General features: G+C 34.9%; 40 protein-coding genes and 1 rRNA gene. 15 read left to right on the top strand and 26 right to left on the bottom strand.

What is annotated here, in order from left to right; genetic code table 11:
• Positions 1 to 91 precede the first annotated feature (91 nt).
• The 4 genes from KO502_RS12320 to KO502_RS12305 form a co-directional block, all read right to left on the bottom strand.
• Complete coding sequence (locus KO502_RS12320) at positions 92 to 2086, bottom strand: flavohemoglobin expression-modulating QEGLA motif protein (protein WP_216022862.1); 1995 nt, start codon at positions 2084 to 2086, stop codon at positions 92 to 94.
• Positions 2070 to 3107, bottom strand: a complete 1038-nt coding sequence (gshB, locus tag KO502_RS12315) for a glutathione synthase (protein WP_216022861.1) — start codon at positions 3105 to 3107, stop codon at positions 2070 to 2072. Before gshB ends, KO502_RS12320 begins: the two co-directional genes overlap by 17 nt.
• Positions 3108 to 3340: 233 nt before the next feature.
• A complete protein-coding gene (locus KO502_RS12310; RefSeq protein ID WP_216022860.1) occupies positions 3341 to 3583 on the bottom strand; it encodes a hypothetical protein in 243 nt (80 codons plus the stop codon).
• Between the two features lie 197 nt (positions 3584 to 3780).
• Positions 3781 to 4656 carry a LysR family transcriptional regulator gene (locus tag KO502_RS12305; RefSeq protein ID WP_216022859.1) on the bottom strand — a complete coding sequence of 292 codons (876 nt, stop codon included), beginning with the start codon at positions 4654 to 4656 and terminating at the stop codon, positions 3781 to 3783.
• Positions 4657 to 4869: 213 nt separating this feature from the next.
• Here KO502_RS12305 and proB point away from each other — a divergent pair, with 213 nt between their 5' ends.
• Together proB and KO502_RS12295 are read left to right on the top strand one after the other, a co-directional pair.
• Positions 4870 to 5964, top strand: a complete 1095-nt coding sequence (gene proB, locus KO502_RS12300; protein ID WP_216022858.1) for a glutamate 5-kinase — start codon at positions 4870 to 4872, stop codon at positions 5962 to 5964.
• Positions 5965 to 6237: 273 nt separating this feature from the next.
• A complete protein-coding gene (locus KO502_RS12295; RefSeq protein ID WP_216022857.1) occupies positions 6238 to 7437 on the top strand; it encodes a BamA/TamA family outer membrane protein in 1200 nt (399 codons plus the stop codon).
• A 114-nt stretch (positions 7438 to 7551) separates the two neighbouring features.
• Here KO502_RS12295 and rplI read toward each other — a convergent pair whose 3' ends face one another.
• The 6 genes from rplI to KO502_RS12265 form a co-directional block, all read right to left on the bottom strand.
• Positions 7552 to 8007, bottom strand: a complete 456-nt coding sequence (gene rplI, locus KO502_RS12290) for a 50S ribosomal protein L9 (RefSeq protein WP_216022856.1) — start codon at positions 8005 to 8007, stop codon at positions 7552 to 7554.
• A 17-nt stretch (positions 8008 to 8024) separates the two neighbouring features.
• Positions 8025 to 8252 carry a 30S ribosomal protein S18 gene (rpsR, locus tag KO502_RS12285; protein WP_011041278.1) on the bottom strand — a complete coding sequence of 76 codons (228 nt, stop codon included), beginning with the start codon at positions 8250 to 8252 and terminating at the stop codon, positions 8025 to 8027.
• 61 nt (positions 8253 to 8313) lie between these two features.
• A complete protein-coding gene (gene priB / locus KO502_RS12280; protein ID WP_216022855.1) occupies positions 8314 to 8640 on the bottom strand; it encodes a primosomal replication protein N in 327 nt (108 codons plus the stop codon).
• Positions 8641 to 8649: 9 nt separating this feature from the next.
• Complete coding sequence (gene rpsF, locus KO502_RS12275; protein ID WP_216022854.1) at positions 8650 to 9069, bottom strand: 30S ribosomal protein S6; 420 nt, start codon at positions 9067 to 9069, stop codon at positions 8650 to 8652.
• Positions 9070 to 9316: 247 nt separating this feature from the next.
• The gene (locus KO502_RS12270) at positions 9317 to 10678 is read right to left on the bottom strand and encodes a hypothetical protein (RefSeq protein ID WP_216022853.1); all 1362 of its coding nucleotides are present in this window, start codon (positions 10676 to 10678) and stop codon (positions 9317 to 9319) included.
• 163 nt (positions 10679 to 10841) lie between these two features.
• Entirely contained in the window at positions 10842 to 11918 is a 1077-nt protein-coding gene (locus KO502_RS12265; RefSeq protein WP_216022852.1) for a heparan-alpha-glucosaminide N-acetyltransferase domain-containing protein, read from the bottom strand.
• 832 nt (positions 11919 to 12750) lie between these two features.
• Between KO502_RS12265 and KO502_RS12260 the strand changes: the two genes are divergently transcribed.
• Positions 12751 to 13215, top strand: a complete 465-nt coding sequence (locus tag KO502_RS12260; protein ID WP_216022851.1) for a chemotaxis protein CheX — start codon at positions 12751 to 12753, stop codon at positions 13213 to 13215.
• A 162-nt stretch (positions 13216 to 13377) separates the two neighbouring features.
• On the opposite strand, the gene KO502_RS12255 is transcribed toward KO502_RS12260, so the two are convergent.
• The 3 genes from KO502_RS12255 to mpl form a co-directional block, all read right to left on the bottom strand.
• A complete protein-coding gene (locus tag KO502_RS12255) occupies positions 13378 to 14013 on the bottom strand; it encodes a flavin prenyltransferase UbiX (protein WP_216022850.1) in 636 nt (211 codons plus the stop codon).
• Between the two features lie 86 nt (positions 14014 to 14099).
• Entirely contained in the window at positions 14100 to 14600 is a 501-nt protein-coding gene (def, locus tag KO502_RS12250; RefSeq protein ID WP_216022849.1) for a peptide deformylase, read from the bottom strand.
• Between the two features lie 140 nt (positions 14601 to 14740).
• Positions 14741 to 16150, bottom strand: a complete 1410-nt coding sequence (gene mpl, locus KO502_RS12245; RefSeq protein WP_216022848.1) for a UDP-N-acetylmuramate:L-alanyl-gamma-D-glutamyl-meso-diaminopimelate ligase — start codon at positions 16148 to 16150, stop codon at positions 14741 to 14743.
• Between the two features lie 162 nt (positions 16151 to 16312).
• On the opposite strand from mpl, the gene KO502_RS12240 reads away from it, so the two are divergent.
• On the top strand, positions 16313 to 16600 hold the full coding sequence (locus tag KO502_RS12240) for a 2Fe-2S iron-sulfur cluster-binding protein (protein ID WP_216022847.1): 288 nt from the start codon (positions 16313 to 16315) through the stop codon (positions 16598 to 16600).
• Positions 16601 to 16613: 13 nt separating this feature from the next.
• On the opposite strand, the gene KO502_RS12235 is transcribed toward KO502_RS12240, so the two are convergent.
• Entirely contained in the window at positions 16614 to 17660 is a 1047-nt protein-coding gene (locus tag KO502_RS12235) for a DUF481 domain-containing protein (RefSeq protein ID WP_252730749.1), read from the bottom strand.
• 69 nt (positions 17661 to 17729) lie between these two features.
• A complete protein-coding gene (locus KO502_RS12230; RefSeq protein WP_216022845.1) occupies positions 17730 to 18851 on the bottom strand; it encodes a DUF481 domain-containing protein in 1122 nt (373 codons plus the stop codon).
• Between the two features lie 555 nt (positions 18852 to 19406).
• Here KO502_RS12230 and KO502_RS12225 point away from each other — a divergent pair.
• The 3 genes from KO502_RS12225 (at position 19407) to glnG (ending at position 22621) form a co-directional block, all read left to right on the top strand.
• On the top strand, positions 19407 to 19934 hold the full coding sequence (locus KO502_RS12225) for a DUF4124 domain-containing protein (RefSeq protein WP_216022844.1): 528 nt from the start codon (positions 19407 to 19409) through the stop codon (positions 19932 to 19934).
• A gap of 159 nt (positions 19935 to 20093) precedes the next feature.
• A complete protein-coding gene (glnL, locus tag KO502_RS12220) occupies positions 20094 to 21224 on the top strand; it encodes a nitrogen regulation protein NR(II) (protein WP_216022843.1) in 1131 nt (376 codons plus the stop codon).
• The gene (glnG, locus tag KO502_RS12215; RefSeq protein ID WP_252730748.1) at positions 21221 to 22621 is read left to right on the top strand and encodes a nitrogen regulation protein NR(I); all 1401 of its coding nucleotides are present in this window, start codon (positions 21221 to 21223) and stop codon (positions 22619 to 22621) included. The genes glnL and glnG overlap by 4 nt, the downstream gene beginning before the upstream one ends.
• 217 nt (positions 22622 to 22838) lie before the next feature.
• Here glnG and KO502_RS12210 read toward each other — a convergent pair whose 3' ends face one another.
• Both KO502_RS12210 and KO502_RS12205 read right to left on the bottom strand, forming a co-directional pair.
• A complete protein-coding gene (locus KO502_RS12210) occupies positions 22839 to 23222 on the bottom strand; it encodes a MerC domain-containing protein (RefSeq protein ID WP_216022842.1) in 384 nt (127 codons plus the stop codon).
• 238 nt (positions 23223 to 23460) lie between these two features.
• Complete coding sequence (locus tag KO502_RS12205) at positions 23461 to 24360, bottom strand: TIGR03899 family protein (protein ID WP_216022841.1); 900 nt, start codon at positions 24358 to 24360, stop codon at positions 23461 to 23463.
• 420 nt (positions 24361 to 24780) lie between these two features.
• Here KO502_RS12205 and KO502_RS12200 point away from each other — a divergent pair, with 420 nt between their 5' ends.
• The 3 genes from KO502_RS12200 (at position 24781) to fadA (ending at position 30714) form a co-directional block, all read left to right on the top strand.
• Positions 24781 to 27003 (top strand): EAL domain-containing protein, encoded by a 2223-nt coding sequence (locus KO502_RS12200; protein WP_216022840.1) that lies wholly within the window; start codon positions 24781 to 24783, stop codon positions 27001 to 27003.
• A 338-nt stretch (positions 27004 to 27341) separates the two neighbouring features.
• Positions 27342 to 29534, top strand: a complete 2193-nt coding sequence (fadB, locus tag KO502_RS12195; RefSeq protein WP_216022839.1) for a fatty acid oxidation complex subunit alpha FadB — start codon at positions 27342 to 27344, stop codon at positions 29532 to 29534.
• Positions 29535 to 29550: 16 nt separating this feature from the next.
• Positions 29551 to 30714 (top strand): acetyl-CoA C-acyltransferase FadA, encoded by a 1164-nt coding sequence (gene fadA, locus KO502_RS12190; protein WP_216022863.1) that lies wholly within the window; start codon positions 29551 to 29553, stop codon positions 30712 to 30714.
• A gap of 98 nt (positions 30715 to 30812) precedes the next feature.
• Here the strand turns inward: fadA and KO502_RS12185 are convergent, their stop codons facing one another.
• The 3 genes from KO502_RS12185 to KO502_RS12175 form a co-directional block, all read right to left on the bottom strand.
• Positions 30813 to 31736 (bottom strand): manganese-dependent inorganic pyrophosphatase, encoded by a 924-nt coding sequence (locus KO502_RS12185; RefSeq protein WP_216022838.1) that lies wholly within the window; start codon positions 31734 to 31736, stop codon positions 30813 to 30815.
• Between the two features lie 188 nt (positions 31737 to 31924).
• Complete coding sequence (locus KO502_RS12180; protein ID WP_216022837.1) at positions 31925 to 32815, bottom strand: LysR family transcriptional regulator; 891 nt, start codon at positions 32813 to 32815, stop codon at positions 31925 to 31927.
• Between the two features lie 455 nt (positions 32816 to 33270).
• Positions 33271 to 33555: a pyocin activator PrtN family protein gene (locus tag KO502_RS12175; RefSeq protein ID WP_216022836.1), complete on the bottom strand. Its 285-nt coding sequence runs from the start codon at positions 33553 to 33555 to the stop codon at positions 33271 to 33273.
• 395 nt (positions 33556 to 33950) lie between these two features.
• On the opposite strand from KO502_RS12175, the gene KO502_RS12170 reads away from it, so the two are divergent.
• Together KO502_RS12170 and KO502_RS12165 are read left to right on the top strand one after the other, a co-directional pair.
• On the top strand, positions 33951 to 35069 hold the full coding sequence (locus KO502_RS12170) for a hypothetical protein (protein ID WP_216022835.1): 1119 nt from the start codon (positions 33951 to 33953) through the stop codon (positions 35067 to 35069).
• 1 nt (position 35070) lies between these two features.
• On the top strand, positions 35071 to 35541 hold the full coding sequence (locus KO502_RS12165) for a hypothetical protein (protein ID WP_216022834.1): 471 nt from the start codon (positions 35071 to 35073) through the stop codon (positions 35539 to 35541).
• A gap of 90 nt (positions 35542 to 35631) precedes the next feature.
• Here the strand turns inward: KO502_RS12165 and KO502_RS17260 are convergent, their stop codons facing one another.
• From KO502_RS17260 to KO502_RS12155, 3 genes are read right to left on the bottom strand one after another with little or no spacing between them, the layout of a single operon-like run.
• Positions 35632 to 35766 (bottom strand): hypothetical protein, encoded by a 135-nt coding sequence (locus KO502_RS17260; RefSeq protein WP_289846785.1) that lies wholly within the window; start codon positions 35764 to 35766, stop codon positions 35632 to 35634.
• A gap of 2 nt (positions 35767 to 35768) precedes the next feature.
• Positions 35769 to 36017: a hypothetical protein gene (locus tag KO502_RS12160; protein WP_216022833.1), complete on the bottom strand. Its 249-nt coding sequence runs from the start codon at positions 36015 to 36017 to the stop codon at positions 35769 to 35771.
• Complete coding sequence (locus KO502_RS12155; protein ID WP_216022832.1) at positions 36017 to 36535, bottom strand: hypothetical protein; 519 nt, start codon at positions 36533 to 36535, stop codon at positions 36017 to 36019. The genes KO502_RS12160 and KO502_RS12155 overlap by 1 nt, the downstream gene beginning before the upstream one ends.
• 827 nt (positions 36536 to 37362) lie before the next feature.
• Between KO502_RS12155 and KO502_RS17340 the strand changes: the two genes are divergently transcribed.
• Entirely contained in the window at positions 37363 to 37572 is a 210-nt protein-coding gene (locus tag KO502_RS17340) for a helix-turn-helix transcriptional regulator (protein WP_216022831.1), read from the top strand.
• On the top strand, positions 37572 to 38438 hold the full coding sequence (locus KO502_RS12145; RefSeq protein ID WP_216022830.1) for a hypothetical protein: 867 nt from the start codon (positions 37572 to 37574) through the stop codon (positions 38436 to 38438). The genes KO502_RS17340 and KO502_RS12145 overlap by 1 nt, the downstream gene beginning before the upstream one ends.
• A 52-nt stretch (positions 38439 to 38490) precedes the next feature.
• Here KO502_RS12145 and KO502_RS12140 read toward each other — a convergent pair whose 3' ends face one another.
• Both KO502_RS12140 and KO502_RS12135 read right to left on the bottom strand, forming a co-directional pair.
• Complete coding sequence (locus tag KO502_RS12140) at positions 38491 to 39948, bottom strand: N-6 DNA methylase (protein ID WP_216022829.1); 1458 nt, start codon at positions 39946 to 39948, stop codon at positions 38491 to 38493.
• 124 nt (positions 39949 to 40072) lie between these two features.
• Positions 40073 to 41368, bottom strand: coding sequence for a site-specific integrase (locus tag KO502_RS12135; protein WP_216022828.1), 1296 nt, complete (start codon positions 41366 to 41368; stop codon positions 40073 to 40075).
• Between the two features lie 150 nt (positions 41369 to 41518).
• Between KO502_RS12135 and dusA the strand changes: the two genes are divergently transcribed.
• On the top strand, positions 41519 to 42505 hold the full coding sequence (gene dusA, locus KO502_RS12130; protein ID WP_354668328.1) for a tRNA dihydrouridine(20/20a) synthase DusA: 987 nt from the start codon (positions 41519 to 41521) through the stop codon (positions 42503 to 42505).
• A gap of 484 nt (positions 42506 to 42989) precedes the next feature.
• Here the strand turns inward: dusA and rrf are convergent.
• Positions 42990 to 43101 (bottom strand): 5S ribosomal RNA (rrf, locus tag KO502_RS12125); the annotation flags it as partial.

Genomic DNA, 43101 nt, shown 5'->3' with positions numbered 1-43101 from the left:
GGGAGGAGACCATATATGAGCTCATTCAAGAAGGTGCTTGCAGTCTCATTTACATTACAAGCACCTATTTTATTAATAGCAAACAATAACGCTACTTAATTGAGCTCACCAGGTAATCTAAAATACTCATTGGCTTATCACGCTCAATTTCTAACGGAAATAAAGACGTTGGTTTGTTGATTAGACCACGCTCTATCATTTCAGAAATAACCGAAAAGTCTAACAAGCCAGTTTTCCCTACCAATAAGTCTTCAATATTGGCTTCAGTTCTAATATTAAGAATATCTCTAAAGCCTTTTAAATAAAGGTGGTCTTTAGTAAAGCCGCCACCTCGATAAACCCGCGTAGTTAAAGTAAAAGCATTAGCTGAACTAACACCATAGTTGGCCATCAATAATTGATAGGTTTTAGTAAAATCGCCATGCTCTAACATGTATTTCACGGCGATCACACGTAGCGCTAAGGTTTTTAATCGAGCTAAAGTCAAATTACCTGAGCAATATTCACTAAAAATAGCCAAACCTTCTTGGGTATGGGTATTCCCCGTTAAGCCAATAGAGAATACTTTTAATTGTGATTCTTTAGCATTAATGGTGGTAAGCATGTGAATGCCTAATTCATGAAACGCATACCCTTGTAATTCTGAGCGGGTAAATGTTGCGTCTTTATTGATAAGTAATAAGCGTTTTTCATTATTTACCATAGCTTTAGCAACCAGCTTTGCTGATTTTTCTATTCTACATTGTAAATTCCACTTAGCCGCCTGCTCTTTATAATAGCTAACTGCATAATCCGCATCATGAATAGACTCTTCAAACTCACCTTCTATTTCCGGTGCGCGCAAAATAAATTCGGCATTAGCAATATCTTGCCTGTTCGGCTCGCCGTAATAACGTAATGAGTTATAAACAAAATCATCTGTGCCGATAGAGGTTAACAAGTCAATTTTGTTGGCTAAATTATCAATGGTATGGCGATACAGTTGTTGAATGTCTGCATCCATAATGTCACTAACAGGTAACTTATATAGCTTTTCTCTAAACTGATATGGGTCGATATTCAGTTGTTTATAATGAAAATCTGGCGAGCCCGTATTTTTAGTTGAGAAGAACTTTTTGCGCTCACTAGCAATGTTTATCGGGTTGATATAATTGAGAGTTTCAACATTTTCACACAGATCCACAAGTTGCCTATCAAGGTTAATAATTTCAGGTGCTAATGATGATGAAAGTATATCTGAGCTTCTCGCTGATTTTTGCTTATTATACTTACGCATAAAAAACGCGGTTGTTTCGCTAATCGCTTGCTTAAGGCCCGCTTTCAATTCTTCGAGTACCAAAGGAAATAGCTCACCATTGGTTTCATCCATAAACACTTTTTTCACTTCAATAGGTAATACTAAAGTATTGTCAAAATGCGCACTAATGTGAGTAATTAAATAACCTCGACCATGAAATACTTCATCAGTAGCGGCGTATGCGTCCATGTTAGGTAAATCAATTTTATTGAGTTGTAGCTGAAATTTTCGGGCAATTGCCCCCCAACGCTCCATATCAATTTGCGACGAGCCAATATTAAATGTTGGCGAGGCTTTATTAATACGCTGGTAATTATACGAGTGTACGTCAAACACAATGGTGTTTTTAAACTGCAATTCGAGTTTTGTAATTAATGCTTTAACCACATTATAAAAAGCATCATGTTTAGCATGGCTCACACCACGTTGTTTAATCGTTAATGCTTTTTTCCATACCGGTTTATCTTTAGTGGTTTTAGTTGAAGTTGATAAAGTTCTGGCTCGATTTAGATCGTATTCAAAGCGTGAATCGTTACCAATTAACACAATAGGGAATGATGAAATTAAGTCAGCCGTATAAGGCGACTCTTCATAGGCTTGTTCTTTATTGGTTAATAAGAATGTTTTTTTTAAGTCATCTCTAAGCTGATGCCCGTTATGAATAGCAGCACAAACAACAGGGCTGTATTCATCTATTTTTATAATAAATGCGCCATGTTCTACTGTCGCGTGAAAGCATTCACCTTTATTGATTAACTCAATACATTCATTTTCAGATAACGTGAGCATCGTTTATCGCCTTTCTAAATTCATCTTTACGTTGTGCTAACGCCTCTTTGGCGTTAACAACACTTTCAACAAAATCGATAACTTTCTTCTGCAGTTTTACATTGTTTAATTTATTAATACGCATGATGCCGCCAGGGCTTTGCACATTCACTTCAATTAGCTTTTCATTAATAACATCAATACCCACAAAATATAAACCATCACGCACTAATTTAGGACCAATGTGTTTACACAGGGCTTTTTCTTTTTTTGTTAAAGTGTGTTTTACCACTGAGCCGCCGGCATGAATATTTGAGCGCACATCATGACTTGCAGGTACACGTTTCATGGCACCAATCGGTTCACCATTTAACATCATAATGCGTACATCGCCGGCATCTGCGCCTTCAACATATTCTTGTAAAATAACGTAGTTGCCACCTTTACCGCTATTAATGTAAAACTCTAATAATGAGTGGAAACTTTTTTGCGCACTTTTCTCAACTAAAATAACGCCGTGACCACCATAACCATCAAGGGGTTTCATGATCATTTTGTCTGACTTAGACTCTTTTAATACATCGACTAAGTATTCTGTTGTTTTAGAAACATGCGTTACCGGAATAAAGTGGTTAGTAGGATCATCAAACGAAGCCGTATACAACTTGGTATTAGCAATACGCAAACCGTCGATATCGTTCATGATAAAAGTATCATCACGTACTGAATCAAGAAAGTTTAAGGTAATAGGATCTAACGGCGGGTTAGCGCGCATAATAATAGCGTCGAAGCCTGCCAATGGTAGTTGTGATTTTTTAAACTCTGCTTTTTTATAAAAAGACACCATATTAGATGGCACCGTCGCGCCTTTTTTAATCACTTGGCAAAATGCACTTGAAACAGAGTCTCGCATGGTTAAATTATGCGGCGTTGCAATAGCTACAGTATGATTACGCGAAACACATTCGTGGATTAAACGTAAAGTAGAGTCAGTCTCTGGGTCAATTTTGTCCCAAGGGTACATTAAAAAAAGTATATTCATGGTATTGCCTGTTTTTGTAAAATACATAATAAATAAAATAGTTTATCGAATGAATATTACAGAAACGTAGTTATGTGGAATGATTTCACTTACCTTAGCGTTGAACACGCATGTATGTTGCGAAGTAACGGCAGTGAAAAGCTATAAAGGGATAATATGAGATGGAATAATTAACAGTAAAGCTTATAGAGCCAACAAGTTGGCTCTATAAGTGACTTTTATAAGTTTACTGATTAATCCCAGTCATCATAATCGTCATCATCGAATTTGCTGCGACGACTGTCTTTTTGCTGCTGTTCTAGCTTTTTCTTCGCTAAGAAGTTTCGTTTGTTATTATGCTTTGAACTCTTCTCTTCAGTTGAGTGCACACTTAATTCAAACTCAGCAATATTATTGTCGATGTCGTCTGAAGCTCCCTGATTGTCGTAGTAATCATTGTCAAAATCAGGTAATTCGTAATTTGTATTCATGGTCATTGTTATCTCACCAAAAGATAATCATGGTTAAAATCGGATATTCTACTTTTTTGCCAACGAATTAAAGCAAAATATTTTTAAGTTAACGATAAATTTATTTTACCTTGGTGAAATTTTAGTGAGTTCAGGCAGTAAAGTTAATTTCAATTACTTTATTGCCAGTTAACTTTCTGTAACTTAACTCCGATAACTTAAGTTTATAAAGGGTTCATTATAGCGGGCGCTTCGGGATCTTCTTTTCGTAATAAGTTTTTAATTTCAATAATGCGCTCTTCATTTTCATTGTCTTTATGAAAAGCACTAAAGAGCTCTCTTTCGAAAATAGGTAAGCTGTTTATAGCAAACAATTTACCCTGCTCTATAAAGGGTTTTGCTAACATATCAGGTAAATAAGCACTGCCACCACACTGCAACATTAGATCAAGTGCGATCCTAGCTGTACTTGTTCGAATCGCGGGGATAGCAATACCAGGTAATTCTTTAGCATGCCAATTAATAAAACTAGTCCCCCAATCAATCATAATGTAACGCTGCACTTCATCGGGCGTTTGAATAGCCTTAGCGAAAGTAGTAACGGGTACTAGGTTAAACATGTGTAGCGATTCTATTTTTAATTCTTCTACTTTCGGCGGATCAAATAAAATAGCAACATCTAAAGTGCGCTCAAGTAATTGCCTAGTCAGTTGTTCACGCGATAGAATTTCAGCAACTAAGCTAATTTGAGGTTGGTTAATATAAATTTTAGAAATAGCATCGTGAATATAAACATCCCAAGTATTAGGGGTTCCTGCAATAGATATTTGCGTAACCTGGTCTGTTGTTAGGGCAACATCTTGTTTGGCCATTCTAAGAGTATTAAGCATATTCTCTGCATGAGGAACTAGTCGCTCACCTGCTGAGGTCAACTGAATGTTATTTCTAGCGCGGTGAAATAGAGCAACTCCAAAGTATCTTTCAAGTTGCCTAACCCGCGTACTGATAGCCGCTTGAGTTAAATATAAGTTCTCTGCCGCTTTACCAAAATGACGACAATCTTTAACTTCTAAAAAAGTTTTTATTAACTCAATATCCATCACACAATCTCTTATCGTTACGATAATTATTATTTGTTTTACAGCCTAATTAGTTATCCGCATACTCCGCGAAAAGCTATACCCTGTCAACTGCGTTCACTAAATGTGAATATAAAAAAACGTGAATATAAAACCTCAAGGTTAGCTAATATTTATATAACAATGAAAATGCTTAAATTAACATAGTAAAACAGTAATGATCAGGCTAAAAAAATGAACTTTAATCGAGCAGTAATCAAAGTAGGTAGTGCCTTAATTGCACCAGATAAAGAAGGTTGTAGCGACAAGTATATTGCAGCTATTTCACACTTTATTAGGCAATGTCAAAAACAAGGTAAAGAGATAATTTTAGTCTCTTCTGGCTCTGTTGCTGCAGGTCGTAACCTCATTCATCATGGCTCACCTGAATTATCAGGCGCAACTAGAAAAGCAATGGCCTCTGTTGGTCAAATGCAAATGATGGCCAATTGGCAGCGTTTTTTTAACATTCCTTGTAGCCAAATATTAATAACTCAGGAAGATTTTACTAATAGAGAGCGCTTTATTAGCATTAAACACACCATAAAAATTCAGTTAGCTAATGGTATTTTACCTATCGTTAATGAAAACGATACGGTTGCAGATAAACAAGCAACGGTTGGCGATAATGACAACCTTGCTGCTTTAGTAGCACAAGTTTGTGAAGCCGATGCTTTATTTATTTTAAGTGATATTGAAGGTGTGTTTACTAAAGACCCGAAAGTAAATGCTGATGCTGTATTAATACCTGAAATAGCGGAAATTACCGACGAAATATATGCAATGGCTGGTGTTACGCGAAGCCACCTTGCGACTGGAGGTATGAAAACCAAAATTCAAGCGGCAGAAAAAGCAGTTGAGCACGGCATTAATACTTACATTGTTAATGGTACACGTGCTGAAGTGTTTGAATCGTTACTCGCTGGCGTAAATCCTGGCACGCGCTTTATTGCCAATAAAAATCTATCATCGAGAAAGCACTGGCTGAAACACAGTTTAAAAAGCCAAGGTAAAATAATTTTAGATGCAGGAGCAGTTAACGCTATTGTAAACAAGGGCGCGTCTTTACTGCCTAAAGGAATAAAGTCTGTTAAGTCAGCTTTTAAACCAGGAGATTCTGTTGAGTTAATTGATGAACGTACTAATAAGGTTATTGCTAAAGGTATAAGCCTTTATAGCCAACATGATTTACAACGAATTATGGGTAAGCACAGCGATAGTATTGACAGTATTTTAGGTCATGATCAAGGTGATGCTGTTGTGCACCGCGATGATATGGTTATTCTATAAGTTATAAGCTTCCATAGCTCTCTGCAAATACTTCTATAATATTTACAGAGAACTAGAATAATTTTGTTTATGATTTCCCTGATAGCTTTATTCACAGTCCCACCTTAAAAGTCGATACCTTTAGTCGATACCTTTAATAACAACGCACCAGAAAATATCCTCAACACAAATGCACTATTGCTTATCAACTTTAACTAGTAGAAAATACTTATAAATCATATTGATTATTCCGTAAATCGTCGAGAATCAATCGTTTCTTTTAAAGAGTACATAATGAATTTATTATCTAAAATATCTAGTACAATTTTGATGTCTCTATATTCAATGTCGTCTATTGCGGCTTCAGATCTTTTCTTTGATAAACTCGATGGTAATTTAGACGCTTCGCAATACCTTTCTGAAAATGCTTATGGATTTTTACCTGTTCCGATAATTATCACCGATCCGGCCTTTGGCGGTGGTCTAGGTATGACAGGGTTATTTTTTCAAGAAACTGAAGAAGAAAAAAACTCACGCTTAGCGGCAATGCAAGATGAGAGTAATGAAAATGCCGTAAAGAATTTGTTGCCGCCAAGTATCACTGCTGCATTTGGTGCGTATACGGGTAATGGCTCTTATTTTGGCGGTGGCGGGCATTTAGGCTTTTATGATCAAGGACGTATCCGTTACAAAGGTGGGGCGGGTTACGGCGATATTCATTTAGATTTTTACGGTTTTGGTGATATCGAATTACCAAAAGCGGTGGAAGTTAATACCCAAGCCTATGGTGTAATGCAGTCGTTAAAGTTTAAATTAGCGGATAGTCCTTTTTATGCCGGTGTATTACAACGTTATATAAATGCTGACTTAAGTGCCGGTAATCTTGATTTTCTTTCCGGTAATGTACCATCTTGGTTTGAAGAGCAATTACGCTCTTTGCTATCAACAAACACTGTTACTTCTGGTGTTGGCCTTTCGTTAGAATATGATGCGAGAGACAGCTATTTTTCTCCGACACAAGGCTTTAAATTCGAACTAAACTATCTTTGGTTTGACGATATTATTGGCTCTGACATTGATTACACCCTCACCGAATTTACCGCATTAAATTACTTCAAATTCAATGAGCAATGGCGAACTGGATTAAAAATTGAAGCAAATTATGCTAATTCAGATAAAATACTACCTCCTTATGCTACACCATCTATTTCACTGCGCGGTATGCCTGGTTCAAGATATCAAGGACAAGCGGTAGCTATGTCTGAGCTTGAAGTAGCGTACCGAGTTAATGTTCGCTGGGAATTAAGTGTATTTGCCGGTGTGGGTAAAGCGAGTGATAGCTTTTCTGAGTTTTCAGAAAGTCATAGCCGTATAAGTAAAGGGGTTGGTTTTCGATACTTAATTGCCCGTAGATATAATTTTAATATGGGTATCGATATCGCTAAAGGCCCTGAAGATACTATTTTCTATATTCAATCAGGCTCCACTTGGTAGTGAAATTACAGGTTCCTCCCATTTAAAAGCCCCATAAAAAAACACCGTATCCTCAATGAGAGTACGGTGTTTTTGTCAATAACTTCTACTTATAGCTTACGCTATAAAAATAAGTTATTCAGCTTCAGCGATAACAACAACTTTGATGCTAGTATCAACATCTGTGTGTAAGTGAATTGCGATATCGAATTCACCTGTTTCGCGGATAGCACCTAATGGTAAACGTACTTCAGCTTTTGTAACTTCTACGCCAGCTTCAGTGATCGCATCAGCGATATCACGAGTACCGATAGAGCCGAATAATTTACCAGCTTCACCAGATTTTGATGCGATAGTAACTTCAGCTAATGCTACAACTTTCGCTGCACGAGCTTCTGCTGCTGCTAATACTTTAGCTAGGTCAGCTTCAATTTCAGCACGACGTGCTTCAAAGTGCTCAACGTTAGCTTGAGATGCAAATACTGCTTTACCTTTCGGTAATAAGAAGTTGCGTGCATAACCAGATTTAACAGTTACCTTGTCACCAAGGCCGCCTAATTTGGCGATTTTATCAAGAAGAATTACTTCCATTTTAAACCCCTATTAGCTTACTTATGTAAGTCGGTGTATGGTAACAATGACAAGTAACGAGCGCGTTTAATAGCACGAGTTAATTGACGTTGATATTTAGCAGCAGTACCAGTGATACGGCTAGGAACAATTTTACCACTTTCAGTGATATAATTTTTTAACGTTGCAATATCTTTATAATCGATAGATGTTGCGCCTTCCGCTGTGAAGCGGCAAAACTTACGACGTCTAAAAAAACGAGACATGGAGTTCTCCAATATGGTTTTATCTAGTTAACGAACTTATTAGTTGGTTAGTAAATAAAGCCTAATTAATCATTTCAATATGCTGAGCGTGTAATACTAAAAGCGGATTACCGTTTCTAGATTCATGACGGTTTATAAAACCAGACACTTTTATTACATTCCCAGCAACTAATTCACGTGTTAAGTGTGATAATTCACCTGTAGCGACTACCTGTATTCTGACAAAAGCTTGTCGATTCATACCCGCTTCATTTTGTATAGACTTATGGTCTATTGAAAACTGGCTATGCTTAATACCTGCAGGGCTTGTTGATTGTTTCGGGGTTTTCACCACCGCACCAGTCAACACCAGGAGATTCTCTTGCAAGCTACCTTGCGAGACAATCACAAATGACTCTTATTCAGCTGCTTCTTCAGAAGTCTCTTCAGAGGCTTCGTTAGTTTCAACTTCATCAGTAACATCTTTCTTAACTTCGCGACGATCGTCACGACGGTCTTCTTTAGCAGCAGCCATTGGCGATGCTTCAGTTACCGCGTCTTTAGTACGCATGATCATGTTACGAATAACAACATCGTTATAACGGAAAGCTGTTTCTAGTTCATCAATAACTGACTGTGGCGCTTCAATGTTCATTAGAACATAGTGTGCTTTGTGTAATTTATTGATTGGGTATGCTAATTGACGACGGCCCCAGTCTTCAAGACGGTGGATTTTGCCTTCAGCAGCATTGATCAAGTCTGTGTAGCGCTGGATCATACCAGGCACTTGTTCACTCTGATCAGGGTGAACCATAAATACGATTTCGTAATGACGCATTACGAGCTCCTTACGGTTGTAGCCTCATAATCTGGCTCAGCCAAACACCAGTTGAGGCAAGGAACAAAAAGTTCAGGCTGAATTAAGGATGCGTATTGTAGGGAAAACAACCAATAATAGCAAGCAATACTAATCGACCACCTTGATTAAATTTATAGGTCGGTTTTTAGTGTTAATTTACTCTGTGAGGGTGGCACTATCTCATCAAAAAGTAACTTGTATTGCCTGCGATATATCGGGTGTCAGGTTAATTATCTTTAATACGTTCAAAATTAACAATTTCAGAGCGGTTAAGTGTGATTTTAAAGCGCTGTATAGACTCTTCAGTTTTATTGGTGTGTCGTAAAACAATATTAATTTGATAACGACGCTCTACTGCTTGATTTGATATTTTTTGTCCATCTAAACTATACAAACGCCCTGCACCTCTTTTTAAAAAACGCACAAAAGGCGTTAAGTTAAAAAAGGTCTGTTGTTGTATCTCATCGTAGCCTGGTAAAAACTTCTTTGCTAACACTTTATTGTCACAACGAAAATGCAACAACTGAGCATCTTGTTTATTTTGCTGACCACGCTGTTGAAATAATTCGTTAACGGTTTTAGGTAAATCTTTTGGGGTAATATATTCGAGCCATAGAATTTGATTTAAAATCCGTTTTTTAGTCACACTATGAGTAAATAAATTTTGCCATTTAGGCCGCCCTTTTTGAATTTTTCGCCATATAATATCGGTTAGATCATCTTTAAAAGTTTCTCGTAAGCCATACACCACACCTAAAAAGGCAACTAGGGCAATGGTTACTTCAGTGAAATTGGTACGCGCATTCAGTACCAGCAACATAACAAATGCCATAATAAAGGCTGTTACAATGCCGCGAACAAAGCGTTTTAAATTAACATTTAAATAACGAGGTTTACGCTGAAAAACTACACCGTACTCTATCAAGCGCTCTAATAAACGCATCTTATTAGTTATACGGTTAGCATCATCAAGGGTCACTTGTGAGTTATATTCGTTTTCAATGCGATAATCATTTTCACTTTTACATAAAGTGAGCAGTGCTTCACGCTCTACGGTAAAATCTGAACTTTTTGGACCTCTTGAAAGTAATCTTAAAAAAGACTGCTCTATATGCCAACTCAAATAGTTATCAGCATTTTCAAAAAATGAATTCAGTTTTTTATCCGACGGTGTATAGCGTCTTAACTTCTTTGTTAAAGCAGAGGTTTGCTCTGCTAGTTCTACTGCCGCAGGATAAAACTCTTCCGCAGTTTTTAGCTTTAAAGTAGATTTAATATCCGAATCGAGGGCTTTTTTAACTTGATAAGAGTATAAATTGAGGTTTAAGCGGTAATCACTTTGCTCACCTTTATTTTGACTAATAAAGCGACTTCTCACTAATGGCAGGTGAAGTTGATCAGCGTAATATGCGCTTTGATTTTTTATATTCGCATAAAAGAATTCTTCTACATTCAAGGTACTTGGGTTTATACCCATTTCAACCGGTAATGAGAAGTAAAGATCAATGCGTTGGTAGTCTTCTGGTAATAGCTGATGACTTATTTTAAAAGACAAGTTTTCATCTTGAATTAACTTAGCTCTGTTCACTCGTATAAAAGCCTTTATTTTGTACTAAAATAATTTATTAAAAGTTACTAATAAGAATAGCAAAAACAAGGCTTTTAGATAGTTATTTCCTTCTGTTTTTCATTTAAAATCCATCTTACATCCGAGATTGAAGAAGCTAGATGACACAAGATAAAAATCCCACTTAAATTTTAATAAATATTTTACGTTGATAAAGCTTTAATGACACATACCAGAATAAGATAACATGTGAAAAAGCAAATAAAAATGACGCTAATTTTAGTGGAAATAGGAGAGTAAATTGAGCATATAACCAAGCGTACATATTGGTATCGGCAATAGTAATATTTAAGTATACAGTGACTATTAAAAACGATAATACATAGACAAATAAAGGATTAGTTCCGTAAACTAATAATGGCTCTGCCAATTTAACTTGTTTTTTGATATCAATTAACCAAATAAAAGCAGCAAGTAAGAGACAAGCATAGCCTGTAGTATAAATAACATAAGATGGTGTCCACAGAGATTTATTAATCGGTAATACTAATCCCCAAAGCAAACCAAAGCCAATTGCTAAACCACCAATCAACGTCAACTTTATTACACTATTTTTTTTATTTTCTATATTGGTTAAGTAGCGCGTTAATTCAAAACCAAGCAACATATTAACTACCGCAGGAATAGTACTTAAGAAGCCCTCTGGCTCAAAAGCAACACCTCCTATAGCGTACATGTGATTTGTACCAAGTATGCCGATATCAAATTGACGAATAATATTACCTTCCAGGGTTAACGCACCATCACCGCCACTTAATAATAATCCCCAATATAAGAGTAATATAGCTGCTGAGACTATAAATACACCTGCCCTATTAAGTATTAACACCAAGCATGCAGCCACAACATAGGCAATACCAATACGCTGTAAAACTCCCATAATACGCCAATCTTCAATATGAGTCGTAAATGGTATGACATTTAGCATCAAGCCAATAAAGAACATGATAAAACCACGTTTGACTATTTTTATAAATTGCTCAGGTGTTGCAGTGAAATTACTCTTTTTGAAAGAGAAAAACATAGCCGAGCCAATGATAAACAAAAAGAAAGGAAAAACTAAATCGGTTGGGGTCGCACCATTCCATTCTGCATGTAATAAAGGTGCATACACCTGCGACCAATTTCCTGGTGTATTTACCAAAATCATTAAGGCAATGGTAATGCCCCTAAACGCATCGAGTGCTAGATAACGAGCCATGTGAATTTCCTAATATTAATTATTGTTCAAAGGCATTCAACCACAAAAAGACAGCGCTGTCTTTTTGTTTGTATTAATTTGTATTAATTAATAATGATGAATACATTGACTCTTTTATAAATATTCACATACTAAATGAAGTTAATAACTATACCCGCTCCACTTGAAGATGCAGGATTCAGCTGGAATTAGAAACGCCTTTAGGCAAGGCATTGATTGTAGAGAATGGTTGTTCATTCTCAAAATCAATAACGCGGCATAAAGCGTTTCTAAACCAGCCCTTGGGGAAGACTGAGCAAATCATACTCTGCGTTACATTTCTTTTTAAGGGAACAACCCTTGATAGAAAAAGGTGCCTTGGTTATGAATCGCTCAGGCTTCCTGAAACGAGCATCTTCAAGTGGAACGGGTATATATTACGAAATAACAATTAAGGGATAATATAAAGTTATTGTTTGCCCACTTTTCATTCATTATTCGAGTACAATAAAAATAATAAAGTTAAAATAAAAAAGTTTTTCGCAAATAGTGGTAAAAACTGCAATATTCACCGATACTTACCTAATCAGATAAAACTGTTAATTTTTTAAGATAAACAACTTCAAGACTAAATTTTTTCACTGTTTAGCATTAACACCAATATATTTTCGCAAAAGCATTTTGCAAAAATATACCTAAAAATATGCCTAAATAAGTACTTGGATCAAATATATCTATAATTAACAGCAATAAGTTAGCAACTATCACGCTATTTGATTTACATTTGTTAAATAAATATGCAAAATCAAATTAAGCACTTTATTTAAATAAACAATTAATATTCGGAATCTCCATGAATGTAGAGTTTATCAATCCATTTTTATCTTCAATGCTTAATGTCATGTCTACCATGGCGCAAATGGAATTAGTCCCAGAAAAACCCCGCCTTAAAAAAGATGAGATCGCTATGGGTGACGTCTCTGGCTTAATTGGCATGGTCAGTGATCAAGCCAAAGGCTCATTATCAATTACTTTTGAAGGCCCTTTAGCCTTAGCAACTATGAAAAAAATGGTTGGTGAAGCGCCTGATGAAGTGAATGAAGAAATTACTGATTTAGTAGGTGAAATTACTAATATGGTTACTGGTGGTGCCAAACGTATGCTCAGTGAAAAAGGCATAGAGTTTGATATGGCAACGCCCATTGTTGTATCAGGCCTAAACCATAGAATTCATCACAAAGCGAAAGGCCCTATAGTTATCATTCCGCTAAAAAATGAATTAGGCAAAGCGTATATTGAATTTAGTTTTGATGATTGATATTTAAACTAACAACCCATTAAGTTACATATAAAAAAGCGATCTAGTAGCTTTTTTATATGTATTTTTATTGAGCGCTATAACGCAGTAAAATGGCTTAAGTCTCCTAAGTCTTAGTGTACAAACTTATACATAAATAAAAATTTACTTTTAATGCTTTATTTAATTATTCGCATTATAACCCCAACGCGGCATAATGTTTTGCTCAATACCAAGGTGATCTAATACCCGCCCAACCATAAAGTCAATCAAGTCAGTAATTGACTCCGCCTTATGATAAAAGCCTGGAGATGCAGGCATAATAGTAACACCTTGTTGAGATAAGCTGAGCATATTCTGTAAGTGCAATGTTGAATAAGGTGTTTCACGTATCATTAAAATTAATTGTCCGCGTTCTTTAATAACCACATCTGCAGCACGTTCAATTAAATTATCACTCATGCCGTGACAAATAGCAGCCATAGTGCCAGTAGTACATGGACAAACCACCATGGTTTTCGGTGCGGCTGAGCCAGAAGCGATCGGAGAAAACCATTGCTCTTTGCCAAATACTGTTATTTGGTTATCTTTAGCTTGATACTTATCACTAAGAAACTTACCTGCGGCTTCAGGTGAGGCGGGTAGTTTTATACCAACTTCGGTATCAAGTACAATACGTCCAGCACTAGAGCATAAAATATAGAGTTGATAATTTGCGGCAATTAAACATTCAATTAAACGCAAAGCATAAGCAGAGCCTGAAGCGCCTGTTATTGCTAGGGTAATTTTACCATTGAAGTTATTATCTACCTTATTCACTTACGCTCACCTTATTACCTTTACTCAAAATATATCGATTAATTTAATCAGTCAGCAGTAACTAAATGTTTAATTACTGCTATTACTTAGCCATTTTTAAGGGTTTTCTTTACTTTTTTCAATGCCATTTGCTGTTTAAGCGGCGATAAATACTCAATAAATAACTTGCCTTTAAGATGATCAATTTCATGTTGCATAACAATCGCTAAAAAGTCATCGCTGGTAATTGTTAATGCTTTTCCGTCTCTGTCTAATGCTTCAACGGTTACCTTAGTAAAACGTTCAACATCAGCATAGTAACCAGGCACAGATAAACAGCCTTCTTGACCTTTGGCCGCATCTTCACCGTGAACCACTTCAGGGTTAACTAAAACAAGTGGTTCATCACGATTTTCAGAAATATCAATAACAACAACAGCAGCCTCACTACCTACTTGCGTTGCCGCTAACCCAACACCGTCATCTGTTGAGTACATAGTTTCAATAAGGTCATCTATTAATACTTGAATTTTACTTACCTCTGTAACCGGCTTAGCTGGTCTTAAAAGTTTTTCGTTTGGTGCGGTAAGTATGTTTAAAACTGTCATGTTCTTAATCTCTTTTTCTTTTATGGATAGTGAGCGAATTAACTATATTCGTCAGCTATTGAGTTAAATATATGTCACTTGTCTTTAAGCAACTAATTCCATCATGCGTCACTAGCACAAAGGTATGTTGATAAATTTTGTTACTTATTGAGTTCGGTTAAACGGGTTAGCAGTTTTTCATGTATGCCTGCAAAACCACCATTGCTCATCACAACAATAATATCTTCGGGTTGAGCGTGTTGTGTAATTTTATTAATTAATACTTCTATATCGTTTTCTACGTAACAAGGTGCTGAACATTGTTCAATTAAGTCACTTACCGACCAAGTAACTTGCTCACCTTGATAAATAAAAACTTCATCAGCATCATTAAGTGATTGCGGTAATGAGTCTTTATGAACGCCAGATTTCATGGTATTTGATCTTGGCTCTAATACCGCCAGTATACGTCCTACGGCTTTTTTCTCATTTACTTGTTGCAAGAGTTTAGCACGTACGCCAGCTAATGTTTTTGCTATTGCCGTTGGGTGATGTGCAAAATCGTCATAAACACTAATATTATTAACGCAGCCACGTAATTCAAAACGACGTTTGGTATTAATAAATTCAGCTAATGCATCAATAGCGATAGCGCTTGGTACGCCAGCATGACGTGCTGCTGCAATAGCCATTAAAGCATTGTCGATATTGAAATCACCAATAAGATTCCACTTTACTATACCTTGTGCTTTACCATCAAAGCTGACAATAAACTCACTCCCTTGAGCATTAAGTTTTTCTGCCTGCCAACCTTGTGTTAATTGTATCGCATTAGAGACTTCAGTTGGCGTCCAGCAGCCCATCGCTAAGGTTTCATTTATCGCATTTTCATTAGCAGGAGATAAAATCAAGCCATTGCTTGGTACCATACGAATAAGATGATGAAATTGTTTTTGAATATCACTAAGATCATTAAAAATATCGCCATGATCAAACTCTAAATTATTCATCACTAAGGTGCGAGGACGGTAATGTACAAATTTAGATCGCTTGTCAAAAAAAGCACTATCATATTCATCGGCTTCGATCACAAAAAATGGAGCATTACCTAATCGTGCAGAGCTGCTAAAGTTTTGCGGTACACCACCAATTAAAAAACCCGGTGTTAGGAGAGCATATTCTAATATCCACGCTAACATACTACTGGTGGTTGTTTTACCGTGTGTACCTGAAACCGCTAATACCCACTTATCTTTAAGTACGTTTTCAAGTAACCATTGAGGTCCTGAGGTATAAGGAATATTGCGGTCTAGCATATATTCCACCATAGGGTTGCCACGAGACATAGCATTACCCACAATAATTAAGTCAATGTCATCAGCAAGGTTTTCAACTTGATAACCAGACATTAACTCTATGCCTAACTCCTCTAATTGAGTACTCATTGGCGGGTACACATTGGCATCTGAGCCACTCACTTTAAAACCGAGTTCTTTTGCTATTGCTGCAATCCCTCCCATAAAAGTGCCACAAATACCTAAAATATGAAGGTGTGTTTTTTTATTCGACATAGATATATTAAAACCTCAACTCATAAGACAAACGATACGTCATAATGAGCAATATCATACCTGAATATCTTAACTTTGGCTGTAATCATGTTTCTAAAAATCAATTAAGTCAGTTAAAATAGAATACAGGTAAATATCACCTTCATCGTTAGCGAGTAAATAATGACATCTCAAAACACGAATAAGAAAGTATCAATTCAGTTCACCCGTTTTGGTAAAAAAATAAAAGGCAATACATACGAGTCTATATTAGATCAAGGAGAGCAAGCGGGATTAATTCTACCTTATTCGTGTAGAGGCGGGTCTTGTGGTAGATGTCTTGCTAAATTAATCAGTGGTGAAGTAAAACAAAATACTACTGACGGCTTAATCGAGTCAGAAAAGGAAGCAGGTTATATTTTACTTTGTTGTAGTGAGCCACTAACGGATATTGAAGTAAGCCACGAATAACATAAAGTACGGGTTAAAATTTATAACTCAGACTAGTAATTAATTGGTAATCATTAGATTTAGGGATAACTCCTGCATCTGATATTACTGGCTCTGCAACACGGTTAAGTACAAAGGCAAGGTCCAAATCGAAGTCATTATTAATTTTATACTCAAAAGATGCCTTGAAATAAGTATTTCGTTTGCCAGAGTTTTCTTCAACAAACTGTAACTGGTAATCTAAAATAAAATCTATTTGACTAGTAATTGAGTAATCGATATTACTAGTCAAAGCAAGAACAGCGCTATTTTGAGGGTTTTCGGTTGAACTAGTATAGTAAGCTGTTTTTTGATAACTCGGACCTAGGGTTACATCCCACTTTAATCGTTTAGTATTAAAAAAGTGATAACCCAAACTCACACCTAAAGTATTTCTATAATCAATATTTTGTTGTAAATCACTAAAGTACTCATAGTCCAACACTCGGAAAAATATTCTATAGCTGTAAAACCATTCTAGATATAAATTTACACGACTATTATCACTAATTACTGCAGCAGTATCACTTATTGTTGATTCACTATAACTATACGAATAGTCAAGATTAAGACTTGTATAAGGAGTTATTCGCTTAACACTACCGCTTGCGGTATAGTCAACTTGATTAGTGTTGCCCGACTGAATATCCACACCTAAACTAACTTTCCCACTCCAAAAACCCTTACGATCGTCAGCGGCAGAAGTAATAGATAAAAGCTCTGATAAAGGATATTTTTGCTCTTTACCGTCACTAATAACTACAACATGATTATCTTTTACAATAAGAAAACCTTGTTTGACTTCGCCGCTATCAAAACGTATGCGTTTATCAAAGCGGCTGCGAAGTTCTTTTACATCAGTCCAATCAAACGTCAATAAATCAAACTGGTCACTTTCAAATTCAAGCTCATCATCGTACATTGAGATGATATCGCCTTTAAGCCACTCACCTGAGTTAAGTTTGAGCCAATCAAACTTCTGAGAAAATGTTGGAGACTGAGGCACCCAATTAGGTTTTGCTTTAACTATCTCTTCACCCATTGAGGTAAACGAAATAAAAGCTAAAAAAATCAATATTAATCGGAGCATTATAATATGGCGGTTAATAACTTAAAAATCATAACCTAGACTGATAACTAAACGAAAATCATTCTGTTCAGGGAGGCTTCCATCACTTGCTTGTTTCGGGTTTTCAGTGCGATCCGCATAAAAAGTTAAATCAAGATCAAAGTTGTTCAACAAATCAATTTCTAAACCTGTTTGGAATTGTTGTATTCTTTTACCTGATGCTTCATTAAGGAACTGAATACTATATGACGCCGCATAGTCAATATCACTAGTAATTTCATAAGTAAAATCTGTACCTAACGTTAAACCTAAAGACTTTTCAATTTCGCTGTCAGCAGCTTGCACATCGATAAACTTACTTTTTTGATAGCTTGGCCCTATATTTAGATCCCAAGTTGTTTGACTATTATCAATTACATTATAACCAATACCAATACCATAATTAAGGCGGTAATCAAGGTTTAAAAACTTATCGGCTGTATATTCAAAATCCGCAGCACGAAAATAAATTTTAGGATGAAAAAACCAGTCATAAGATGCTGTTAATTGTTCATTATCTGCTGTAACAATTTTCTCGCCGGTGTCTTGATCTTTATAACGGCTATAATCAGCAATAAAGTCTGCTTTTAAACGACTACTAGCACTTCGCCTTTGTATGCCTGCGGCAATAGTATAATCAATTTGTGCGGTATTACCGTTACTTAAATTAAAACCTAAATCAACATAACCATCCCATAAATCACGTTCGTTTACACTTGATGAAGCAACTGACAATAATTGATTTAAGTTGTAGTAAGTTGTTATGCCATTTTTAGTTAACGAAAGTTTTTTATCTTTGATGACTAAATAGCCTTCTGCCACGGTGCCATCAAACATACGGATACTTTGCCATTGCTTACTGCGTAGTTCAGCAACATCTTCCCAGTCAATATTTTGCACATCAAGTTCTTCACTATCAAATTCAAGTGACTCGTCGTACATAGATACGATGTCACCTTTAAGCCATTCGTCTGATGTTAACTTAATCCAATCAAAATCTTGTTTGAATACAGGCTCTGGTTTAACAAACTTTTTAGCTCCCTCTTCCGCATAACCTATTGTTGAGAGTAGAAAGATAACAAGAATAAATAATTTTCCCGATAAATATGTCATTGATTTAATCATGTAAAACCTTACACTTCATGTGCTTATTTAGTAAATAATATTAAATCCCATTGAATATTAATAATCCATTTGCTGGGGGCTTGATTTTGTCTCTTATTTTAAACATATAGAATACAAAAAAAAACATTTTGCAGAAATTTAGCTAAATATATGAGACATTAATAAATGATTTATTGTAAAAAACACCTTTGCACCAAAATAGGTCGCACGTATCACATTTGGTGCAACAAGTCTTAATTTGAAATAATGTTAAAGTGTTTAAGAACTATTGGATGCTATAGCTGCCTGTTGTTATTTTAAGCAATCTAATTAATTACTTTATTAGTATTAACTGCAGACTATATTTAGAGGTTAGATATTCTACTTTATAAACTTTAAGTACATTATGACGATTAAATGATAAAAATTAACTATATTTAACCGAAATAGCACTAAATACTCGAAAAACAATAAAAAAGATTTTTTTGTCTAAACTATCGATATATACTGAAAACTGTATAAATTACGGAATAGTGCAGTTAAACAACACGCAAAGTACAGGAAAGATAAGGAACTATGATAAAGTCACTGCTACTTACACTACTAGTATTCACATTAGCGGCTCCGGTATTCGCTAGCTCTAGTAAAACAACCAAAATCTATGTTTGGCGTAATGAGCAAGGTGTGCTGGTATTTTCTGATTCTCCAAGAGCTGACGCCAAAGAAGTAAAGTTACAACCTGATAATGTCATTCAATCACAAACAGAATACAACACAGAAGTACTTGATATCACACCAACAGTTGCTTTAGAGCAATATGAAATATTTATTAACACCCCAAAAAATAACGCAACAATACGTGATAATACCGGTTCTATTTATATCGATGGCGGAATCAAACCACGCTTTAAATCAGGTTTACAAGTCCAACTACAACTAGATGGCAAACCTTACAACAAACCACAAGCACACTCTATGTTTTCATTAAGAAATATAGATAGAGGTGAACACAAAATTAAAATGTTATTACTTGATGAAAAGGGCAAGGTTATTGCATCATCTGAATCAGTAACATTTTATATGCACCGAGCTTCCTCACAATAAGTTAATGATGCTTTACTTGAACTCTTGTTATTTATGGGCTCTGTAAGTGTTGTTCATACATAACTTAAAAAATAGCATTGCAAATAAAATCATTTTTTTAGTAAACCTGAGTCGGCCGCACCAAGTAGGTGCAACCTATTTATCTTCCTAAGGGGTTTTATGCATAGCCGTAGTTATATACAAGATCAAATATTACCTTATCAGCAATCTCTCGCGAGCCAATTGGTAACAGCTGTGATCATTCTCAATGCTGAGCTCACTATTGTTTATGCTAACCCTGCTGCCGAAGCATTATTAAATAAAAGCTTATACCGTTTGTATGGCATTAGCTCTGAAGTGATTTTTGCAAATACGAGTATTAGCACCTCACGCTTAAAACAACTGCTTACAACGGGCCAAGAATTCACAGACAGTGACATTGTGGTAGAGCTCAATCCACATCATCGATTTACTGCTGAAGTAACAGCCTCTTCAGTAGAGTTTAATAAACGCCCTCATGTGCTACTTGAATTAAAGCAAATTGACCAACAGAAACAAATTAGCTTAGAAGTTTTTCAACACCAGCAATGGTTAGCTGCACGTGACCTTATCAAAGGTCTTGCCCACGAAATTAAAAACCCGCTTGGCGGTCTTCGTGGTGCCGCTCAATTATTAGGTAGAGAAGTCAGTAACGATCAACAAGAATACACAAGTATGATTATTGAACAAGCTGACAGGTTAACTAACCTAGTGGACCGCTTACTTGGGCCAAATCAACTCCCTCAGGTACAGGCTCAAAATATTCACGGTATCCTCGAAAAAGTATGTAAGCTTGTAAGTTACTCTAATGAAAAGAAAGTACATTTAATGCGTGATTATGATCCCTCATTACCTGCGGTTGAATGTGATCAAGAAAAGCTACAACAAGCGGTACTCAATATTGTTAACAATGCCATTCAAGCCATTGATGAATCAAATACTATCACTTTGAAAACGCGTATTGCGAGTAATAAAACCATTTACGGTAAACGTATAAAATTAGCAGTCCTTATTAGTATTATTGATAATGGGCCTGGTATACCAAACGATATTCAAGATACACTTTTTTATCCTATGGTTTCAGGGCGTTCTAATGGTACCGGACTAGGTTTGTCTATATCACAAACCTTAATAAACCAACATCAAGGTAAATTATCTTGTCATAGTCGACCTGGTCATACTGAATTTACAATTTTATTGCCGCTTAAACCGCAAGTTTCAAAACAACAACCTTTAAATCAAGCCCTTTTATCAGAAGAGAATAAATTATGATCACGGAACAAGTGTGGATAGTTGATGACGACAGTTCAATTAGATGGGTACTTGAAAAAGCATTCGCTAATGCAAACATAAGCTGTGCTGCTTTTGAAAGTGCTGAAAACCTATTAGTCGCTTTAGATCACGGACAACCCGAAGTTATAATCTCTGATATTCGTATGCCAAATATCGATGGTATGGAGTTATTAGACCGATTACGTAAACAGCATCATCATATCCCTGTGATTATTATGACTGCACACTCGGATCTAGACAGCGCGGTTAATGCATACCAAGGTGGTGCTTTTGAATACTTACCTAAACCATTTGATATTGATGATGCTATAACACTAAGTAAACGTGCACTTACACACGCCAGAGAACACAATTCTAAAAATAAACAACAATTAAATACTCCATTATCTGTAGGTTTAATTGGCGAAGCGCCAGCGATGCAAGAAGTATTTCGCGCTATTGGTCGCTTATCACGATCGAGCATCAGTGTATTAATTAATGGTGAATCTGGTACAGGTAAAGAATTAGTCGCTCAGGCATTACACTCTCATAGCCCAAGGGTTAACGAACCCTTTATTCCATTAAACATGGCTGCAATTCCAAAAGATTTGATTGAATCTGAATTATTCGGACATGAAAAAGGAGCCTTTACTGGCGCTAATGCAGTTCGACAAGGCCGATTTGAACAAGCTCACAAAGGTACACTCTTTTTAGATGAAATCGGCGATATGCCATTAGATATCCAAACACGTTTACTCCGCGTTCTTTCTGATGGTCAAGTTTATCGTGTTGGTGGCCATTTACCGGTACAAGTTGATGTTCGTATAATCGCAGCAACTCACCAAAACCTAGAAGAACGAGTAAAGAAAGGCGAATTCAGAGAAGATTTGTTCCATCGTCTTAACGTTATTCGTATTCACCTACCTAGCCTAAGAGAGCGTAAAGAAGACATACCGCAACTTAGTCAACATTTTTTAACACAAGCAGCTAATGAACTCAGTGTTGAGGTAAAAACACTAGGTAAAAAGGCGAGTGATTTTTTAAATAACTGTCAATGGCCTGGCAATGTTAGGCAATTAGAGAATATTTGTCGATTTTTAACCGTTATGGCAAGTGGCCAAGAGATTTTGGTTGAAGACTTACCTAATGAACTCACCGAAAAATCAATACCTTTACAGCAAGATTCTGATGCTTGGCAAGATGTCTTAAGTGCTTGGATGGATCAAGAGCTAGCACAAGGAAAAGAAGCTATCTTAGATTATGCTCAGGTAGAGTTTGAAAAGATAATGCTTGATAGAGCCTTGCTTTTTACACAGGGGCATAAACAAGATGCAGCAAAAAAATTAGGCTGGGGTAGAAATACTTTAACTAGAAAATTAAAAGAGTTTGATAAGTAAATAAATAGGGTTATTTTAAGTGATAAGCAAAACATAAAGAACTAAGCAATAGTATAGTTCTTTGTGTTTTACAGGTGATAGTTAACTTAAAAAGCCGACCAAAAAACCGTTAAGTAATTGATGTAATATTTTTACTCTAACTGTATGTGAAAAAGCACGTGTATACTAAAGCTATACGGTTAATGAGAGAGAAAACCAAACAGCTTAAAACAAGGGTTTAACCGGCACATACTTCTTCATCATCACACTGCTTACAGCTATTACATAATTTAATATTAATAAAGTGTGCGGCAATAATGAGTCCAGCTCCGCCAATAATAAAGTAGGGCTCTAAACTCGGTGCAAAATCATGTTTTATCCAATATAAAGTCACGCCTAAATAAAGCAAATAAAATGGATATAAACGTTTATGGTAACGTTTGAAACCTGAAAATAAAGCGACAGTACCTAATGCTGCAGTCATAAGCAGGAAAACATGCTCCCAAGCATGCTCAGCCAAAAAGCTTAAGCCGACTAAAGGAAGTAAAGGTAATAATATAGGTAATAATATGCAATGTAATGCACATAAAGAAGTTGCTGTAATACCTATTTTATCTAACATTATTATTCCACGAATCTAAATTAATGATATTTGCTTATTCGATGTTTGAATTTAACTTATTCATCTCGACTGATGTGAGTCGAACAAGATTTTTTCGATAAGGATCGTTTAAACAAAGACAGGGTTCCCTGTCCGGTGAATAATATCACAATTGATATGATATAACATTATAATTTAAATCATAGATGTAGATAAATGTTGCGCCACAAAAAGTTGTTTATTACTTGTTTACGTATCGTTAATCACTAGTAACTACAAAATAATGACTCAATTGTTTTTTTAAATGCTCCAAGAACCCATCATTACCTTTATCTCCGATTAATTGAGCTAGCTCAGTCCCTAACGGAGTAAATTTATAAAACTGTAAATTAACATCGGCCTTATTTGCTACGATTTTTAACGGCACGCCATTATAAATAAACTGAAGTGTTTCATCTTTATTGATTAAGTGCGATTCACTTTCTTGCAAATAAATGAGGTGGTTCTCTGCTAGAGTTAATAAATCTGTATGATTCAAACCGAAATGACTCAAATTGCAAAACTTTTGCCGCTGTTTAGACAGAAAGTTTAACAAACTAGGTTTTTGGTATACTCCTGTGATTAACCGTATATTTTTTGGATTGAGATCTTTTACTGCAAGAGAACAAGCCTTAGCAAGTAATTTAGCATCTTGAATACTCATATCTCTAAAAACTTTCAACGCCTTATAAGAAAAAGAGCCAGGTTTAGTTAGTTCACCGGCTAAAATTTTTGCCCAAAGATCTTGCATCGTTGGGTTACTAACTTCTTCTGATAAAGTAATATATCGGTTAAACCAATCCAAGTCGGTACTTTGAGCTACCTCAAAATTTTCACAATAAGTTAAGGTTTTCAAAACAATTGATTCAATATTCTTTTGTTTACGTAATTGGCTTAATCTCGTTCTCTTAACGGTTCTTTCCTCAAGATGCATTTGCTTATCTTCAGGTAGCAGAGCGCCATCTATAGCAAGGCTTTTTGCCAACTTAAAAAACTGGGGAGAAATATTTGCTTCGCTAGAGTGCTGCTGAGAAGTAGCATTACTATCAACCACGGTATCCTTTTTATCTATTGAAATAGATTGTTCGTGCTCAATCACCTCTTTTTTATCTCGACTCATATAGCTACTCCTTTTTATTATATTTTTTAACTGATCAACTAATATCTAATTACACAGAAATGGCCTAAACCGAGATTAATCACTCACCTTACTGTTAAAATAATTTTTCAGTATTGAAGCAATTTAAATGAAGAATAAAAAACGTACAAGATACCAATAGCGGTAATTAATACGTTTACTAATAAAATTAAAGCATTCAAACTACAGGATAATATAGTAATGTAACGTTTTCTCATTAGGAATAATTCAATTTATTATAACGTAACAAATATATTCAAATAAAATAATTATAAATCCGCTTTTAATATCCACTTCAATAGTGTAAAAAAGTCGAATTAGGTTATAGTTAAATTAAATATAGTAAATTTCATTTTTAGCTAAGTATATTTTAAGAATAAGTTTCTTAGTTATGAGGATAGTATGCAAGCATCAGAAAACTCTAACGATGACTTTTTATTTATCGATGATAGTGATGAAGATGAGGTATTAGCGTTTGGCAGTGATAAAACTTGGCAAGTTTTAATTGTTGACGATGATCCTGAAATTCATTCTGTCACGCAATTAGCGTTATCTGATCTAATCGTATTAGGCCGTCGCCTTGAGTATTTACATGCATACTCAGGTAAAGATGCTTGTCAAATAATTGAAGACAATGATGATATCGTATTGGTGTTACTTGATGTTGTCATGGAAACTGATGACGCGGGATTAAATGTTGTTAAACATATAAGAGAAACACTAGAGCGCAAAGACATTCGTATAGTATTACGCACAGGTCAACCTGGTTATGCACCAGAAGAAAGTGTTATCAAAGAATACGATATTAATGATTACAAAACAAAAACTGAATTAACTCGTCGAAAATTAGTCACCACAGTATTTGCCGCTATCCGATCTTTTCAACAAATAGCAACCGTTAACGAAAGCCGATTAGGTTTAGAAACCATCGTTTCTGGCGCCACCGAATTATCCTCCAAACACTCATTATCCAATTATAGCAACGGTGTTTTATTACAATTAAAAGCGCTAATAAGCAATGATATATCAGCGGTTTTTTGTGCTCGTGGGCAAGGGATAATTGATAATATTGATGATTTAAGCTTTTATATTTTAGCTCAAGTTGGGTTTGAAGATAGTATCATTAATCAAAAGCTAAATAAGTTATATAATGAAGAGGCGAACAAACAAGTAAAAGCCTGTTTTTTCCAACAAAAGCACTCTTTTACAGATGAAAGCATCAACTTATATGTAGCCAAAGGTGACCATAGAGCAGTTATCCATATTTTGTTACCTTCTCCACTTACTGAAATACAAACTCAGTTACTTAATGTATTTTTAACAGGGGTTGCAGTAGGTTATGAAAACGTACATTTATTTCAAAAACTCACTAATGCCGCATATAAAGATTGGTTAACAAATTTACCTAATCGTCTAGAGTTTGTTCGTTTACTTAATTGCTTTGCTCAAAGTGATAAACAAAATCAAGTAGCCGCATTAATCGACATAAACCATTTTAGTGATATTAATGATGCATTAGGGCAAGATATTGGCAATCAATTACTTACTGCTGTTGGCCAACGTTTACAAAGAATAAATAACAATTGTCAATTTGCACGCGTAGGTGCAGATGTGTTTGGTATTATAGGCCCTGAAGATTGTATAACACCCGATAATTTAATGGCTTTATTCCATCAACCATTCGCCGCTGGGGAACAACACCTCCCCATCAATGCTTGTTTTGGTTTATGCACCAAAGAGCATGCCCAAAGTAGCGGCGTTCAAGTTTTAAACCAAATCAATATAGCGTTAAACATAGCTAAGAAAAACCGATTAGAACACTTTGCTTATTACCATTCAGATATTGAAGATCAAATGCAATGGCGACTTAATATGATCCGCCAACTACGCAATGATTTTTCAGATAACTGTCTTGAGCTTTGGTATCAGCCACAATTATCACTAAGTTCAGGAAAAGTGATTGGTGCAGAGGCCTTATTACGTTGGAGAACTGCGGATGGAAAATTTGTATCTCCTGCAGTATTTATTCCGTTAGCTGAATATTCAGGCTTAATTATTGAAATTGGCGACTGGGTCATTAATCAAGCATGTAAACAACTACAAATATTAGAAAAAGGTTTTTCTGAATTGAGTATTTCAGTCAATGTATCGATACCACAATTTAGACAAGAAAATTTTGTCACTAATATCATCGAATGTATTAAAAAACACCATATCAAGCCAGATAAATTGGAATTAGAAATAACTGAAAGTATCTTAATGGATGAACCTCAAATTATCATTGATGCGTTAACTAAATTAAAAACTCAAGGAATTAGTATCGCGTTAGATGATTTTGGTACGGGTTTTTCTTCATTAAGTTACCTGCAAAAATTACCACTTGATAGGCTCAAGGTTGATCGAGCATTTGTTACCGATATAAATAAGGAAGGTCAATCAATCATTGCAGAAACCATTATTAACCTAGGTAAAAAAATGAACCTTAAAGTTATCGCGGAAGGTATTGAAGAAATAGAACAACAAGACCGTTTAGTTGAGTTAGGCTGTGATGAAGTTCAAGGTTTTTACTACGCCAAACCAATGCCTGCGGAAGACTTTATCAGTTTTTTAAATCAACAAAGTTAGTTGTAGATGTATCTTTATATAAGTACGAGTAGTGCTTGCTTGCCCTAAAAAGTCATAAATAATAAACACTCCTCCATATTTTTGGTCGGGTGTTTTTTTATACCTTTTTTAACTATAAAAAATAACAAGTAAGCTATTATTAGCTTAAATCAAATAATAAAGTAAAAGCAGCTATAATTATTTTTGAATTCAGCTTTTATTAAATATGCCAGAATCAATATTAATCATAAATAAACAAATAATACTCGTTTCATTAATTAAGTTATCTATTTTATAAGCAGTAGAAATGATCACATAGTTATTGATACTAGTATCACCATCCGCTAAGGAGACTAGGTATGATCTATCAAGGCAACAGCCTTTCTGCCCAATTACTAGAAGACGGTATTGTAGAGCTTATATTCGATGCCAAAGGCTCCGTTAATAAATTCGATCAAGCGACTTTCAAAGAATTTATTGACGTTATCGCTACCATCAATAATTGCTCTAGTGCCAAAGCAGTTATGCTTATATCAGCTAAGCCAGCTTTTCTTGTTGGCGCTGATATCAACGAATTTTTGGATATATTTAAAAAGCCTACAGATGAGTTAGTTGCTTGGATTAAAAGCGCAACTGATGTATTTGATTCCTTTGAAGACCTCAATATTCCGACCATTGCAGCAATTAATGGCGTAGCGTTAGGTGGCGGTTGCGAATTAATCCTTTCTTGTGATTATCGTATCGCTGATACAACAGTGAGTATTGGCTTACCAGAAGTTAAACTCGGTATTATGCCTGGGTTTGGCGGTACAGTCCGCTTACCTCGAGTTATTGGTGCTGATAACGCGGTTGAGTGGATAAGTACAGGTAAAGCGCATAAAGCTGAACAAGCACAGTCAGTTGGCTTACTTGATGCCGTAGTTGAACCTGAGCATTTACGTGAAGGCGCGATTAAAATACTTAAGCAAGCCATTGAAGGTAAATTAGATTGGCGTGCAAAACGTCAAGTTAAACTAGATCCATTAAGCTTAAGTAAAACTGAATCGATTATGTGCTTTAACACCTGCAAAGGCATGATTGCCGCAAAAGCAGGTAAGCACTATCCTGCTCCCATGGTTATGGTCAAAACCATTGAAGCAGCATCGACATTAGATAGAGCTGGAGCGATGGCCGCTGAAAATTTAGGCTTTGCTAAGCTTGCAAAAACTGATGCAGCTACGGCACAAATTGGTTTATTTATGGCTGATCAAGTGATCAAAGCCAAAGCCAAAAAAGCGGTTAAGCAAGTATCTAAAGAAATCAATAAAGCCGCTGTACTAGGTGCAGGTATTATGGGTGGTGGTATTGCTTACCAATCAGCTTATAAAGGCACACCTATTGTTATGAAAGATATTAACAATGATGCCCTAGCACTTGGCTTGCAAACCGCAGCCGATATTTTAACTAAACAAGTTGAACGTGGTTATTCTAACCCTAGTAAAATGGCAAAAGTATTAAATAATATCAGCCCAAGTTTAAGTTATGATAGCGTAAAAGATGTCGATATTGTTGTTGAAGCTGTTGTAGAAAACCCAAAAATAAAAGGCTTAGTATTAGCGGAAGTTGAATCACATGTTAGCGCAGAGACAATTTTAACGTCTAACACCTCAACTATATCAATCGACTTATTAGCTAAAAGTGTCAAACGTCCTGATAAATTTTGTGGCATGCATTTTTTTAACCCTGTACACAAAATGCCATTAGTTGAAGTAATTCGTAGTAAAGAAACTTCAGATGAAACCGTTGCTGCTGTTGTCGCTTACGCAGCTAAAATGGGAAAATCGCCGATTGTCGTTAATGACTGCCCTGGTTTTTATGTTAACCGTGTTTTATTCCCTTACTTTGCAGGCTTTAGCCAACTAGTTATTGCAGGCGCTGATTTCGCTGTTATCGATAAAGTTATGGAGAAAGAATTTGGCTGGCCAATGGGACCAGCCTATTTACTTGATGTCGTAGGTATCGATACCGCAGATCATTGTACTGGCGTTATGTCAGATGGTTTCCCAACTCGTATGGGGAAAATAGCCAACGATCCTGTTAGTATTTTATATAGTAACGAACGTTTTGGTCAAAAAAATGCGAAAGGCTTTTATGATCACAGTAAAGACAAACGTGGTCGCTCTGCAAAAATCGCCTCAGCAAAAACTTATGAATTGCTTACAAAGGGTTGTGCAGAAAAACGTGAATTTAGTAATGACGAAATTATTGCCCGTTTAATGGTGCCTATGATCAATGAAGTTATTCGCTGTTTAGAAGAAGGCGTTGTTGATACTGCCGCCGAAGCTGATATGGGCTTAATCTATGGTATTGGTTTCCCCCCATTTAGAGGCGGAGCGGTACGTTACTTAGAAACCTTAGGCTTAGATAATTTTATTGCTTTGGCTGATAAATATAGTCATTTAGGGGAAATTTACCAGGTAACTGATGGTTTACGTAATATGGCAAAGTCTGGTAAGTCTTACTTTACTACCGACGTTAAAACTAAAATTAAAACTGAAGCTTTAGCTAACTAAATAGAGGGGAAATATGATGAAAGAAGTTGTTATTATTGACTGCATACGTACTCCTATGGGACGTTCTAAAGCAGGTGTATTTCGTAATGTTCGAGCCGAAACTTTGTCCGCGCATTTAATGGAACAAATATTAAAGCGTAATCCAAAACTTGATCCTAATGATATTGAAGATGTTATTTGGGGTTGTGTTAAGCAAACTAAAGAGCAAGGTTTTAACATAGCGCGTAATGCTTCCCTCTTAGCTGGCCTACCTAAATCAATTGGTGGCGTAACGGTTAATCGTTTATGTGGCTCGTCCATGCAAGCAATGCATGATGCAGCAACGAGTATTATTGCAGATCAAGGCGATGTATTTTTAGTGGGTGGTGTTGAGCACATGGGACATGTGCCTATGATGTATGATGTAGATTTTACACCGGCATTAAGTAAGCATATTGCACGCGCTTCTGGCAGCATGGGTTTAACCGCTGAATTACTGGGAAAGCAACACGGCATTAGCCGTGAGGCTCAAGACGTCTTTGCAGCACGTTCACATCAACTCGCTTATAAAGCTCAAGTTGAAGGTCGTTGGAATAATGAGATTGTGGCAACAGAAGGACACGATGAGAATGGCGTGCTAACATTGGTTGAACATGATGAAGTTATTCGCCCTGATACAACAGCAGAAGCTTTAGCAAGTCTTCGCCCGGTATTTGATCCTGCTAACGGTACAGTAACTGCAGGCTCCTCATCAGCATTGTCCGATGGTGCATCAGCAATGCTAATCATGTCATTAGATAAAGCGAAAGAGCTTGGCTTAACGCCACGCGTTAAAATTCGCAGTATGGGTGTTGCGGGGTGTGATCCTGCCACTATGGGTTATGGACCGGTTCCGGCTACACAAAAAGCCCTTAAACGTGCAGGCTTAACTATTGATGATATTGAATTAGCGGAATTTAATGAAGCTTTTGCAGCCCAAGCTCTGTCTTGTATTTCAGCATTAGGCTTAACAGATAAAGCTGATGATATGATCAACTTAAATGGCGGCGCTATTGCCCTTGGTCATCCATTAGGCTGTTCAGGTACACGCATTTCCGGCACATTAATTAACTTAATGGAAAGCCAAGATGTGACTATAGGCTTAGCAACTATGTGTATTGGTTTAGGTCAAGGTATTGCTACCGTATTTGAACGTGTTTAACAGTAAACTTTAGGCAAAAATAGATGATATAAAAAAACCAGCAATTGCTGGTTTTATATTTTAATACATTTATTTACTGCCTAACGTATTAATCAATACTACTTTAAAAGCACTTCTTGTAGTGGTGGTACAACTTGCTTCTTACGGCTAAGTACGCCATCTAACCAAGCTTTACCATCTTTTGGTGCAACACCAAAAGCTTCTTCGGCAAGGGTATCACTATCACTAGCAACAAGAAGTTCTGAGCCTTCTTTCATGATATCAGTTAATAATAAAAACACACTATGACGCTCGCCTTCTGTTTTTAATGCAGCAATATCAGCATGTAATTCATCTTTAATATCATCAAAAACAGCTAAGTCGATAACTTCCAATTGGCCGATACCTACTTTTTTACCGTTCATGTTGAAGTCTTTAAAGTCACGTTTTACCAAATCGCGAATTGCTGTACCTTCAACTGCAGATTTAACTCTGAACATGTCCATGCCCAATTCTTTAAAATCTTCAATACCTGCAATTTCAGCTAGTGCTTCAACACACTTAATGTCCGCAGTAGTACATGTAGGAGACTTAAAAATAACGGTATCACTTAAAATAGCGCACATCATAGCACCCGCGATATTTTTAGGAATTTCAACATCATAAAAATCATACATCATTTTAATAATAGTATTAGTACAGCCTACAGGACGCACCCAAATTTCTAGTGGTGTTGAAGTTGTTAAGTCACCTAATTTATGGTGATCAATAATACCTAAAATAGTGGCTTCGTCGATATCATCAGGTGCTAATTCAATATCACTGTGATCAACAATGTATACGCCTTCACCTGCATAACTTGTTTTAAGCTCAGGTTGCTCAAAACCAAATTTATCTAAAATAAACATCGTTTCTGGCGTTAATTCACCTAAACGTGCAGGAAGTGTTTCCTCACCTAAGGTAGTTTTTAAATATGATAAAGCGATTGCTGAACAGATTGAATCTGAATCAGGGATCTTGTGACCGACAACATAATTTGGCATAAAAGTACTCTCCTTTAATTTGCGCGTATTCTAACAAAGTTAAATTACATTGTGTATATTGTTAATACACCCTCCATTAATTTTTAATTTTTAATTTTTAATTTTTAATTTTTAATTTTTAAATGGTCTATCTAGCAATATAGAACCTGATAACAAGTAGCGTTATGTTAGTTACTGTGATGAAGCGACTATTCACGGAAGTGTTGTAATACATATTCAATAAATAACCGCACTCTCAAAGGCATATTATTTCTATCGCGATACAGCATAGATAATTTACGCTCTTTACTCTGCCATTGCGGTAATACTTGCTTTATATCACCTGACTCGATTAAAGGTAAGACTAAATAATCAGGTAAATAACTAACACCTAAACCCATTTTTACTGCATGAGTAACCATCTGAATTTCATCAACTTCTAAACGTATGACTTTCTTAGGGTGGTAATCAACCTCTTCCTTAGTCTGTTGATTAACTAATCGCCAAGGTAAAAGTGAAGCACAGGTTATTTTTGAGTTCTCTGTCAGTTGTTCTGGATGTGTAATATCACCAATTACGTAATCGGGATGGCAACATAAAATATTATGAGCATGCTTTAATGGTCTAACAACCCACTCTTCAATAGAAGGGTTACCCATCCTAAAAGCGACATCTATGGCTTGTCCCTCAATATCAATAAGATCATTGGAAAAACGTAAATCTAATTGTATTTCAGGGTATTTAAGTAAAAAATCATAAAAAATTGGACGTAAGAATTGTTTACCGGAATAAATAGGTGCCGTAACTACTACCTTTCCTTTCGGTTCATGCTTATCTTTATGTAGATCATTATCAATATCAGCGAGTTCGTCAAACAAAGTATTCGAACGTAAATAATATTGCTCACCTGTGCTCGTTAAAGATACGCGATGTGCGTCTCTATTGAGCAACCTTAATTGAAGATCATCTTCTAGCTTGCTAATACGACGACTGAGCGTAGATAGTGGCATATTTAAATTTATTGCTGCCTCTTTAAAACTAGCTAACCTAGCTACTGCACAAAAACATCGTAAGTCATCAAGAGAGTAATTTACTTTCATTAAGACTTTAGCCTCTATATTGGGTATTAAGTCATTATTATTTGAATATTAGAAAGTATAACATTTTAAAGTTCAATAGCTCTGTAGTAACTTATAACTACAATATAAGTAGTCAACGAAGCTATCCTTACATTTAATATGTTTTCCAACTTGTAGTACAATGCCAAGCAAATAACAGCTTCGATATGTATTTAGCTGCAGATAAATTTCTTAAGAGAAAATAATGAATAAAATAGACCATAAACTATCCGTTGCGCCCATGTTGGATTGGATGTATAGCTAGGTACGCACCAAGGTAAGTAGTTGTTAATTATTGGTTTTTACAGATCGTTGAAATTAAAAGTATTTGTGGGGTCAAATAAGGGGTCAATTCTATTCAAAAAGGGACTTTAGAATTTAATTAAAGAAAAAGGCAACCCTAAAAAATAGAGCTGCCTTTATTTTATCCAAGAGAATTAACCAATTTGGAAGGCTGTCCATACCCTTCTTTCCTCTTCAACTCTTCTGTCAATAAAATCTACTAGATCATTTAAATGCACAAAAAATGAAGACTTATTAGAGTTTCCTAACTTAAAACAAGGAAAAGGCAATTGATGCTTTTTCGCCATATTTAAAGCTGTTCTTCGTGCAAGATTTAAATACGATTCGGCAAGCTCTTCAACGGGAATAATCACGCTTCCGAACTGTTCTAAAAGTATTGTATGAGTTAGTGAAAAGTTATCATTTTTTTGCTTTTTCATAGTTAGAGCCCAATCGTGGAGTTGGGCCATCGGCAATCCAAGCCGATAGTTGGGGAGAATATTCCGTATGGTAAACGGGTCATCCAACACAAATATATTACTAAAAAAAACACTTAATGAATACTAATTTAAAAACACATCAAATTCTGTAAGTCGATTTGTCAAGTGATCTTGCGAGAGTGCAACGGGTGAGATTTATCGAACGGGTATGGGGTTTCCCCATCACACACAGGCGGAGCCTGTTTTAGTGTGCTAAAACAGCGATTATCACAGTTATTTTTCACAGCCTTATAATTTTATTTTTATGCAGTTCTAGCCATTATTCCATAGCGCTTTTTATCAGTCCTTGAAAAACTTTTTTTATATGTTCTTTTAAATACAAAGGAGCTTAAAAAATGGGTAAAAAATACTGTGCCGTAAATACAAAATATTATAAAGATTCTAACATTTCAGAAATTGATCACGTTCTGCGAAATATGACTATAAATGTTAATTCAATTGAATGTTTAACTAAAAATAATTTTGGTTTTTGTTTCGGTAATGATGATTTAAAAACGCATTATAAAAACAAATTAAAACAAGCCAAAAAAGCTAATAAATTAGCTCTTCAAAGTAACAGTAATACGTTTATTGATAGTGTCTTAATCTTTGATTCTGTGCAGTTTGAAAAGTGCTTAAAGGACGGTAAAAAAAACGAGATAGAACGAGCAACAAAAAACTTTATGAATGAGTACAAAGAATTATATGGTTTTGAGCCTATTGGTTTCGAGTTTCATCTTGATGAAGGAACGACAATTGATACTGATAAATATGAAAAATTAGACATTGAAGAGCAAGAAAAATATGTAGCTGTTGATAATGATGATGAAGCTTTTACAACTGAATATATTAAAAAAAATATACACGCACACGCTGTATTTTTAAATTATGATTTTGAACAAAATAAATCTTGTTTACGCAATATGAGAAAAAAGGACTGGGAGAACTCCCAAGACTTACTACACAAACATTTTAAAAAGCTTGGTTTTGATCGAGGAGAGAAGAAAAAAACTAGCAAAAAAGATCATAAAAATAAGGCTGATTTTGTTCGAGAGTTAGAATTAAAAACAAATGAGTTGGTTGAAAATCATTATAAAAATTTACAAGAAAAAAATAATCTCCTTGATCAAATAATCGATCATCAAAATGATTTAAACCGTTTTGATGATTTGGCTTTTTATGCTGAAAAAATAAAAGGCTTTGTTTTGGATTTTAAAGAAAAGAATCCGAAATTAATTTCTAAACTTTTAATTTTACCAAAAGTGGAAAAATTAAAAGATATGGCTATATCAATTTATGACGCATTAACCCAAAAAACAGATGTTCAGCCAATTTTAATGAAAGAAGTAAAACCTTTAAAAAATGCAGAGATTAAAAAAGTTGAACAGGATGTTGAAGAGAAAAAAAAGCGTATTAAAAAAATAAAAAATCGTAGAAAGTACGGTAATAGACCCAAATCAAATAAGGATATTTAAAATGAAAAAAACAGCACTACAAGAAATGGAAGTTGAAAAAAAGCATCTATTAGAAGAGTTAATTTTAGAAGTTAACGAGCCAGAAAAATCAGAAGACAAAGACGCACTTTTAGTAAAAGCAAAAGCTGAAATACAAAAGGCGGAACAACTTATTTTAAATAATGAAAATAATAAAAATCTAAGTTCAAAACATAATAAAAAACTAAAAAATGATTTAAATAGAAAAACTGATTTAGAAAAAGATAATAGAGAAATATCTACAAAATTATTAGACAGAATTGAAAACAATACAGAATTTTTAATTGATTTAGATAATAAAATAAATTTATCAATTATTGAAATTGATATTTCAAATACTGATGTAAAAAATGCAATTGCGGCATTAAGAAAAGTTGATCCTAAAAAAGCGGCTGAACTTGAAAATACTATTAATTTAAAAAGTAAAAAATCAAAGAATGACAATAATATTTAATAAATCAGACATAAAAAAGAGTCTGTTTTTTTAGACTCTTTTTATTATTTTTTAATTTGATTATATAAATCATTTTATTAACCTATTTGGTTATTCTTCACCAGAGTAAGTTTCTTGATAAAGACAGCTATTACAAATATCATCTCCTTCATATCTATTTAATTCTCTTTCTTCACTGCCGCAAATATCACAAGGGCTGTAATCACTTTCATTATATCCATACATAATTAATCTTCTTTCTTTATTTTTTGATAAAACGACTCATTAGGGTATATATTAGTTAAAGTCCAAATTGCCATTCCATAACAATTATTATCCATTGAAACCATATCATTAACTGTATAATCTGTTCCCTCATAAAGTTTAATTATAAAATCTTTCAACCTTTTATTTTCTTTTGTAAGTTGAGTTATTTGCTCTTCTGTTGGATTGCTGTTGAATGTATTTATTATTGCGTTATGTCTATATGCGTTCATTATTTTCTTCCTTTTTTAGTTGTTATTTGTCTGGTGTACTCTCTTTTTATCATTTCGTTTTGTTCGTCAAAATCGGCATATATTGTTGCCGTAAATTTTGCTTTCCAAAGGTTAGAATCTCCTTGGGTAAACACAATGAAAGCATTAATTGCATAAGCGTTCATATTTCCAATTTTAAATATTTCAACAAAATTTCTCTTTACTAAAATTTTTATATGTTTAGAAATTGATTGTCTTGATTTTTTAAATAGTTTTTCGAGTGTGCTCATAGATATACAAATAGCGTTTGTTTTATCCATTTCTGAAACAAAAAACTCAAAAAGAGAATTAGCAAGTGGTTCTTCTCTTGCGAGCATTACCTTGGCCTTATAGTTTTGCTTGTTAAAAGCAAAGAACGGAGCGCTTTTTTGCCTTGCTTGTTGCTCGTTAGTGTCTTTGTCCGTATCAATTTCGACAGGGCATATTTGACCATCAGGACGCTCTGTTGTGTAATTACTTGTAACGTTTATATTTTCCATTCTTTGTTCCTTTTGAGTAGTAGGTAATGTTTTTTCACTAATATTTATTTATCATTAATAATTTACTTGTCAACTTGTGAAGATAAATTAACAACCACGTTAAAAAATACACCATTAATGCAATTGCAATAAAACAACTAAAATACAGATGGTTAAGTTGTTTTTGTTGGGACGGTATTGCATAGATTTGTCGTTAAATATAAGGGCAGCCGAACGAAAAAAGAAAAGTGCTTTACATTAATTTAAAGGTGGGGTTTACATAGGTCTAATAAAAAGATTTATTTCTAGGGATAAAAAAAGATCTGTTCTCTTATATCTTTAATAGAGTCATTACGAGTATTTTTATGCGAGTGTTTGAGCGGTAGCGAGATCTTTAAATTAGTATTAATTTTTATTTTTATCGGCCACTCGTGGCCAGTGCATAGTTCGCAAGCTCACCTTTTCTGGTTTGGTGATTTGAGCTTGCGAAATGAGTTATAAAATAATAAATAAACCTAATCTATTTTAAATTACGTTTTTAGAGGTTTTTTAAGAACAATCTACCAATCAGGTAGGTTTGTAATAAGAGTTGATTAAATGCTGATGAAATAAGGCAGGGCTTTATAAAGTCTCCAATAGCTTTTAAATGAAGTTGATTATTTTTTATTGGTAAAACAATTCTATATTTTTCATTCTATACGACTCCATAATCTTATTTATAGCTAGTTTTATTCATATGTTCATTAATGAGTTACAAGATCAGCTTACTCCTTCATTTTTACCTATTAATTTCGAGAATAGCTACTTATAGTCCGTCGACTTATTGTCATCATCTGGCCTAATGAATTATGAATAAAAATAAACAGCAAATTGACTTTGGATTAGCCGTTAGAACCCAAAGAAATAGAAAAAAATTGACCCAAGAAGAATTAGCTCATTTGTGCAATTTGGATCGGACATATATTGGAAGTGTTGAACGGGGGGAAAGGAATGTGAGTTTACTTAACATCCATAAAATAGCTTTCGCATTAGAAATAAACATTAAGGAATTATTTTAATGGATTACAGAGCACTAAAAGTAGAGATTTTTAATTATTTCCATAGTAATTTAAGAAATACCACATTAACAATCCAAAACAGCATCGCTGATCGAGGTGTCAAATCAAAAAAAATAAATCAAGCTGTCGAAAGTATTAAAAACCAACTAGGTCCAGTTTTAGTCAATAAGTATCCAGAACTAAATCGACCGAAGTTATATATGCTACTTCAATACTGTTACACAGTTATGAGCTTTGAATATCGAAATATAGTCTGGCCATATGAATATATGGCTTTTTCTCGACGAAATGGGGAGCTTTGGGAAAGGTTTTGTAAAGCAGCTTGGGATCATTCCGAGCTACCTAACCTGTATCGAATTGAAGCGCCATTATTTAGCGATGTACGAGATAATTTCATAGCTAGAATTATGAATTACACTAATGGTTTGGTTACTCAAAATGAAATTTATAATGAGGTAAGTAGTATTTTCGAGCTTGTTGGTGAGATTAATATGGTTGAAGATGAAATGTTTAATCTTAATAGTAGAAACCATATTATTGATTTTAAAAGTGGATTTGGATCAAATGAAAAAGGAAATACTCTACGTTTGATCGCTGTTGGTAGAGCTTATAAGCATTGGGATCCAAATGTTAGCTTATTATTTTTGGTAAGACAGAATGAAAATAATAACTATTTAGAAACTATAAGAAGAAGTAATTTATGGGAGGTTAATTGTGGGGATGACGCATATAGTAAAGTTGATGAATTAACTAATGCTGGTATATGTGAAGTCAGGCGAGAAGCAATTGATTTTAGAAATGATTTATCCGAAGGTTTTTGGGCGTATTTAGTTCAAAATAATATTCAACACTATCTTGATTGGTAAAGTTTGTGGAAAGAGATAGAGATCACCTATTCGTACTCTATCTCTTTCTAATTTAAATAACTGATGCTATATAATTAGCTCTCATTTCCTTAGTCTTATCCCAGCCAATATCTTTTGCTAAATTCACAAGTGTTGTTGCTTCATCTAATTCTAAATTAGTTAATTTAGGCACTTTCATTTTTTTAAGATAGTTCGCAGAATTATTAGCTCCTGGAGCTATTAATGCCTTTAATTTATATGCAAAACTATCGTTTAGATATAGTAATAAAAAATTATGGTAATTATCATCACAAGCAAATATACCAACTACACCCTGATCAAATATTGAATTTTTTATTTCAGAAGCTGAAATTTTACCTGATGTTACCATTGGAACAGCTAAACCAGTTTTAAAATAAAAATCCTTATTTTGAAGTCTTGCTTTCTTATCAGTATCATAAAAATTGATAGCATCAATGTCCCAACGTATACAATTATTGGTTTTCTCAAAAACGTTCCTATGACCGCCTCGAATGAATGGAACATAAGCTTTTTCTTTTTTAATTCCTGATTTTTTTTCTTCACCTGAAGGGCTATGAACAACAAAATTCCAATCAACAGGGTGACCATTAGTTCGCTTTGGAGGATTTTCTTCGTTGTAGCCACAAAATTGTGTATTATCACCAGTATAGATACCAGTTTTACATTCTGCGATATCCCCCAAATTGACTACTTCTCGGGAAAACGTCACAGTATTAGATATTTTGGGGCTAATCCAAGCGTCATCAGCATTGTCTATGAAATATTGACCATTTACTGTTGTATCATCTTCTTTAAGTAGATCTAATAAATTACTATTTGATGAGACTGCATCGATCCAATTGGTTTTGGTATCAGGCGATATTGCCTTTTTAGTACCTGCTATAATACACAAGTTGCCATAGCCAAAATTGACGGAGCCGAATCTTTTACTTTTGAATTGAAGAATGTGAGTTGGTTGAGCGCAATCAACAATATATTTTCTTAAATATCCAAGATTTCTACTTGTGAAAAAAGTATCGGGCATAATAAAAACATATCTGCCGTTTTCTTTTAATTGTTTTAAAGTTAAATAAAAGAAAAGACCATATGATTCTCGTGCATAAACATCAGGTAATACTTTTTTTATTAGTTTCCTATATTCTTTTGAAAACTTTAAACCATATGGGGGGTTACATATAGTTGAATCATATTTTGTTTCAGGTAACGTTAGCTGACGATTTTCTGGATTAATAAAATAGTCTAAATAATCTAAATGATAATAATTACAATTATCAACACTCAATTTGTTTGTGAAATGAGCTTCATCTATATCAATTGCATCTATATTTTTAGGTTGGCCTATCAAATCCTTAATAAAAGCTCCTTCTCCGAAACAAGGTTCAATAATTTCTTGCCCCGTCACGTCCCCTAATAGCTTGATCATTGTATGCCTTATATCATCGGCATTGGTGAAAAAACCTTGAAACGATTTATCTGTATATTGGTTCATCAAAACTCTACTTAAGTATGCTACTTAAAGTCGTCATAATAATTTATTCGACTTTTGTTTGCAAATAATATTTGACATAAAAAGTATAAAACCTCTCATTTTATCGCACTAATATTAATCACTTTTAGCCCTGTTTTTTTGTCATTATTGGTGTGAAGTCATTAATGTCAAAATTCTCCATATTAAACTTTTGATAGATGTTATGCAGTATATTAATGTTTCTATGGCCTGTGATGATCGACACCAAGTTTATTGGCAACCCAGCTAATATTAAATTAGTTGCCGCATACCTGCGAATGTCGTGATAACGTACGTCTACGATATTTAAACTCTTTCTTACTTTCTGCCAACCAGCGGTTACGGTTTTAGATTCGTGCGGAAAAATCAGGTCAGATTTAATTACATCTTTTGATCTTGGTTGTCTTTTTAATATTTCAGGGGCATCACCGATTAATGGAATAATTGAATCGTTACCCATTTTATTTGACGGGGATTTTCTATTTCTGATTCTTAATGTTTTCTTTTCATAATTAAAATCTTCCCATCTAATAGATGTAATTTCACTTATACGCATTGCTGTGAGAAGTGATATATCTAATATATCTAAATATGGTGTTGATGCACTTGGGTGATTCTGTCTTTTTCTTAAACCTTCTTTCATTAATGATAATTGATCTTCTGTCGGAGATTTATCATTTCTATTTCCAGAGCGACCAATAAAATTATGACGTTTTAAAATGGATATTGCTTCATCGTGATAAGTTAAATTAGCATTAATGTTATATAATGCTTTGGCATCTTTCATTACAGATCTTAGATAAGTTACATCGTGATATACGGTTTGCGGTTTTGGATTTGAAGACTCTTCTAGGCGATATTTACAGTGTTCTACAAGATCTTTGGCTCGGAGATTACTTGCTAAAATTGATGCTATTTTATATTTTAATAGCGCTTTTAAAACATAGTTTTTAGTTCGGCCGATTGTTTTAGCACCAGATATGCTTTTATATTTTTTTTCGTATTTTATTTTTAATAAATTGAGTTGTTTACTTTTTTCTTCTTCAATTACATTTGATGCATTTATTAGGTTAATTGATTCCTCTTCTTTTAATCGTAAAGCTCTTATATCTTTATCTACTTCAACTTGGGTTGTGTAGTCTGATAAATATTTTTTAATAAGCTCACCAATCGTAGTTTCTTGAAGATCATCTTCTTCACGATACTCACCAGCTTTTATCTTTGAATATTTATCATCAAGAAATAAGCGCATTTTTTCAGACCAAAGCACAGCGAGCTTTTTATCAGAAAATGTTTGGTTTTTATCCTCTTTAATTTCACCTTTTAGCGTTAATCTAACTTTTGCACGATAGGTAATTCGCCCAGCCTTTGATTTTCGCTTTTCTATGCTTACAGATGCCATTATAATTACTCATATAATTCAGTAGTTAATAAGTAACACTTTGTGGGGTCACCTACGGGGTCAAAATATTATTAAAATGTATCATAATATATAAAAACAAGCAAAAATGTACATTTTAAATTAGAGGGAAAAGCTATTAATAACCATAAAATCAATAATTTATATAATAATACTATATCTCACAAGTTATCGGTTGCTCCGATGTTGGATTGGACAGATAAACATTGCCGCTACTTCTACAGACTAATGTCAAAGCATACGGTTTTGTATACTGAAATGGTTACTACTGGCGCTATTTTACATGGAAAAGGTGACTACCTCTCCTACAACGATGAAGAACACCCTTTAGTTTTACAACTTGGTGGGAGTGATGTAAAAGCCATGACTGAGTGTGCAAAAATAGCCGAGCAATATGGCTATGACGAAGTAAACATAAATGTAGGTTGCCCATCCGATAGAGTTCAAAATGGACGTTTTGGAGCTTGTTTAATGGCAGAGCCTAGTTTAGTCGCAGACTGTATTAACGAAATGCAAAATGCTGCGAGCATTCCTGTAACTGTAAAATCACGCATTGGTATTGATGATCAAGATTCATACGAGTTCTTACATACTTTTATAGAAGAAGTAGCAAAAGCAGATTGTAAACATTTTATCATCCATGCAAGAAAAGCTTGGTTAACAGGCTTGAGCCCAAAACAAAATCGTGATGTCCCACCACTTGATTATGAACGCGTTTATAAAATTAAACAGGATTTTTCTCAATTAGATATATCCATTAATGGCGGTATAAAAACCTTTACTGAAACAAAAGCTCACCTTAAGCATGTTGATGGAGTTATGATAGGTAGAGAAATATACAGCAACCCATACATGTTAACCGATGCTGATAATGATATTTACAATACAAACACTGTAAAACAAACTCGAGCAGAAGTTATTGACTTAATGGTTCCGTATATTAATGAAACAGTTAAAGATGGCGGTAGAGCATGGCACGTTTTACGTCATATGCTAGGCTTGTGTAATGGATTAGCTGGAGCGAGAAAGTTCAGACAACACCTTAGTGAATGTGCAAGTAAAGAAGGTGCTAATGGGCAAATATTATTAGATGCTTTTAATAAAGTAACAATTAACTAAGGTAAGATGTACGTTTAATTAGTACCCGTTTCCTTAATTTACTATATTATTGATTGACATAGCTTCGATCTGAAACACCGCGGCACGCTACTTGTTCAAATATTTAACGTAAACCTACTCACCTTATTTCCACGCTCTGCGTGCTAATGTCGATAGACCTGAAGCATAAATGAGCTCGGAGATTAATGCCGGCTATAAACAAAGTACAAGGGCTATTTAGACACCTCTTACACCGTATTTTCAATACGGGTCACCAGCAGGCTGCTTCCTACAGGATAGATAAGCCTCGGTGGTTAATGCCGTTTTTGTATTGAGCGACGATCAATAGAGGTAAGTCCATTTAGGTACTCGATGATGTAACTTGTAGGAGGCTGCCTGCAGGCGATAAATACCGAAGGCATTTTCCTAAACTTTAAGGGTTAGATTATAAACATGCAGAAAGCAAAAAACCCGTAGCCTTAGCTACGGGTTTCTTTAATTAGAAGTTTAGCAATGTCCTACTCTCACATGGGAACTCCCACACTACCATCGGCGCAACTGCGTTTCACTTCTGAGTTCGGAATGGAGTCAGGTGGGGCCACAGCGCTATTGTCGCT

Source organism: Colwellia sp. E2M01 (assembly GCF_018860585.1).
Classification (GTDB): domain Bacteria; phylum Pseudomonadota; class Gammaproteobacteria; order Enterobacterales; family Alteromonadaceae; genus Colwellia.
This window is presented reverse-complemented; position numbering and strand designations above follow the sequence as displayed.

What these genes read in the sequence shown, in the direction of transcription:
- KO502_RS12175 (WP_216022836.1), bottom strand. Translation starts at nt 33,555, where the DNA reads ATGAAAAAGCAAAAAAATGATAACTTTTCACTAACTCATACAATACTT.
- KO502_RS12135 (WP_216022828.1), bottom strand. Translation starts at nt 41,368, where the DNA reads ATGGCATCTGTAAGCATAGAAAAGCGAAAATCAAAGGCTGGGCGAATT.
- KO502_RS12165 (WP_216022834.1), top strand. Translation starts at nt 35,071, where the DNA reads ATGAAAAAAACAGCACTACAAGAAATGGAAGTTGAAAAAAAGCATCTA.
- rplI (WP_216022856.1), bottom strand. Translation starts at nt 8,007, where the DNA reads ATGGAAGTAATTCTTCTTGATAAAATCGCCAAATTAGGCGGCCTTGGT.
- KO502_RS12235 (WP_252730749.1), bottom strand. Translation starts at nt 17,660, where the DNA reads ATGGGTGAAGAGATAGTTAAAGCAAAACCTAATTGGGTGCCTCAGTCT.
- KO502_RS12205 (WP_216022841.1), bottom strand. Translation starts at nt 24,360, where the DNA reads ATGAGTCGAGATAAAAAAGAGGTGATTGAGCACGAACAATCTATTTCA.
- rpsF (WP_216022854.1), bottom strand. Translation starts at nt 9,069, where the DNA reads ATGCGTCATTACGAAATCGTATTTATGGTTCACCCTGATCAGAGTGAA.
- mpl (WP_216022848.1), bottom strand. Translation starts at nt 16,150, where the DNA reads ATGTCGAATAAAAAAACACACCTTCATATTTTAGGTATTTGTGGCACT.
- KO502_RS12200 (WP_216022840.1), top strand. Translation starts at nt 24,781, where the DNA reads ATGCAAGCATCAGAAAACTCTAACGATGACTTTTTATTTATCGATGAT.
- KO502_RS12155 (WP_216022832.1), bottom strand. Translation starts at nt 36,535, where the DNA reads ATGGAAAATATAAACGTTACAAGTAATTACACAACAGAGCGTCCTGAT.
- gshB (WP_216022861.1), bottom strand. Translation starts at nt 3,107, where the DNA reads ATGAATATACTTTTTTTAATGTACCCTTGGGACAAAATTGACCCAGAG.
- KO502_RS17260 (WP_289846785.1), bottom strand. Translation starts at nt 35,766, where the DNA reads ATGTATGGATATAATGAAAGTGATTACAGCCCTTGTGATATTTGCGGC.
- KO502_RS12170 (WP_216022835.1), top strand. Translation starts at nt 33,951, where the DNA reads ATGGGTAAAAAATACTGTGCCGTAAATACAAAATATTATAAAGATTCT.
- rpsR (WP_011041278.1), bottom strand. Translation starts at nt 8,252, where the DNA reads ATGTCTCGTTTTTTTAGACGTCGTAAGTTTTGCCGCTTCACAGCGGAA.
- KO502_RS12180 (WP_216022837.1), bottom strand. Translation starts at nt 32,815, where the DNA reads ATGAAAGTAAATTACTCTCTTGATGACTTACGATGTTTTTGTGCAGTA.
- KO502_RS12320 (WP_216022862.1), bottom strand. Translation starts at nt 2,086, where the DNA reads ATGCTCACGTTATCTGAAAATGAATGTATTGAGTTAATCAATAAAGGT.
- KO502_RS12295 (WP_216022857.1), top strand. Translation starts at nt 6,238, where the DNA reads ATGAATTTATTATCTAAAATATCTAGTACAATTTTGATGTCTCTATAT.
- def (WP_216022849.1), bottom strand. Translation starts at nt 14,600, where the DNA reads ATGACAGTTTTAAACATACTTACCGCACCAAACGAAAAACTTTTAAGA.
- KO502_RS12310 (WP_216022860.1), bottom strand. Translation starts at nt 3,583, where the DNA reads ATGACCATGAATACAAATTACGAATTACCTGATTTTGACAATGATTAC.
- KO502_RS17340 (WP_216022831.1), top strand. Translation starts at nt 37,363, where the DNA reads ATGAATAAAAATAAACAGCAAATTGACTTTGGATTAGCCGTTAGAACC.
- glnL (WP_216022843.1), top strand. Translation starts at nt 20,094, where the DNA reads ATGCATAGCCGTAGTTATATACAAGATCAAATATTACCTTATCAGCAA.
- fadB (WP_216022839.1), top strand. Translation starts at nt 27,342, where the DNA reads ATGATCTATCAAGGCAACAGCCTTTCTGCCCAATTACTAGAAGACGGT.
- KO502_RS12240 (WP_216022847.1), top strand. Translation starts at nt 16,313, where the DNA reads ATGACATCTCAAAACACGAATAAGAAAGTATCAATTCAGTTCACCCGT.
- KO502_RS12145 (WP_216022830.1), top strand. Translation starts at nt 37,572, where the DNA reads ATGGATTACAGAGCACTAAAAGTAGAGATTTTTAATTATTTCCATAGT.
- KO502_RS12160 (WP_216022833.1), bottom strand. Translation starts at nt 36,017, where the DNA reads ATGAACGCATATAGACATAACGCAATAATAAATACATTCAACAGCAAT.
- proB (WP_216022858.1), top strand. Translation starts at nt 4,870, where the DNA reads ATGAACTTTAATCGAGCAGTAATCAAAGTAGGTAGTGCCTTAATTGCA.
- KO502_RS12230 (WP_216022845.1), bottom strand. Translation starts at nt 18,851, where the DNA reads ATGATTAAATCAATGACATATTTATCGGGAAAATTATTTATTCTTGTT.
- KO502_RS12140 (WP_216022829.1), bottom strand. Translation starts at nt 39,948, where the DNA reads ATGAACCAATATACAGATAAATCGTTTCAAGGTTTTTTCACCAATGCC.
- KO502_RS12265 (WP_216022852.1), bottom strand. Translation starts at nt 11,918, where the DNA reads ATGGCTCGTTATCTAGCACTCGATGCGTTTAGGGGCATTACCATTGCC.
- KO502_RS12225 (WP_216022844.1), top strand. Translation starts at nt 19,407, where the DNA reads ATGATAAAGTCACTGCTACTTACACTACTAGTATTCACATTAGCGGCT.
- glnG (WP_252730748.1), top strand. Translation starts at nt 21,221, where the DNA reads ATGATCACGGAACAAGTGTGGATAGTTGATGACGACAGTTCAATTAGA.
- KO502_RS12260 (WP_216022851.1), top strand. Translation starts at nt 12,751, where the DNA reads ATGAATGTAGAGTTTATCAATCCATTTTTATCTTCAATGCTTAATGTC.
- fadA (WP_216022863.1), top strand. Translation starts at nt 29,551, where the DNA reads ATGAAAGAAGTTGTTATTATTGACTGCATACGTACTCCTATGGGACGT.
- KO502_RS12185 (WP_216022838.1), bottom strand. Translation starts at nt 31,736, where the DNA reads ATGCCAAATTATGTTGTCGGTCACAAGATCCCTGATTCAGATTCAATC.
- KO502_RS12305 (WP_216022859.1), bottom strand. Translation starts at nt 4,656, where the DNA reads ATGGATATTGAGTTAATAAAAACTTTTTTAGAAGTTAAAGATTGTCGT.
- KO502_RS12210 (WP_216022842.1), bottom strand. Translation starts at nt 23,222, where the DNA reads ATGTTAGATAAAATAGGTATTACAGCAACTTCTTTATGTGCATTACAT.